A 41,097-nucleotide genomic window follows, 5' to 3' on the forward strand; every position below is an offset into this window, starting at 1 on the left:
GCGGGCGGGCCTGGGCGGCGCCGCGGCCCTGCGGTCGCCGGCCCCCTGGGCTCAGGAGGTGGTGCCGCGCAGTCCCGCAGCGACGGCGGCGGGAACCACCGCCGTCGCTGCGGGACTGCGCGGCACCACCTCCTGAGCCCAGGGGGCCGGCGACCGCAGGGCCGCGGCGACGCCCAGGCCGGCCTGCAGGCCGTCCTCGTGGAATCCGTAGCCGCAGTAGGCGCCACAGAACCAGGTCCGCGCCTGTCCCTGAATGTCGGGCAGGGCCTTCTGCGCCCGTAGGGCCTCGGCATCGAACAGCGGATGATCGTAGAGGACACTGCGCAGGATCAGATCCGCCCGCGGTTCGCGCTGCGGGTTCAAGGTGACGAACAGCGGATGGCGCCGATCGATGTTCTGCAGACGGTTCATCCAATAGGTGACCGAGACAGTCTGGCCGTCGTGGCCGTCTGCCGCCGGCGGGGCGGCGAAATCGCCGCTGGTGTAGTTCCAGCTTGCCCAGGCGCCGCGGCGGCGCGGCATCAGCGCTCTGTCCTGATGCAACACGGCGATGTTCTTTTCATAGCGGAAGGCGCCCAGCACCGCGGTTTCCCGCGCGGATGCATCGGCGCCGAGGATACGCAGGGCCTGATCGGCATGGCAGGCAAGCACCACCTGGTCGAAGTGTTCCTCCTCGCAGCCGGCGGTGCGCAGGTAGGCGCCTTCGGGGGCACGGCGCAGAGCGACGACGGGGCTCGACAGGCGGATCCGGCCATCGAGGCTTTGGCCGATGCGCTCGACGTAGCGACGGCTGCCGCCGGTGACGGTGCGCCACTGCGGGCGCCCCTTCAAGAGAAGCAACCCGTGATTCTCACAGAACTGAATGAAGGACTGAGCCGGAAAGGCCAGCATTTCGCCGATGGGGGCGGACCAGATCGCCGAGCCCATGGGCAGCAGGTGGTCGCGGGTGAAGGCCTCGCCATATCCGCCCTGGGCGAGCAACTCACCGAGGCTCAGATCCACGGCTTCGGCTTCGCGCATGGCACCGGGGGCCTCGCGGTAGAAGCGCAGCAGGTCCCGCAGCATCGACCAGAAGCGCGGGCTCAGCAGGTTGCGCTTCTGCACGAAAAGCCCGGTGGCGTTGCCGCGGTACTCCAGCCGCCCACTGTCGAGGGAGACGGAGAACGACATGTCGCTGCGCTCCGTGGCGACATCCAGGGCGGCGAACAGCCGTGTCAGGTTGGGATAGGCCAATTCATTGTAGACGATAAAGCCTGTGTCGACCGCGAGGCTCCTGTCGCCCTGAACGACGTCCACGGTGTTGGCGTGCCCGCCGAGGCGTGACTCGGCTTCAAACAGCGTAACCTCATGGCGCCTGTCCAGCGCCCAGGCCGCACCGAGCCCGGCAATGCCCGACCCAACAACCGCAACCTTCATATCGCTCCCTTATCGCCCTGCGCCGCCGCGAAGACCGGTTGAATGCAATGGCCCCGCTTTATCTTTCCGCTACTGCTGATACGCGGTGGGACGCCTCATGGATCATGAAATCCCAAGGTGGAGCCGGGCGCCAGAAGAAGATGCGCAGGGCCTGGACTGCCGCGCCGCCCGTGGCCGTTTGGCCTCGGCCTTGATGCTGCGGCGCATATCGGCCAGAAACGCTATGCTTGGAGGATGACCCAACCGACGATGACCGGATTGTTCGAAAGTCAGGCGCCGCGCCCGCTGGCGGACCGGCTGCGCCCGCAGAGCCTGGATGAGGTGGTGGGCCAGGACCATGTCCTGGGCGCGGAGGCACCGCTCGGCCGCATGGTCGCCTCGGGGCGCCTGGCATCCTTGGTGCTCTGGGGGCCACCGGGCTGCGGCAAGACCACCATCGCCCGGCTTCTCGCCGAGGCGACCACCCTGGAATTCGAGCCACTCTCGGCCGTGTTTTCCGGCGTGGCCGACCTGCGCAAGGTCTTCGAACGGGCCAAGCAGCGGCGCCTGGCGGGCCGCGGGACCCTGCTGTTCGTAGACGAGATCCATCGCTTCAACCGCGCCCAGCAGGACGGCTTCCTGCCCTATGTGGAAGACGGCACCGTGATCCTGGTGGGCGCGACCACCGAGAACCCCTCCTTCGAGTTGAACCCAGCCTTGTTGTCACGCTGCCAGGTTCTGGTGCTCAAGCGCCTTGAGGAACCGGCGCTTCGCGAGCTGCTGGCGCGGGCCGAGGCGCTGGAGGGCCGCAGTCTGCCGCTTGCCGCGGAGGCCCGGGCGGCGTTGCTGGCGATGGCCGACGGCGATGGGCGCTACCTCCTGAACCTGGCCGAGGAGGTTCTTTCGCTGGGCGCCGTCGAGCCGCTGGACTCGGCGGGTCTGGCTGCCGTGGTGCAGAAGCGCGCGCCGCTCTACGACAAGGGCCAGGAGAGCCACTACAACCTGATCTCGGCCCTCCACAAGTCGCTGCGCGGCTCGGATTGCGATGCTGCGCTGTATTGGTTTGCGCGCATGCTGGCCGGCGGCGAGGACCCCCACTATATCGCCCGGCGGATCGTCCGCTTCGCGGTGGAGGACGTGGGGCTGGCCGATCCGGACGCCTTGACCCAGAGTATCGCCGCCTGGCAGGCCTTCGAGCGCATCGGCTCGCCGGAAGGCGAGCTGGCGCTGGCCCAGGCGGTGATCTATCTGGCCACGGCTCCGAAATCCAACGCCGCCTACAAGGCCTATGGGGCGGCCCGCCGAAGCGCCGCCGAAAGCGGCTCCCTGGCGCCGCCGGCCCATATCCTCAACGCCCCGACCGGGCTGATGCGCGATCTGGGCTACGGCAAGGGCTACAGCTACGACCACGACACGCCGGAGGCCTTCTCGGGCCAGGACTACTTTCCGGAGGGCCTGGGGCGGCAATCTTTCTACAACCCGGTCGAGCGCGGCTTCGAGCGGGAGATCCGCAAACGCCTCGAATACTGGTCAAAACTGCGGAATCGTCCCTAGGGCCCGCCCAGGCCTGGGTCGGCCGTGAGCTTTGCGTGTAACGCGAGGCAGCTATTCCGCCTTACCGGTTGCTTGGCAGCGCGAAGATCTTACTTTGTCACCGCGACATTCGGGCCGGCCGATTGGGGGGCCGGCGGTGAGATCAACCAAACATACTGGGGTCATAGGGGCGATACATGGCCAATTACTGCGTGCCTGAGAGAGGCAAGGCAGCTCTCCTCTGCGTTTCTGCTCAACGCGATTTCGTGACCCCGGGTTCGCCGCTCCGGGCTTCAGGCAGCCGCTCGGCGCTGCCCAACATGCGACGCTTGGTCGAGGCCTTTCGCAGCCGCGGCGCCCCGATCTTTCATTCGGTTCGGCTCTACAAGGCCGACGGGTCCAACGTCGATGCCTGCCGCCGGCAGGCGGTGGAAGAGGGAATGCGCATTCTCATGCCGGGCACCCTCGGCGCCGAACTGATCGACGAGCTAAACCCGAGCCCGGGGGTCCGCCTGGATCCGGAACAGCTCTTTTCCGGCGAATTTCAGGAGATTGCGCGCAACGAGTTCGTGCACTACCGCCCGCGTTGGGGCGCCTTTCACGAAACCTCGCTGGAAGAGCGGCTGCGGGCGCTGGAAGTGACCACCCTGGTGATTTGCGGCTTCAGCTTTGCGACCGGCGGCCGCGCCTCGGTCTACGAGGCATCGGCGCGGGACTTCCGGATCATCCTGGTGCCGGACGCACTCTGCAATGCGACCGAGGACTCGGTGCGCGAACTGGGCCGCATCGGCGTCTATCTCATGGACAGCGCCAACTGCCTCGCCTGGCTCGGCAACGGCGGGACCCGTTCGGCGGCCGCCTGAGGGACCAGAGAGATCCCGAGCGCATTTGCGCCTCACCCTGCTGTTTGATAGCTAGAGACCGCGCTGCCTGAGTGGCAGGGGGCGGCTTTCAGGGCAGGAAAGGCGGGCTGCATGCAGGTTCAGGTCTTGGCGAGTATCGCGCTGGGCGGGGCCCTGGGCGCGCTCGGACGCCACTTCGTCATCACGCAGGTCGCTGCCTGGTTCGGTCCCTGGATCGGCGGCTTCCCCCTCGGGACCCTCTTCGCCAACGTCGCGGGGTCCTTCGTCATGGGGCTCCTGGTCGAGCTGATGGCCGCGGCCTGGTCGCCGCCGCCCGAGCTGCGGGCCCTGCTGACGGTGGGCTTCCTCGGCGCCTTCACCACCTTCTCGACCTTTTCCATGGAGGCCGTTCTGCTTTACGAGCGCGGCGCCTTCGCCCAGGCCGCCGGCTACGTGGCCGGCTCCGTGGTCCTCTCCATCGCCGGTTTCGTGGCCGGCCTCGCGCTGGTCCGGATCGCCGTAACGTGAGCGGCGTCCAGCAGATCACCATAGAAGCCGCGGAGGCGGGCCAACGCCTGGACCGCTGGTTCCGGCAGCGCTTTCCCCAGGTTACTCATGGGCGCCTGGAAAAGCTGCTGCGCAAGGGGGAGGTCCGGGTCGACGGCAAGCGCGCCAAGGCCGCCAACCGCATCGAAGCCGGTCAGGTGGTCCGGGTGCCGCCGCTGCCGGCGGACGAAGGCGCCCGTGGGACCGACGATAAGCCCAGGGCCCAGCGGCTCTCCGCCAGGCAAACCGCCGATCTGCGGGCCCAGGTCCTCTATCGGGACGTCAGCGTCATCGCCCTGAACAAACCCGCCGGCCTCGCCGTGCAGGGCGGCAGCGGGCAGACCCGGCATCTCGACGGCATGCTCGACGCCCTGAGGTTCGGCAGTGACGAGCGGCCCAGGCTGGTGCACCGTCTGGACAAGGACACGGCGGGCGTCCTGCTGCTGGCGCGCAGCGCCGCCGGTGCCCGGGCGCTGACCGCGGCCTTTCGCAGCAAGGCGACGCAAAAGGTCTACTGGGCCCTGGTCAACGGCGTCCCGCAGGAGACGCGGGGCCTGATCGATCTGCACCTCGCCAAACAGACAGGGCCCCGCGGCGAGGCGGTGGTGCCCGCCGGCGACCAGGGCAAGCCGGCCCAGACGATCTATCGGCTCGTCGAGACGGTCAAAGGCGATCTCGCCTGGCTGGTGCTGATGCCCCTCACGGGGCGCACCCACCAACTGCGCGTGCACTGCGCGGCCTTGGGCTGCCCCATCGTCGGCGACGGTAAGTATGGCGGCCGGGACGCTTTTCCGGCGCGCGGCGACCTGCCCAAGACGCTGCACCTGCTGGCGCGGGAAATCACCCTTCCGCATCCCGAGGACGGAACCACCCTGAGGGTGACGGCGCCTCTGCCGCCGCACATGGCGGAAAGCTGGGAACGGCTGGGACTGGATGTGAAGAAGGGCGAGGCGGCGCTGGACGCGTTAACGGCCTATGCCGAGGGGCTCAGCCATTCGCCGCCGCGGGCGTCCCGCCGGGCTCGACGGTCATAGGCCCAGGGGGTTCTTGGCGCGCGCCGATCAGAAGGCGGAAAGGCGTCGTTGGTTCGATTGCCGCACAAGCTGGCGGTGGCGTTGGGTCTGGAGCGTGACGGTGGGGCGCTTCTGGTTGCGCAGGGTGGCGGCCGTCTTCTTGCGCCACTCCATATCGCTCATCACGGTTTCCAGAGAGAAGCTCCATTCCGATCCGGGGTCAGGCTGATACTTGGTCTTCGCGGCCGCTGCTTCATGACGCGCCATAGCTTCGGACCAGTCGCCCGCAGTAGCCGGCGAAGCAATCGCAATGGCCGCGGCAGTGGCGACAAGAAGCGCTACAGACTTGCCGTTGAAGAAGTTGGAAATCATGCCTGTCCCTCCGATTGGTCATCCCATTGACCAAGGTATAGGCACGATTATTTATTAATTCTCCTTCAAAACTGTTAACAGCCAAAAATGACATTAATCAAAACTAAAGAATGACACGACTGTAGTCAAAAGAATGGCATTTTTACTTTATTAATAGTTTGTTAATAACTTGACAATTATGTCAAGAATGCGGCATACCCAGGAAGAGTCATGGATTTTCAATGGCTTATTCCTGTGGATAAGCCTGTGACACTTTTGAGGGTCAGCGGATTCCGCCCCACTTTTGCCGCGCTTCCGCGCTGAGCAGCGCTTATGAGCGGGTCACCATCTCGCCATGGGATTGAGGCGGGCCCGCCTCATTGATGATTGATTTCTGACAGACAGGCAGCGACTCCGGGGCCGCGCCGCGGCGGCTGCTCCGGGCGGGTCACTCGTCGCGCCGACGGTCCCTGAAGAGGTCCCGGGCGGTCTGGCGGATGAGCTGCTCGAAGCGCTTTCCCTGGGGTGACTCAGCCTCCTCGACCCAACCGTGAACGGCGGAAACCAACTGCTCGCCGTTGCAGAAGGCGGCCAGCAGCTCCACTCGGCCATCGCTGCGTGCCGGGCCGCCGTCGGGGGCACCGCGGCAAAGGGCCAGCACTTCCGTTAAGCTGGGCGCGTTGAACAGCAGGAGCAGCCTGAAACGCGGGTCTTCCGCCGTAGCCGCAGCCTGGGTGAGCCTCAGGATCCGCGACTGAACCGCCTTCTCGATCACCGGGACAAGGGGAAGCTCCGCCGTCGCTACTCCGGGGAAGGCAGCGCCCCTGGCCTCGAGATGGAGCGGACCCTGGTTCCGCGTTGCCGCCACCAGAAAGTCCCGGGCGCCGCTGGGATGCATGAAGCGGGTGTTGGTGGCGGGCCCCTGGTCACAGGCGCCAAGCCCCAGCGCCAGAAAGCCCAGGAGGCAGAGGAGAGGGCGGGGCCGCCTGACCCCGCGGGAGACAGTTGGTCCGGTCATGGGCGCTGCGACTCTTCCTCCCGTCCGGGGATCGCCTGCGATTAAGAAAGCTTCGGTGAATCCACACGAATCGCCTTAAGCATGCGGCCCCCGCGTGATAGAGACAACGTGCAATGAACAAACGAACTTTTCGCCACCGCTTCATCGTTTTCGACCTGGACGGAACCCTGGTCGACAGCCAGCACACCATCGTCTACTGCATGGGCCGAGCCTTTGCAGCCGACGGGCTTGCGGCGCCCGATGCGAAGGCTGTTCGCGGCATCATCGGATTAAAACTGGAGGTGGCGGTCAACGCCTTGCTTCCCGAAGCGGACGAGGCCAGGGCCGGGCGGGTCGCCGACCACTATCGCGTGTTCTTCAACGAACGCCTCAGCCAGCCGGACCATGAGGAGCCGCTGTTCGAGGGTGCGCGAGAGGCGCTGGTTGCCCTCAACCAGCCGGAGGTCTGCCTGGGGATCGCCACGGGCAAGGGCCGCAACGGTCTGCTGCGTGTGCTGCGGCGCCACGGCCTGGAGCAGCTCTTTGTCAACCTGAAGACCGCCGACGACGGACCCAGCAAGCCGCATCCGCAGATCCTGCAGGAGGCGATGGCCGAAGTCGGCGCCGCCCCGGGGGAAACCGTGGTGATCGGGGATACCGCCTTCGATGTGCAGATGGCCCGCAACGCGGGCTGTGATGCGATCGGGGTCGATTGGGGCTATCATGACCGCCAGCAGCTCTATGCCGCGGGCGCCGGCCTGGTTATCGATCGCTTTCCCGACCTGGAGCCGGCGCTGGCGGGATTCGGCGAGGTGCAGCGATGAAGCTCAGGCGCATTTTCTACTGGACTGGCGCCGTCGTCGCCGGCCTGGCCGTGACCGGCTACGCGATCCTGGCATCGCTGGACCTGGACGACCTGACGGCGGTGATCCAGGCGCAAGTCAAGGAGGCCACCGGCCGGGACCTGGTGATCGCCGGGCCGGTGGACCTGAACGTGCTGCCAAGTCCCTCGGTGGACCTGCGGGATCTTCGCTTCGCCAACACGCCCTGGGGCAGCCGCGCCGATATGGTCACCGTGCGCCAGTTGGAGGTGGAGGTCGACTTCCTGCCTTTGCTGACCGGCGACATCGTGGTCAACCAGCTTGTGCTGGTCGAACCGGACATCCTGCTGGAGACCAACGCCGAGGGCGGCGGCAACTGGGAGTTCGGCACGGCGGACAGCGGTGCCGGTGCAGAGGGCGAGGCGGCGGAAGCGGAGAGCGGGGACGTGGTCCTGCCCGACGTCCATACCTTCGCCGTGCGCGGTGGCCGCCTGACCGTCAGAGGGCCGGAGGGCGAGGACGCCATACGCCTCGACCTTTCGGAAGCCAGCGGGCTGGTCCCGGACGGCGGCGGCGCGCGCAGCCTCACCCTGCTCGGCCGCTACAACGACATCCCCTTCCGGGTGGAGGGGACCTTCGGCAACCTGCGGGAGATCCTCTCTGGCGCGGTCAGCCCCCTCGATCTCACGGTGGAGGCGGCGGGCGCCCAGGCGACGGTGAAGGGGGCCGCCGGCGATTTGGTCGGTGCCGGCTCCGCCAAGCTGCAGGTGGCGGCCCGGGGCGAGAGCCTGGCGGCCCTGGCGCCGGTGGCCGGCACCGAACTGCCTGATCTGGGGCCATACGAGGTCTCGGGCGACTTCGACGTTAAGGGGCAACTGATTGAGTTTTCCAAGCTCGCTCTCCGCCTCGGCAACAGCGATCTGGCCGGGGAGGGCAGCCTCGACCTCGGTGGCGCACGCCCGATGGTGACGGCGGATCTGGTTTCCGAGTCCCTGGATCTGACAGAGTTCACAGAGGCCGCGCCGGCGCAGAACGATGCCGGTGACAAGGTGCAGGCGCAGCAGGGGGACCAGGCGGCGCCGGCGACGGGGGGCCGCATCTTCTCGGCCGAGCCCCTGCCGTTCGGCGAACTGGCGCTCCTCGATGCCAAGCTGAACCTCAGCAGTGGCCAACTGCGCGTGTCCCGCCGCATGGTCCTGAACGACGTCAAGCTCACGGCCGAACTGAAGGACGCCCGATTGAGAGTGGACCCGCTGCAAGGCCTGCTGGCCGGCGGCACGCTGGCCGGGACCGCCCGTGTCGACGGCGCTCAGACCCCGCCGGCGCTGCGCCTTGCGCTGAAGGGCGACGGCATAGATTTCAGCCGCTTGCTCCAGGAGGCGGAAATCAGCGATCAGGTCGGTGGCGAACTGGCGTTGGATATTGCCCTGGCCGGTCAGGGCGACAGCCTCCATGCCCTGGCGTCGAGCCTGGACGGACATGTCCAGGCCATCTCGCAGGACGGCACCATTGACAACGCGCTGCTTCGCTTCTTCAGCGCCGGGCTCGGCGACATCACTGGGCCGTTGTTCGGCTCCGCCGACAATGCCGAACTGAACTGCATCATCGGGCATTTCGATATCGCCGACGGCCAGGCGACGAGCCGGGCCCTCGTGTTGGACAGTGGCACCTTTGCCATTGCCGGCCGCGGCGGCCTGGATCTCGAGGCCGAACGGGTCAGCCTGGCCTTCGATACCGAGACCAGCCAGCCCAGCCTTGCCAGCCTTGCGGTGCCCTTCAAGGTGATCGGTCCGATGGACGATCCCAGTATCCTGCCCGATCCCATCGGGGCGGCGGGCAACGTCGTGGGGACCGTCGGCACCGTGGCGGAGACCGGCGGCAATATCGTCGCCGGGGCGGTCGACACCCTGGGCAGCCTGGTGGGGACCGGCCCGATCATCGGCAAGATCGGCAGCGATCAGAGCCTTTGCGGCGAGGCCATGGCCGCAATCGGCCAGGCGCAGGCACAGCCGGAGTCCTCCGAGGTGAAGCCGGCGGGCGGCGACATGGGGCAACCGGCACCCGAAAAGTCGACGTCCGAGGGCGTAGCCGACGACGTGGGCGAAGCGGCCAAGGAACTCGGCCGTGGGATCGAGAAGGGCCTGAAGAGCCTGTTCGGCAACTGATCGCGCAGCGTCGTTCATGCAAGACATCAAGCGGTTCTACAAGGCGGCCACGGCCGGGCCGGTGGCGGAGGGCTTTGCCATCCTGCTCGACGGGCGCGCCGTGCGAACCCCGGCGAAGGCACCCCTGGTCGTGCCGTCCCAGGCTCTGGCAGAGGCCATCGCCGCGGAATGGCAGGCCCAGGACGAAACGGTTCAGGTGGCGGGCATGGCGCTGAACAACCTGACCTGTACGGCCATCGACATCGTCGCACCCCAGCGCCGCAAGATCGTCGACGACCTGGCGGGCTACGGCGGCCACGATCTGCTCTGCTATTGGGCCGATGGCGAGGAGGAACTGCTGCGCCGGCAACAGCAGGCCTGGCAGCCGCTGCTCGACTGGGCGGCGGAGAGCCTCTCGGCGCCGCTGCGCAAGACCTGCGGGGTGATCTCCCAGGACCAGCCGCCGGAGAGCCTGGAGGCGCTGCAGCGGGCGGTTGAGAACCACGATGCCCTCGAACTGACGGGGCTATCGGCGGCGGTGCAGGTCTCCGGCTCCCTGGTGATCGGGCTCGCCCTGTCCCTGGGCCGGCTCGGCGGGGCCGAGGCGCACCGCGTCGCGCAGCTCGACGAAGACTATCAGGCCGAACGCTGGGGCGGGGATGCCGAGGCCGCCGCCCGGCGCGAGGCCCTGCGCCTGGAGATGCTGACCGCCGAGCGCTTTCTGGCGCTGATCCGCCAGAACGCAACAAGTAATTAGAGCGGGATGAGGCGATTGGGCTCGTGTAGTGCCGGGCTTCCGGCTGTGTTACGCAGATTGACATGGCCTATGAGCGGTTCATCTGGAACGACTTGTCGACCTTCGACATGGACACGGCCCGGCAAGACTACGCGGCGCTGTTCGGCTGGTCCTTTGCCGGCGATGAGAGCTACGATTTCGCCTCCGCCGGTGGCTCGCAAAGCGTGGCGGTCTTCCCCATGCCGCAGCGCTTCATCGACATCAAGATGCCCTCGTTCTGGATGTCCTACATCCGGGTTCAGAACCTGGAGCGGACGGTCGAGGCTGCAAAGGAACACCAGGGAGCGATCGTTGAGATCGGGCCTCACAGGTTCGACGATACGGCGCGCATCGCGCTGGTCCGCGATCCGTCCGGCGCAGGGTTCACCCTCTACGAAGGGCCCGTGATCGAGCGCGCGGAAGACCGCCTGGGCGCGGTTGCGCGCATCTATCATCACTCGCGGGATATCGGGCTCATCGAAGCCTTCTATGGGGACCTCTTCGGCTGGCGTTTCGAAGAGGTCCGCCGCGATCCATGGCCTGTCTTCGATATCCGTCACAGGGATGGAGCCTTGGTTGCACGAGCCGAAGAGGTGCCGAAGGAGATCAGGGGTAAGTTCTCCTATTGGATGCCGTGTTTCGCGGTCGCCTCGGCGGCAGACGCCAGCGCCACGATCTCCAGCCTCGGCGGAACGGTATTCGCCGCGTTCGATGACGGCAGTGTGCTGGCCGCCGACCGGCAGGGCGCTCATTTTATGATTCAGCCGGTCATGGTTCAGCCGGCCGCAGGGAACGCGCAGACCAATCCAACCCCCGAACAACCGCGAAGGGGCCTGCGCTGGCCTTTCGTTTGGCTGGCGTTCCTGGGACTGCGCTGTCTTTGGCTTATCTTTGCGCTGGTTTTTGACAGCAGCTAGGAGATTTCGCGGGACGGGGGCGGCTCCTGCGCGCCCTTCATCATGACCTCCGCCAGAACCCCATAGGTCTTGGCCCAGGCGGTCTCGACCTCCGGGGTCAGGGCTTCCTGGAGGCCCTGCTTCAGGGTCCAAAGCAGCGCATTGCCGACACTCTCGTAGTGCTTCAGCTCGACGCCATAGGCATGGTGGCGCTGCCCCAGGACCTTGATCGCCGGAACGAGCTTCTCGAGATTGTTGAGACCGACAACGGCGGTCTTCAGCACCGCCATCAGCTTGCGGCCCTGGGCCACCATGTTGCCCTTGAACAGAGGTTTGGTGCTGGGGTCGATTTCGAACAGCCGGTCGTAGAACAGGGCCGCCGCCTGTTCGGCGATTGTCTCGACGACAGCGAAAGACTCCTGCACGAGCTCGATTTCCCGGGCCGACAGCGGACTCTCCGCCGCAGGGGCTGCGGGCGGTTCCGCGGCGGCTGCGACCGGCGCTGGGCTGGCTTTGGCAGGCGGGCAGGGAGCCGGGGCTTGTGCCGGTTCCGGCTCTGCGGCGGGCCGGGCCGCAGCCGGCGTGTGCTGGGCCTGGTCCACCAGTGTCGAGAGCTCGTTCAGCCGGTGGGTCAGGCTTTCGACGATCTCGCCGATCTGGCTGGTCGCCTTGCTGGTCTGACCGGCCAATTGCTTGACCTCGCCGGCGACCACCGCGAAGCCCTTGCCGGCTTCTCCGGCCCGCGCCGCCTCGATGGTGGCGTTCAGGGCCAGAAGGTTGGTCTGCTTGGCAATGGCCTCGATTTCGCCGGCCATGTTCGAGACATTGCCCACCTCGTGGCGCAGCGCCTCGATCTGCTCAGCAATGCCACCCTCGACGTCCTGGGGCTCTTGACCCTGCGGGGAGGTTCCGGGCGCGGCGCTGGCGTGCTGGGACATGGCAGATCCTGTGATCACTGGGTTTCAGTGGCCCTGGCAAGGGCTTGATGCGGTTCTAAACAAACGTTGTTAACGTTGTCCTAATGCTAGTCGCGCTGATTAGGGGAGAAGCGCCGAAATCCGGCGTCTGCGGGCTCAGGTGTGGCGGCTGGTGCTGGGCCCGTCGCTCATGCTATCTGCTGTCGTGAGATCATTCGTTCGGGCCCGGATCGATGACACCCGGGGCCGGGTGCGGCCGGGGGGAGAGCAGCGGACATGCAGGACATCATCAGGCAGCTTCAGGCAAAGCGGGACCAGGCGGCGATCGGCGGCGGTCAGCGGCGCATCGACGCCCAGCACAGCAAAGGCAAGCTGACGGCCCGTGAACGGCTACAGATCCTCCTCGACGAAGGCTCCTTCGAGGAATGGGACATGTTCGTCGAGCATCGCTGCGGCGATTTCGGCATGGAGGACCAGAAGGTCGCCGGCGACGGCGTGGTGACAGGGCACGGCACCATCAACGGCCGGCTGGTCTTCGTCTTCTGCCAGGACTTCACCGTTTTCGGTGGCTCGCTGTCGGAAGCCCATGCGGAGAAGATCTGCAAGATCATGGACAAGGCCCTGCAGGTCGGGGCGCCGGTCATCGGGCTCAATGACTCCGGCGGCGCGCGCATTCAGGAGGGCGTCGCTTCGCTGGCCGGCTATGCCGAGGTCTTCCAGCGCAATGTGCTGGCCTCCGGCGTGGTGCCGCAGATCTCCATGATCATGGGGCCCTGCGCCGGTGGTGCCGTCTATTCCCCGGCCATGACCGACTTCATCTTCATGGTGAAGGACAGCTCCTACATGTTCGTCACCGGCCCCGACGTGGTGAAGACGGTGACCCACGAGGAGGTCTCGGCCGAGGCCCTGGGCGGCGCCACCACCCACACCACCAAGTCCGGTGTGGCCGATCTCGCCTTCGAGAACGATATCGAGGCGCTCCTGGAACTGCGGCGCTTCGCCGATTTCCTGCCCGCCTCCAACCGCGAGGCGCCGCCCTGGCGCCCGAGCGGCGATTCCGCCGACCGCGAAGAACCCTCCCTCGACAGCCTGGTGCCCGGCGACCCCACCAAGCCCTACGATATGAAGGAACTGATCGAGAAGGTCGTCGACGAGGGCGAGTTCTTCGAGCTGCAGCCCAGCTACGCCGGCAACATCATCACCGGCTTCGGCCGTCTGGAGGGACATACGGTGGGCTTCGTCGCCAACCAGCCCATGGTGCTGGCCGGCTGCCTGGACATCGCCTCCTCCATCAAGGCGGCGCGCTTCGTGCGCTTCTGCGATTGCTTCAACATCCCCATCGTCACCTTCGTCGACGTGCCGGGTTTCATGCCGGGAACGTCGCAGGAGTTCAGCGGCATCATCAAGCACGGTGCCAAGCTGCTCTTCGCCTATGCCGAGGCCACCGTGCCCAAGGTGACGGTGATCACCCGCAAGTCCTATGGCGGGGCCTACGTCGTCATGGCCTCCAAGCACCTGCGCGGCGATGTGAACTACGCCTGGCCGACGGCGGAGATCGCCGTCATGGGCCCGAAGGGCGCGGTGGAGATCATCTTCCGCGGCGACATCGGCGACGAGAACAAGATCGCCGCGCGCACCGAGGAGTACCGGACAAAGTTCGCCAATCCCTTCGTCGCCGCCTCCCGCGGCTTCATCGACGACGTGATCATGCCCCACGGCACCCGGCGGCGGCTCTGCCGGGCGCTGGCCATGCTGCGCGACAAGCAACTGGAGAACCCCTGGAAAAAGCACGACAACCTGCCGCTCTAGCGCTGCTGCTGATGGTGCTGGCTGCGCTGCCCTGGCCGGCCAGGGCCGGCGGGCCGCTGATCGCGGCAACGCTGGACGGCGACGGTGCGAAGCTTGAGCTGCTGCTGAACGCGGGGGCGGACCCGAACTGCCACGACGCCCAGCGCAACACCGCGCTGATCTATGCCGCCCGCGACGGGCGCCTCGCCTTCGCCCGGCGGCTGATCGAGGCCGGCGCCGACGTGGACTGGGTGGACGGCGAAGGGGTGACGCCGCTGATCCTCGCCGCCTTCAAGGGCCATGAAGACCTGGCGGCGCTGCTGTTGCGCCACGGCGCCCGCAGCGGCCTCCGCGATCAATGGGGGCCGCAGCGCGCTGGACTATGCCCTGCGCCGCGGGCCGGACGATCCAATTGCTCGGATGCTGCAGACCGCCGGGGAATGAACGAAGACGTCACCGGCACGGGAAGAGGCTCGACGTGAAGCTCTACGACGATCCGGACTCAGGAAACGGATACAAGGTACGGTTATTGCTGAGTCTTCTGGCTACTCCTTACGATCTCGTCGAGGTGGATGCCATCGGCGGAGAGACCCGTAGGGACGCCTTTTTGAAGCTGAATCCCAACGGGCGCATTCCCCTGCTGGAATTGGACGATGGCACCCATCTGCCGGAATCCAACGCGATCCTCTTCTATCTTGCCGAGGGCACGGCCTATCTGCCGGACGACCGTCTTGGGCGCGCCCGGGCGCTGCAATGGATGTTCTTCGAGCAGTACAGTCACGAGCCCTACATCGCCGTGTTGCGCTATTGGACCCGTCACACCGATAAGACGCCGCAGAACGAACCGCAGTGGCCGGCGCGGGAGCAGGCCGGCTATGCGGCGCTCGGCGTCATGGAACAGGCACTGGGGGCATGCGATTGGATTGCCGGGTCAAGGCCCTCCATCGCGGATATCTCCCTGTACGCCTACACCCATGTGGCCGATCAGGGCGGCTTTGATCTTGCCGGGTTTCCCGGCGTTCGTGCGTGGCTGAACCGTGTGGCCGAACTGCCCGGCTATGCGCCGTTCGTCGCGCGCTGAGTTGTTTGGCCGCAAAGCGCATTGCAATATAAGCGTCAAAGCAAGTACACATCTTGAGACACTGAGACAACGAAACGACAGGGTGTCGGCGGGTCTGGCAAGGGGGCCCGCCGCGATAGGGGCGGATGTTCAAGAAGATCCTCATTGCCAATCGCGGCGAGATCGCCTGCCGCATCATCAAGACATGCAAGCGTCTGGGAATCGGCACCGTTGCCGTCTACTCGGAGGCGGATGCCGATGCCCTGCATGTACGCCAGGCCGACGAGGCCATAGCCATCGGCCCGGCGGCCGCGGCGGAAAGCTATCTCGTGATGGACAAGATCATCGCCGCCGCTAAGGAAAGCGGCGCCGAGGCGGTCCATCCGGGCTTCGGCTTCCTGTCGGAGAACGCCGGTTTCGTCGAGGCACTGGAGGGCGCGGGCCTGGTCTTCATCGGCCCGCCGGTGAAGGCGATCAGCGCCATGGGTGACAAGATCACCTCCAAAAAGCTGGCGCTGGAGGCCAAGGTCAGCACCGTGCCCGGCCACCCCGATGCCATCGCCGACGAGGCGGAGGCCATCAAGGTGGCGGGCGCAATCGGCTATCCGGTGATGATCAAGGCCTCGGCCGGCGGCGGCGGCAAGGGCATGCGCATCGCGGCCTCGGAAGCGGAGGTGCGCGAGGGGCTGCGCTCGGCCCGCAACGAAGCCCGCTCCAGTTTCGGCGACGAACGGGTCTTCATCGAGAAGTTCATCGAGCAGCCGCGCCACATCGAGATCCAGGTGCTGGCCGACGCTCACGGCAACACCCTGCACCTGGGCGAGCGCGAATGCTCGATCCAGCGTCGCCACCAGAAGGTGGTGGAGGAGGCGCCCTCGCCCTTCCTTGATGCCGAGACGCGCGCGGCCATGGGCGCCGAGGCGGTGGCCCTGGCGGAGGCGGTGGACTACCGCTCCGCGGGGACCGTGGAATTCATAGTCGATAAGAATAAGAACTTCTATTTTCTTGAAATGAATACACGAATTCAGGTCGAACATCCCGTGACCGAGTTGATCACGGGCCTCGATCTGGTGGAGTGGATGATCCGGATCGCCGCCGGCGAGAAGCTCGGCTTCGGCCAGGACGATGTGACGCTGGACGGCTGGGCCATGGAAACCCGCGTCTATGCCGAGGACCCCTTGCGCGACTTCATGCCGTCCATCGGCCGGCTGGTGCGCTACCGCGAGCCGCCGGCGCCGGAGGGCGGGGCCGCCACGGTGCGGGTCGACACCGGCGTGGAGGAAGGCTCGGAGATCTCCATGTTCTACGACCCCATGATCGCCAAGCTGGTGACCCACGGGTCCGACCGGAACAGTGCCATCGAAACCATGCTGGCGGCGCTGGATGCCTATTGCATCCGCGGGATCAACCACAACGTCGCCTTCCTGGCCTCGGTGATGACCAATCCGCGGTTCCGGTCCGGGGATCTGACGACCAACTTCATCGCCGAGGAATATCCCGACGGCTTCACGGGATCGGAGATCACCGAGCAGACCCTGGACATCCTCGTCGCCGTCGCGGCCATCCTGCAGTCGCGCCGGGCGGCGCAGGCGGCCTCCATCTCGGGGCAGATGGACGGGTCACTGGATTTCGATCCCGAGCGCCCCTCGGACTGGGTGGTGATGCTGGGCCGGGACGCCCATCCGCGCACCGTCACCCCTTCGGACGGAGCCTACCGGGTCACCGGGGGGGCCGCGCCCCTGCTGATCGAAACCGAGGGGCGGCCCGGCGACCTGCTGCTGCCCTGTTTCATCGACGGCACGCCGGTCACGGTCCAGGTCGACCGCCGCGGGCCGGCTTTGCGCCTCAGCTATGCCGGCGCCGTCGTCGAGGCGCTGGTCCTCACCCCGCTGGCCGCCAAGCTGGCGGCGCGCATGCCGGAGAAGGAGCCGCCGGATCTCTCCCGCTTCCTGCTGTCGCCGATGCCGGGCCTGCTGATCTCCCTTGCGGTGGAGGAAGGGCAGACGGTGAAGGCCGGCGAGGAACTGGCGGTGGTCGAGGCGATGAAGATGGAGAACATCCTGCGCGCCGAACGCGACGGCCGGGTGGCGAAGCTCCATGCGGGCCCCGGCGAGAGCCTGGCTGTGGATCAGGCGATCCTCGAATTCGACTGAGGGCGGCGTGGTCCCATGGACCAGCTCGAACGCCCCTCCGATCTGACTTGGGACGACCGCCGCGCCTGGTTCGAGGACCAGGAGGCGCGGTTCTCAACTGCCGGCGTGGGCGCGCCCAGCGAACAGGCCTGTGCCCTGATGATCGATCTTCAGGCGGTGTTCTGTGCCGGTGCCTGGGCGGCGGCGGTGATCCTGGCCTACGCCATAGCCGAAGCCCAGGGCAGCCGCCGCGCGGCGCGCCCGGAAGGCGTCAGCGAGGCCGACTGGAAGTGGCTGCGCGCGCTGCGCAACCGCCTGGTGCACGAGAACCCCAGCAAGGCCGCCTTCACCGTTGAGGACCAGTGGATGCGCCGCGACCTCTGGGAGGAGCGCGCCCGCCGTGCGGTGGTCATCGCCTTTGGCGCCCTCTATCCTGCCATGGCGCAGGACGTGGGGGCGGCAAAGGAGCGGTCGTGAGCAGGGCGGTGCGGGTGGTCATCTGCGGACGGGTACAGGGCGTTTGGTTTCGCGCCTGGACCGAGGCCGAGGCCCGCGCCCGCGGCCTCGACGGCTGGGTGCGCAATCGCCATGACGGCAGCGTCGAGGCGGTCTTTTCCGGTGAGGCGGCGGATGTCGAGGCCATGCTGGAGGCCTGTTGGCAAGGCCCGGAACGGGCCGTGGTGAGGGCCGTCGAGCAAAGCGAGCACGACGCACCCATCGCCAGTGGATTTTCAGTCAAACCAACGGCTTGAAGACGATCGTTCACGTTCGTCGATATGACGCTCAAAGCTTCCTGATTTTCATTTCGATAATTCCGGAAATATCGTTGAGCTTTCCAGAGATCTGCGCTAGGCTTCCCGCATGAACGTCAATCAAGCCGCCCGCTGCCTGGAGAAACTCGGCCATCCGCTGCGCCTGGAGGTGTTCCGCCATCTGGTGCGTGCGGGGGACGAGGGTCTGTCGGTGGGGGAGGTCCAGGACCATCTGGGCGTGCCCGCCTCGACCCTGTCCCACCACATCGCCCACCTGGTGAACGTCGGGCTGGTGGCGCAGGAGCGCCAGGGACGCCAGCTCATCTGCCGTCCGGATTTCGCCCTGATGGACGGCTTGATCGACTTCCTCACAGCGGAGTGCTGCATGCTGGTGGAAAAGCCGGCGGCCGGCGACCGGGACCGCGAGGCGGGCTGACCACCGGGCTGCAGCGCGTCTCTTTTTTTGATCGAATGATTCGAATATCCCGGAAGGGTCGAAGCAAAAAATGGAAGGACAGATGGGATGACCAGCCTCGTTTCTGCCGTGTCGGGCGCTGCAGTTGGCGCCGGCGGTTTCATCGGCCGCCTCGATCGCGTTTGGCTTGCCCTTGTGCTGCTCTTCGCCGGTCTCGCGCTGGCGGTTCCGCCCCAGGCTTTCGAGAGCCTGGTCTTCATGCTGGACGCCTTCTTCTGGCTTCTGCCCTATCTGCTGCTCTCCGTGGTTCTGGCCGCCAGCCTGAAAGCGGTGGGGGCCGACGGGGTGATTGCCGGCGTGGCCAGCCGCTCGGCGGGAACGGCCATCCTGATCGCGGCTGTGGCTGGCGCCCTGTCGCCTTTCTGCTCCTGCGGGGTGGTGCCGCTGATGGCGGCCCTGCTGCTGGCCGGGGTGCCCCTGGCGCCGGTGCTGGCCTTCTGCGTCGCCTCGCCGCTGATGGACCCCGAGCAGTTCGTTCTCATGGCCGCCACCCTGGGGCTGCCCTTCACGGTGACCAAGACCGTGGCCGCCATGAGCCTTGGCCTGGTAGCCGGCGGCGCCACCCTGGCCCTGCAGCGCGTCGGCTTCTTCGCCGAACCCCTGAAGGCGGCGCAGGGCTGTGGCGGCTGCGGCAGCCCCGCCCTCCCCAGCGGCTCCCTGCGCTGGGCCTTCTGGCAGGAGGCGCCGAGGCGCCAGGCTTTCTTCACCGAGGCCCGCGCGACAACCCTGTTCCTCAGCAAGTGGCTGCTGCTGGCCTTCGCCCTTGAGAGCCTGATGGTGGCCTGGGTCCCGGCCGAGTTCGTGGCCGGCACCCTGGGCGGCGAGGGCTGGCAGGCGATCCCCCTGGCGGTGGTGGTCGGCGTGCCGGCTTATCTCAACGGCTTTGCCGCCATTCCGCTCATCGGCGAACTGATGGCCATGGGCATGGCGCCGGGAGCCGCCTTCACCTTCCTCATCGCCGGGGGCGTGACCTCCCTGCCGGCGGCCATGGCGGTCTATGCCCTGGTGCGGCGCGCGGTCTTCGTCTGGTACCTGGCGGTAGCCCTCATCGGGTCCCTGCTGGTGGGCTTCGCCGTTCAGGCGGTGCTGGTGTTCAGCGGGCTGAGCTTCTAACCCTCGACGATCCGGGCAGGTCCGAAGACCTCCTCGAAGGTGCTGCGGAGTGCGGCGTCGATATCCGCCAGGCCGACCGGCAGGCCCAGGTCGACCAGGGAGGTGACACCGTGCTCCGCGATGCCGCAGGGCACGATGCCGTCGAAGTGTGCCAGATCCGGTTCGACGTTGATGGCCAGCCCATGATAGGTGACCCAGCGGCGCACGCGCACGCCGATGGCGGCGATCTTGTCCTCGCGGTGCCCGGGCGCCCCCTCGCTGCGTTCCACCCAGATCCCGACGCGGCCGTCGCGCCGTTCGCCGGTCACTGAGAACCGCGCGAGGCTGCGGATGATCCAGTCCTCCAGATCGTGGACGTAGCGGCGCAGGTCGGGGCCTCTGCGCTTCAGGTCCAGCAGGACATAGACCACCCGCTGGCCGGGGCCGTGATAGGTGTACTCGCCGCCGCGTCCGGTCTTGAACACCGGAAAGCGGTCCGGCTGCAGCAGGTCCTCTGCCCGCGCCGAGGTGCCGGCGGTATAGAGCGGCGGATGCTCCACCAGCCAGATCAGCTCCGGCGCGCCGCCGTCGCGGATTGCCGCCACCCGCCGTTCCATGGCCGCGACCGCTTCGCGGTAGCCGGTCAGGCCGGGCTCGATCCGCCACTCCAAGAGGGCGGGGGCGGGCCGCATTACCGCGTCTGCTGCCGGGGCATCCATGGGTTCAGACCATAGCCGCTGGCCCCGGAAATTCCATCGCTTTCGCCGCCCGGCGGCCCGGCCTTAGGCACTTGCGCTCCGGCGCGGCGGCGGTCATCTTCTGAGCGTCGCTTGGCGTCACTGCCGAAAACAAGGCGCACAACAAGAAGAAATCACAAAATGGGGGACGGCATGGCACAGGACCTTCGCGAAGCGGCCCTTGCCTATCATCGTGAACCGCGGCCGGGCAAACTGGAGATCTCGGCCACCAAACCTTTGGGCACGCAGCGCGACTTGGCGCTGGCTTACTCGCCGGGCGTGGCGGCCGCCTGCGAAGCCATTGCCGAGGACGCGGCGACGGCCTCTTCCTACACCGCGCGGGGCAATCTGGTTGCCGTCGTGACCAACGGTACGGCGGTGCTTGGCCTTGGGGCCATCGGCCCGCTGGCCTCCAAGCCGGTGATGGAGGGCAAGGCGGTGCTCTTCAAGAAGTTCGCCGGCATCGACGTCTTTGACATCGAGCTGGACGCCCTGGACCCGGAGCGCTTCGTCGACGTGGTGGCCGCGCTGGAGCCGACCTTCGGCGGCATCAATCTGGAAGACATCAAGGCGCCGGAGTGCTTCGTCATCGAAGCCGCTCTGCGCGAGCGCATGAACATCCCGGTGTTCCACGACGATCAGCACGGCACCGCCATCATCGTCGCCGCGGCGATCTACAACGGTCTGCGCTTGGTCGGCAAGGAGATCGGCGATGTCAAGCTGGTCACCTCGGGCGCCGGGGCGGCGGCGCTGGCCTGCCTCAACCAGCTGGTCTCCCTGGGTGTGAAGCGTGAGAACATCTGGGTTACCGACATTCTGGGCGTGGTCTATGAGGGCCGCGAGGAGCAGATGGACCAGTGGAAGGCCATCTACGCCCAGCCCACCGATGCCCGCAGCCTGGGCGAGGTGATCGACGATGCCGACGTCTTTATGGGGCTTTCCGCGCCCGGTGTCCTGAAGCCGGAGATGGTTAAGCGCATGGCCGATAAGCCGATCATCATGGCGCTGGCCAATCCGACCCCGGAGATCATGCCGGAGGAGGCCAAGGAGGCGCGGCCCGACGCGATCATCGCCACCGGGCGCTCCGACTATCCCAACCAGGTCAACAACGTCCTTTGCTTCCCTTACATCTTCCGGGGCGCTCTCGACGTCGGCGCGACCACCATCAACGAGGAGATGAAGCTGGCCTGTGTGAAGGCCATCGCCGATCTGGCCATGAAGGAGCAGAGCGAGATCGTCGCCAAGGCGACCGGCGGCGAGGGGCGCAGCTTCGGGCCGGACTACCTGATCCCCAGCCCCTTCGACCCGCGCCTGATCCTGGAGATCGCGCCGGCCGTGGCGAAAGCGGCGATGGACAGCGGTGTGGCGACGCGGCCGATCACTGACTATCCGGCCTATTGCCAGAACCTCGAGCGTTTCGTCTTCCGCTCCGGCATGATCATGAAGCCGATCTTCCAGCGCGCGAAGGAAGATCCCAAACGGGTGATCTATGCCGAGGGCGAGGACGAGCGGGTGCTGCGCGCCGTGCAGGTGGTGGTCGACGAGGGCCTCGCCCAGCCGATCCTGGTGGGCCGGCCGGAGGTGGTTTCGGTGCGCGCCCGGCGCCTCGGCCTCAGGATCAAGCCGGGCGACGACATCGACCTGATCAACCCGCAGGACGACCCGCGCTTTCGCACCTACTGGACGACCTATCACGAGCTGATGCAGCGCAAGGGTATCTCGCCGGAAGCGGCCCAGGAAATCGTGCGCACCCGCAACACCGTGATCGCCGCCCTGGCGGTGAAGCTGGGCGATGCCGACGCCATGCTTTGCGGCACCTCGGGGCGCTACAAGCGCAACCTGGAACACGTCGGCGACGTTCTCGGCAAGGCCGAGGGCACGCGGGACTTCTCGGCGCTCAGCCTGGTGATTCTTTCCAGCGGTTCCCACTTCATCGTCGACACCCATGTCACCACCGATCCTTCGGCGGAGGAACTGGCGGAGATGACGGTCCTCGCCTCGCATCACATCCGCCGCTTCGGGTTACAGCCGAAGGTCGCGCTGCTGTCCTATTCGAACTTCGGATCCCGCAACACGCCCTCGCCCTGCAAGATGCGCGATGCCATGGCGATCCTGCACAGCCAGCATCCGGAGCTGGAGGTGGAGGGTGAGATGCATGCCGACGCGGCCCTGTCGGAGAGCATCCGGGAGAAGATCTTCCCCAATTCCAAGCTGAAGGGGGCGGCGAACCTGCTGGTCATGCCGACGCTGGATGCCGCGAACATCGCCTTCAACATGATCAAGATCCTGGGCGAGGGGCTGTCGGTGGGCCCGATCCTGATCGGCACCGCTGCCCCGGCCCACATCCTCACCCCCTCGGTGACCGCCCGCGGCATTGTCAACATGAGCGCGATCGCCGTGGCCGACGCGCAGGATCGCGCCACCAACGAATAGGCCCGCCCCATGGCGAAGACACCGCCCGAACGCGACGACAGCGATCCCTGGCTCCCGGAGGTCCAGCCCGAGAGCTACGCCATTTCCGGCGAACTGGTACGGGCGGTCTCCGAGGCCTTGGAGGCGAACGACGAGGCCGAGGCGCAGCGCATTGCCGCTGACCTGCACGAAGCCGATCTCGCCGACCTGCTGGAGAACCTGGACCGCGACGACCGGCCGCGGCTGATCCGGATTCTCGGCGACGACTTCGACCTCGAAGTCCTCACCTATCTCGATACTTCCCTGAGAGAGGAGATCATCGAGGCGCTGGAGCCGCGCCAGCTCGCCGACTCGCTCTCCGACATGGACAGCGACGATGCCGTCGACATCTTCGAGGACCTCGATGAAGAGGCGCAGCGGGAGATCCTGGAGGCCCTGCCGCGGGCCGACCGGCTGGTCCTCGAGGAAAGCCTCAGCTTCCCGGAGGACTCCGCCGGGCGCATCATGCAGCGCGAGGTGCTGGCGGTGCCCTCGACCTGGACCGTCGGCCAGACCATCGACTACATGCGCGCCTCCAAGGACCTGCCGGACGACTTCTACGACCTCTACATCGTCGACCCCAAGCACCAGCCCATCGGTTTCGTGCCGCTGAGCCGCGCCATGCGGACCCGCCGGCCGATCCCGCTGGTCGACATCATGAGCGACGACATGCGGGTGGTGCCCATCGAGATGGACCAGGAAGAGGTCGCCTATCTGTTCCGGCAATACGGCCTGGTGTCGGCGCCGGTGGTGGACACGGCAGGGCGGCTGGTCGGTGTCGTCACCGTCGACGACGTGGTCCACGTCATCGACGAGGAGGCCGAGGAGGACCTGCTGAAGCTGGCCGGCGTGCAGGAGGCCGACCTCTACAGCGCGGTGCTCGACACCACGCGCTCGCGCTTCTCCTGGCTGCTGATCAATCTCTTCACCGCGGTGGCGGCCTCGGTGGTGATCGCGGTCTTCGAAGACACCATCGAGCGGATCGTCGCCCTGGCGGTGCTGATGCCCATCGTCGCCTCCATGGGCGGCAATGCCGGCACCCAGACCCTGACGGTGGCGGTGCGGGCTTTGGCCATGCGCGATCTCAGTGCCGGCAATGCCTGGCGCTTCGTCGGCCGGGAACTGTTGGTGGGGGTGGCCAACGGCCTGATGTTCGCGCTGCTCGCCGGCATTCTCGCCTGGCTCTGGTTCGACGCGCCCCTGATCGGCGGCGTCATCGCGGCGGCCATGGTGATCAATCTCGTAGTGGCCGCGCTCTCCGGTGCCCTGGTGCCCATCGGCCTGGAGAAGGTTGGGGTGGACCCGGCCGTCGCCTCCAGCGTGGTGCTGACCACGGTTACCGACGTGATCGGCTTCTTCGCCTTCCTCGGCCTGGCGACGTTCTTTCTGCTTTAGGGACCGTGCCTCGGGGCGGGCAGGTTGTTGAAGAATGTCTATACGGAGCACACCACCCTTCGAGACGCGGTTCTGCGAACCGCTCCTCAGGGTGAGGGCAAAACGTTGGATTGATTGACCTCATGCTGAGGAGGTCGCGCAGCGGCCGTCTCGAAGCACGAGGTCAATCATCAAACTGGCTCTTTCAACAGCCTGCTAATTCTGTTTCTGCCGCCTCAGCGGTTTCGCCGTTTTCGGGTCGTAGGGGTCGGGATTGACCGTCTCCAGGCCTTCCTTGAGCTTATCCAGGTCCAGCGACTCGATGTAGGCTTCGCGCTCCTCGCGGGCCGCGCGCTCGGCCGCGGTTTCGCAGGCCGCGGTCAGCGCCAGCACAGCCAGGGCAAGGGAAACCCCGAGGAGCCGTCTGTGATCGGTCATGTCCTGTGGTCCGCGCATACCTATGAGCACCGCCTGGGCATCCTGCCCATGCGCACCGTCACTATGCGATTGCAAGGGGGGCTTCGCAAGCCGCTTGCGGCGGCTATGGTACGGGCGATCCCGGACTCGATCCGCGCCCGAAGGCCGCGCCAAAGGAGACGCCCCGCCATGCCCGCGTTCCAGCCCAAGGACGAGAACTTTGCCGAAAAGGTGTCCGACAGCTTCGGCCGGCAGAGCATCATGGCGCTGATCGGGGCGCGTCTGGTGCGGGTCGATCCCGGGGAGGTGGAAATCGCGCTGCCGTTCCGCGAGGACCTCTGCCAGCAGCACGGCTTTTTCCACGCCGGCGTCACCAGCACCATCGCCGATTCCGCCGGCGGCTACGCCGGTTTCAGCCTGTTTCCGGCGGGTTCCTCCGTGCTGACCGTCGAGTTCAAGGTCAACCTTCTGGCGCCCGCCGACGGCGAGTTGCTGCGCGCCGTCGGCCGGGTCCTCAAGCCGGGCCGCACCTTGACGGTGACCGAGGCCGAGGTGTCGGCGGTGAAGAACGGGGAGCAGCGGGTCTGCGCCCATATGGTGCAGACCCTGATGTGCTTGCAGGGACGCGCCGACATGCCGACGGCGGGGTGAGAGAGCCTATCAAAGCATCCTAGGTTTTCGACTCGATGTCGCGGTAGTGGCGGAAGCCGTACCATTCGGAGAGTTCGTTCAGGGCCTTGTAGGTGATTGGATCCGCACCTCTGCGTCCTTTCAGCAGTTCTTCGAGCTTTGTCAACTCGTCAGGCGTCAGGCGCTTGACCTGCTCCGCCATAGTGGGATCGGTGTTGGCCGTGTCTTCGTCTTCGAAATGCGTTTGGCTCAGAAACTCCGCACCTTGCCGTTCCTTGAGCAGGTACTCGACGAGAGCGGGCCACTTTTCCGCCAGCACCAGGAAGCGGGCGAGGCGCTCGACCGGCGCCGCCCCGGGGCGTACGGTAGCGTTCAGATAGGTCTGTAGACGAAAGCCGTTGATGAATCGCTTGAGGCGGCGCGGGTTGTCGAAATGCCGGCTGCCGTAGGCCTTCGCCGTAGCGACAACAGTCTCTGAGTCACTCGGAGTTTTGCGATTGCCCTGAACCGCGAGTCCGATGCTCTTGCGGACGCGGCGAAGGAATCCGGATGCGGGGCCCTGCGTCGGCCCGGGCGCGGAGGCCTCCGGTCGATCCTGTCGCTTGCCGGGTTGCCTTCCGGGCTGCGAAACCTTTTGCTCGGCCGGGACCCGATCCTTGTCCATGGCCGCCGTGACGAGGCTCTCCATTTCTGCTCTGCTGTGTGGGGGCAGCGTCAATCGCGCCTGGATGATCTTTTCCAGGAACTTGTAGCCGCTGCCGTGTTCCATGCGATTTGCAACGCCCACTGATTGCGCCAGTTCAGGCCGTGCCGACTCGATGGAATGCGCAACAATGCCCATGTCCATGCCCATGACGAAGATGCAGGTATGGGAAACTTCGGCGAGTTGCAGCGCCTCGATGACCTCGCCCAGCACCCTTGCCTTGCAGCGGTCCAGATCGTCGATGAAGACCACGACCTTCAGATCGTCCGGAACCGACTCTCTGAGCTTGAGCATCTCGTGCTCGAACTGGGAGAGCGTGCCGATCTTGTCCTTGAAATCCGTCTTCTCGACGTATTCCAGCAGATTGAGGCCAAGTTTGTTGGCCAGGGTGACATAGGCAAGAAGAACAGACAGCACAAGGATGAGAGCCGCCGGCACGTACCAGAGGTAGCCGGAGCCGTCGCTGGTAGCCGCAGTGTAGAATGCCTTGAGCAGCTTCTGCTCGCTCAAAAGGGCGTCGCGGATCAGCGCCCAATCCATGAGGATCAGGCTCGCGACAAGCGAAAGGAAGACCGCCGCGATGATTGCCCGCAGCCAGAAGAAGAGGTCTGCGTGCCGGTGCAGTTTGGTCTTCAGGCGCTTGATTCGGAATGTCCAGTCCTGCCGGGCTGTCAAGTGGTCACGGATGCAGCGTGCCACCTTTGCGATGAAGGCGGCCCAGACCTGCTCCGGCTCACTGTACATCCAGGGATTGAACCAAGTCGTGGCAATCCGCGTGTTGGTCTTTCGAGCCTCACGCTCTAGCAGTCCGTCGAGCATGCGCATGAACGAGGTCTTGCCCTGGCCCCAGCGCGCATTGATAGCAAGGGCAAGTGGTGGGCGGGTCTGCGCAGCGAGAATGAAGTCGGAGACGGCCTCGATATAGGGCCGAAAGCCGAGGCGGTCGTCCTCGATATTCTCCACCGCGGAATCGCTGAGCGCGACCGGGCGCGCCGTGGAGACCTCGGTTTTCTCTCCTCCGCGGCCGCGGTCTGATGGGGCGTGGTCTTCTTCGCCTTCCTTGTAGGTCGTACCCGGTTCGTCTTCGAGATCCTCCGCCGCCTGCTCGGTTTCTTGCGCATGCCGGCGCATGGCGCCCACCGATACGTCTCCGCTGCGCAACTGCTCGGTCCGGCTCGGTGTCTGTTGCGGCGCCGACGTCTTTGCATCGCTCCCCTTTAGGCTGAACGCGCCGCTTTCGCCCTTCATGGCGCGGGGATCCTGGAACAGGGTACTGCGCTCTAGGAACTCCAGCGTCTGCGGTCCTAGGTTGCCGTCAGGAATGAGCTCGAAGCCCTCACCGATCAGCGCCTTCTGCAGGCTTTCGACGCCGGCTTGATACGCGCGCCGGTCTCGCGGGTTGAATCCGAAGAGCTGAGAGGCTGTATTCAGGGCCGGGGTCAGGTCTGTATCACTGCCTCCGGCCTTTGAAAGCTCGTCTTCTGGCGAGGTCGGCATGATCCCCTCCACGCGGCGCCCGGTCTTTGGTCTCAGTGGCGCTGTGACAGTGGTGCTCCCTTGGCCGCCAGTATAGCGCGACGCTCCTGCGGGCGGTACGGGCCGGCACCGATGCGCCACCCGCTACCCCGAATGTCCCATCCCGCGCCTGCTTCACGTCCCCAATCAAGCCTGGGCCATTAGCGCTGGCAGGTGCCGCCCGCGCGGCCTAGAGTGCCCGGCTTGGGCCCAACCAGAAGACGACTCCGACGATGACTCCCAATCAGATCCCCAGCCTGAATTTCGATCTGGGCGAGACCGCCGACATGCTGCGCGACACGGTGATGAGCTTCGCCTCCGAGGAGATCGCGCCGCTGGCCGAGGAGATCGACCGGACGGACAGCTTCCCCCGCCAGCTCTGGCCGAAGATGGGGGCGCTGGGCCTGCACGGCATGACGGTGGAGGAGGAATACGGCGGCGCCGGCATGGGCTATCTGGAACACTGCGTGGCCATGGAGGAGGTGAGCCGCGCCTCGGCCAGCGTCGGCCTCAGCTACGGCGCCCATTCCAATCTCTGCGTCAATCAGATCCGCCGCAACGGTTCGCCCGAACAGAAGCAGCGCTATCTGCCCAAGCTGATCTCCGGCGAACACGTGGGCGCGCTGGCCATGAGCGAACCGGGCGCCGGCTCGGACGTGGTCGGCATGCGCACCCGCGCCGACAAGAAGGGCGACCGCTACGTCCTGAACGGCAGCAAGATGTGGATCACCAACTGCACCGAGGCCGATACCCTGGTGATCTATGCCAAGACCGACCCGGACGCCGGGCCGCGCGGCATCAGCGCGTTCCTGGTGGAGAAGGACTTCAAGGGCTTTTCCGTCGCCCAGAAGCTGGACAAGCTGGGCATGCGCGGCTCGCCCACCGGCGAGCTGGTGTTCGAGGACTGCGAGGTGCCGGAGGAGAACGTTCTCGGTGCCGTCGGCAAAGGCGTCAACGTGCTGATGTCGGGCCTCGACTACGAGCGGGTGGTGCTGGCCGCCGGCTCCACCGGCATCATGCAGTCCTGCATGGATCTGGTCGTCCCCTACATCCACGAACGCAAGCAGTTCGGTCAGTCGATCGGCGAGTTCCAGTTGATCCAGGGCAAGGTCGCCGACATGTACACGACGATGAATGCTGCCAAGGCCTACGTCTACGCCGTAGCCAAGGCCTGCGACCGCGGCGAGACGACCCGCAAGGACGCCGCCGCCGCCATCCTCCATGCCTCGGAGAAGGCCACCTGGATGGCGCTGGAGACCATCCAGACCCTGGGCGGCAACGGCTATATCAACGACTATCCCGCCGGCCGCCTGCTGCGCGATGCCAAGCTCTACGAGATCGGCGCCGGGACCAGCGAGATCCGCCGCATGCTGATCGGCCGCGAACTCTTCAACGAGACCAGGTAGGTACCGCTCGGACTAGTTGAAGTTTGGGCGTTACAGTTCGTATAACATCATATGGATTGGGTAACTTTTCTTTCGCGGTCGATAGATGCTTTAGCCTGGCCGATCACCGTCGTGATAGTAGCCTTAGTCTTCCGTCGGCCTATTTTGGAGCTCCTTCCGCTGTTGCGGCATGTGCGTTTTCGCGACATGGAATTGCAGTTCGGCAAAGAGTTGGCGTCAGCGAGAAAAGAAACGGAGGAACTGGAGTTTCAGAGAGGTGTGACTTTCGATCCGGTTCCAAGATTTCAGAAAGCAGTCGAGCTCGCGACAGCACATCCTCCGGCGGCCATCATGGAAGCCTGGAAGATCGTTGAGGACGAGCTTAGGCAGCTGGCAGTCAGAACGGGGCAGGAGATTGATCCACGAGATCCAAGTACTGTCTTCACGTCAATGCGGCGTGAGGGGCGAATCGGCCCCGGCGCTGGCAGCCTGTTCAACCGACTCAGGCGACTCAGAAACGAAGCTGCCCATAGCATCAATATCGATATAGGAGAAGGCCAAGCTTTGGAGTACGTGGATTTGGCGGAGACGATGGCAGCATTTATTTCTAATCTGGGAAAAAAGCGTAGTGCCCGCCCCAAAGACAAATCGTAAAGCCATCGAGCCAAGGGGGCGTTCATGGAGTGCTCACCCGAAAAGCTCTTCATCTAGGGTGAGGTAGGGTCCCCCTTTGTCCAAAGAACTGTGTTCTCGGAAATGAAGCAGGCGGATTTCGGATTTGAGTGTTCATTCCAGATCGACGGATCTTCACGCTCCCAAATTCAGCAAGCCTACGATCACACTGTAAGTTACGGCGCGAGGCTGGCAGCATTTTCTGCTTGTGAGCCGCTGCGTACATTTGGACCTTTTCATGAAAGGCAGGAACAGCTGGCCATCGATGATCTGACAAGCTTCGGCCTGCACTCCCGTCGGCTTGCCGAACTCACTCAGACACGGAGATTGTTTCGAGCACGTGGTGTCTTGGTAAAGGGGAAACATGGTGCAACTGAAAAGGACCCGTTCGACATTCTCAACATGGTCATTCATCACAAGGATCTTCGGATAATCAGGAATCTAATGGTACTTAAGCTATTGATAGGCAAAGCGCCTTCTTGGCAGGGGCTAAATTTTGAAGATTGGTATAGCTACATCTCACCCGTAGTCTATGTAAAGTCAGACCGAAATAAGGAGGCTGCCTTTATTCTGCTTCCGTTCCTGGAACTCTTCCAAAAGAGGGTGATCTTGAGAATTGTCTCGATCTGCGAGGAGAATGGTATTCATCTTGATCTAGAAGAATACTGAATTGGGAGTAGCTCTACCGAGGCTTGATACTCCAAGACGATAATACACGAGCCCAACGGTGTTGTCTCATCCGGCCAAGTGATGTTCTCTAGCGGGGGAGGAGGGAGCGATGGCCCTGGCGATGAAACCGGCCTGCGAGCGCTGCAAGAACGGTCTCGCAATGGACGGGAAGGCCTTCATCTGCAGCTACGAGTGCACCTTTTGTCCGGCCTGCAGCGACGCCATGGCGGGGCGCTGCCCCAACTGCGGCGGCGAACTGGTGGCACGGCCGCGGCGTGCCGAACAGCCGGTGGTCGCCTGATCTGATTTCGGCGCCGCGGCCCGCCCCAGGGCGGACCCGCAGCGCTCTTGGGTTTCTTGGGAGAACAGTTTGCCGACAGTCCTCGTTACCGGTGCCAATCGTGGTCTTGGCCTGGAGTTCGTACGGACCTTTGCCGACGACGGCTGGCGCGTGCATGCCTGCGCGCGCAACATCGAAAAGGCCAAGGCCATCAAGTCGCTGTCGGGTGACGTCAACTGCCACCGGCTGGATGTGACCGACGGCCTGAAGGTCGCGAGCCTGGCCCGCAGTCTGGCGGAGGAACCGCTGGACCTGCTGATCAACAATGCCGGCGCCTATGGCCCGCGCACCGGCTTCGGCGAGACCGACTACGAGGAATGGGCCTCGGTCCTGCAGGTCAACACCCTGGCGCCGCTGCGGCTGGTTGAGCGCTTTGTCGGCGTGCTGGAACAGGGCGAGGGCAAGACCGTCGTCAACATCTCCAGCCGCATGGGCTCCATCGCCTCCAACAGCAGCGGCGGCTCCTACATCTACCGCAGCTCCAAGGCGGCCTTGAACATGATCACCAAGGGCCTCTCCGTCGACCTGGGCCCCAGGGGCTTCACCGTCGTCTCCTTTCACCCGGGCTGGGTGCAGACCGACATGGGCGGCGAGAGCGCCGACATCCCGGTGCAGGAATCGGTGGCCGGCATGCGCAAAGTCATCGCCGGGCTGACCACCGCCGACAACGGACGCTTCTTCAACTTCGACGGCGAGGAACTGCCGTGGTGAAGGGCTCCTGCCACCTGGCACAGATCAACGTCGGGCGCCTCATCGCCCCCCTCGACGATCCCCGGATCGCCGGCTTCGTCGAACGGCTGGACGAGATCAACGCCCTGGCCGAGCGCAGCCCGGGCTATGTCTGGCGCCTGCAGAGCGACAGCGGCAATGCCACCGACATTCAGGTCAGCGACGATCCCAACTTCATCATCAACGTGTCGGTCTGGGAAGACCTCGAATCCCTCTTCGCCTATGTCTACAAGACCGACCACACAAAGGTGATGGCCCAGCGCCGCAAATGGTTCGAGAAACCCGCCGGCGCCTTCATGGCCCTCTGGTGGGTTCCGGCGGGGCACCTGCCCAGCGTCGAAGAGGGCTTGCGGCGGGTGGCGCTGCTGGACCGCAAGGGACCGACGGAGAGGGCCTTCACCTTCAAGGTTGCCTTCGACCCTGCGGGCCGGCCCCTGGACCGCAGTGCCCTGGTGCGCCCCGCCCCTGTTCCCACCGCCGAGCCATGCTTCTGAACGAAGAGCAGAGCCTGATCCGTGACACCGCGCGGGACTTCGCCCGCGAGCAGTTGGCGCCGCAGGCGGCGGCCTGGGACCGCGAGGCGCGCTTTCCCAAGGACGCCATCGCAGCCATGGGCGAGTTGGGCTTCATGGGCATGCTGGTGCCGCCGGACTGGGACGGGGCGGGCACCGACCATGTTTCCTATGCTCTCGCGCTGATGGAGGTGGCGGCCGGCGATGGCTCCTGCTCCACCATCATGTCGGTGCACAACTCCGTCGGCTGCATGCCGATCCTGAAGTTCGGGTCCGCCGAACAGAAGGCACGCTTCCTGAAGCCCATGGCACGGGGCGAGATGCTGGGGGCCTTCTGCCTCACCGAACCGCAGGCCGGCTCCGACGCCGCGGCGATCAAGACCCGGGCCGAGCGCGACGGCAACCACTACGTCATGAACGGGGTGAAGCAGTTCATCACTTCCGGCGAGAACGCCGACGTCGCTATCGTCTTCGCCGTCACCGATCCGGACAAGGGCAAGCGCGGCATCTCCGCCTTCGTCGTGCCCACCGACACCCCCGGCTATCAGGTGGCCTCGGTGGAGAAGAAGCTGGGCCAGAAGGCCTCCGACACCTGCCAGATCGTCTTCGAGGACTGCCGGCTCACCCCCGACCTGCTGTTGGGCGAAGAGGGGGAGGGCTACAAGATCGCCCTCTCCAACCTCGAGGGTGGGCGCATCGGTATCGGCGCCCAGTCCGTCGGCATGGCGCGGGCGGCCTACGAGGCGGCGCTTGCCTATGCTCGCGACCGCGAGACCTTCGGCAGCGCCATCATCGACCACCAGGCCGTGGCCTTTCGCCTCGCCGACATGGCCACCCGGATTCACGCCGCGGAGTTGATGGTGCTGCACGCCGCGGCCCTGCGCGACGCCGGGCGCCCCTGCCTGAAAGAAGCTGCCATGGCTAAGCTGCAGGCCTCCGAGATGGCCGAAGAGGTCTGCTCCGACGCCCTGCAGATCCACGGCGGCTACGGCTATCTGGCCGACTATCCCGTCGAGCGTATCTACCGCGATGTCCGGGTCTGCCAGATCTACGAGGGTACCTCCGACATCCAGCGTCTGATCATCGCCCGCCAGATCGCTCTGGACTGAGCGGCGATCTGACTTCGCGCCCTTGTGATGGTGGCGGTTGCGACGGTGTTGACCGATAATCCCGCCTTGAACGATGGGTCCCGGGGGTCGTTTCCTCCCCGGGGCCCTTTCCCGACAAGCGTCAACAAAGCGAGGCGGATACGGTCGTCATGGCAGCGCCGATTGAGTTCTATTTCGATTTTTCCAGTCCCTACGGCTATCTGGCCGCTCAGCGGGTCGACGAAATCGGCGCGCGCTGTGGGCGGGATGTCGCCTGGCACCCGATCCTGCTGGGGGTGATGTTCCGGGAAACCGGCAGCCAGCCCCTGCTGGGCATTCCCATGAAGGGCGACTATTCGCGCCACGATCTGGAGCGCTCGGCCCGCCTGATCGGCGTGCCCTTTGCCTTGCCTCCCGGCTTTCCCTTCATGTCCGTGGCCGCGGCGCGTGCCTACTATTGGATGGCCGATCAGGACCGCACCAAGGCCGTCGCCCTGGCCAAGGCGCTGTATCACGAGGCCTTCGGCGCGGGCCGCGACATCGATTCGGCGTCGGCGGTGGTAGAGATCTGTGCCGGTCTGGGCGTCGATGCGGCCGCGCTCGGCGCCGCCCTCAAGGACCCGGCGATCAAGCAGCGCTTGCGCGCGGAAGTGGAGGCGGCCCTCGCCAAAGGCGTCTTTGGATCGCCCCTTATTCTTGTTGACGGGGAAGCCTTCTGGGGCCATGACCGTCTAGACCATGTGGCCTTATGGCTGGAGCGCGGCGGCTGGTAGCTTTCGCCCGCTTCTGAGCCACGCCAGTGGCAATTGTGCACCTGCGACAAGGCTTCCCGGCGCTGATCTGTTCGGCCAGACCGGGATCCGTCGCTGATTTTCTGTGAAGGTCTTAATACCAATTGGCCCTGATAATGACCTATTTCACCGCTTTTTGGGTTCCGCTGGTTAGGAGCGGGTTGTGCCGTGGTGTGGATGCACCACAAACGGCCCACGACGCGGCCAGCGGAACCCAAAAGGCGACCTATGGTGGGGTGGATTTGCCCTGCGGAGGCGTCGCGCCGCTTGCCCGATGCCCCGCATCGCGCTGCGCGGCGCTCCTACCCGAAGGGCAAATCCACTCCCATGAAATAGGCCATTATCAGGGCCAATTGGTATTGGGTAGTTCATGAGTAACGGACCGTCAGACAAGCCTGACAAGGAGGATCAGAACCTTGCGGTTCTTTTCGCCGACATGGACGGCAGCACCAAGCTGTACGAGATCTATGGCGATGAGACCGCGCACCGCCTGACCGCCGAATGCCTGACGGTGCTGGATGCCCAGGCCGGGCTTGCCGGCGGACGGGTGGTCAAGACTTCCGGCGACGGTTTGATGGCGGTCTTTGCCACGCCCGACGAGGCCTTTCGCGCGGCGACCCTGATGCGCGACGCACACAAGGACGCGCAGGTCTCGATCCACGCCGGCTTTCACTTCGGGCCGGTTATCGAAGACTCCGGGGATTTCTACGGCGATACGGTGAATGTGGCGGCGCGGGTCACGGATCTGGCCAAGGCCGGCGAAATCCTGGTGACCGAAGACACCGTGGTCCGGCTTTCGCCGCCGTTTCGCAGCTCCACCCGATGGATCGACAAAGCGGCCATGAAGGGCAAGAAAGACCCGGTTGCCATCTACGAGGTGATCACCGAGGACGAGAACGCCACGGTCATCCGCGGACCGCTGGTGCAGGCGGAGAGCGACACACTGCGCCTCGACCTGGCGCACAAGGGCCAGACCTACAGCCTGGAGGAGCCCATGGCAGAGTTCGTGATGGGGCGCCAGGAAGACTGCGACCTGATGGTCGACAGCTCCTATGCCTCGCGGCGTCACGCGACGATCCAGGCCATTCGGGGCAAGGTATTTCTGAAGGATCACAGTACGAACGGCACGTACGTACGCAACGATGTCGGTGAGATTGCCTATGTGAAGCGGGAGACGGTGCAGTTGGTCGGCAAGGGCGGCATCTATCTGGGACGCGAACCGGACCTGGCCGGCGACGATGAGATCCGCTTCAATCTGCCCTGACAGCACCGCCGAGGTGCCGGGCGCTGCACGTCCAGCTTCGCTTTGCAGCCGGCGGCCGTTGGGAACCTAGGAAGAATGTCGCAGAACAGGGGAGGAAACGAGCTGGCGGCGGCCGATGGAGGCTCGGCGATCACCACGCTCGGGCACCAAAGCGACGTGGGCCGGGTCCGGCGCCACAACGAGGACAGCTATGCCCTGCGCGACGACCTGGGCCTGTGGATAGTGGCCGACGGCATGGGGGGCGCCGCAGCCGGGGAGAAAGCCAGTGCCATCGTGGTCGAGGTGGTCGCCCGCGAAGTGGCCGAGGGTGCGCCCCTTGAGGCGGCCATCGCCGAAGCCAACCGCTCGATCCTGGATGCGGTGCGGGCCGGCGAGGGCCGGCGCGGCATGGGCTCGACCGTGGTGGCCGCCCGCGTCTCCGGCAGTGCCTATGACGTGGTCTGGGTCGGCGATGCCCGGGCCTACCTCTGGGCCGGCGGGCTGCAGCGCCTGTCTCACGATCACTCGCGGGTCCAGGAACTGGTCGATGCCGGGCTGATCACCGAGGCGGAGGCCCGCAGCCATCCCCACCGCAGCGTCATTACCCGGGTTCTGGGCGGCCCGGACGGCACCGCTGCGGCGCCCGACCGGGTGAGCGGATCGCTGAACCCCGGGGAGGGGCTGTTGCTCTGCAGCGACGGATTGACCTCCGAGGTGGAGGATGAGGAGATCGCCCGCGTGTTGTCCGAGGGAATGAGCGACACCGCGTCCGGCCAGCGTGCGGTCGACCGGCTGGTGGCGCGGGCGCTTGAAGAGGGCGGCAGCGACAACGTCACCGTTGTCCTGATCGGCCTGCCACAGGGCGTGGCGCCGTGAGCGACAGACCGCAGGGCGGCGGCGGTTCACGCTCGGGCGGCGGCTCCTTCGGTGCCCGCGATCCCGGCGGGCCCGGCATCTTCGAGGTCGGCACCCTGATCAGCTACACCTACCGCGTCGACGCGCTGCTTGCCCGCGGCGGCATGGGAGAGGTCTACCGCACCACACACACGGAAATCGGCACCGAGCACGCCATCAAGATCGTGCGGCCGGACCTGGCCAACGACGAAAAGATCATGGAGCTGTTTCGCCGCGAGGCCTCGGTTCTGCGCACGGTGCGCGAGGACGCCATCGTCGGCTACGACGGAGTGCTGCGCGACGAGGAGGGCCGGGTCTACCTGGTCATGGAGTTCGTCGATGGGCCGTCGCTGAGCAGCTACCTGCAGGACCGGATCCTCACGCCGCAGGAGGTGCGCGATCTGCGCGACCGCCTGGCCCGCGGCCTGGCCGCCGCCCACGACAAGGGCGTCATCCATCGCGACATGTCGCCGGACAACATCATCCTCGGCCAAGGCGAGCTTGCGCAGGCCAAAATCATCGACTTCGGGATCGCCAAGCTGGCGGATTCCTCGGCGACCACGATCATCGGCGACGATTTCGCCGGCCGTTATGCCTACGCCTCGCCGGAGCAGATCGGGCTTTACGGGGGCCAGGTCGATGCCCGCTCGGACATCTACAGTCTGGGCCTGGTGCTGGCGACGGCGGGGACCGGCCGGGCCCTCAACATGGGCGAGATCAGCGAATCCCTGGTGTCGGTGATCGAGGCACGCAAGCGCGTTCCCGACTTCAGCTCGGTGCCGGAGGTCCTGAGAACCGAGCTGGGGGCCATGCTGCAGCCCGATCCGGCGGACCGCCCGCAGACCATGCGCGAGGTGATCGGTCTCGACGCCCGTCTGGAGGCGCAGGCGGCTGCAGCGGAGGAGCCCGCACAAGCGGCGCAGCGCCAGGACCCCGCCGGCCCGCTGGCCGCCGAGGTGGCGGCCCGGGCCACGCCGTCCACCGGTGAGCGCGGCCGGGCCTGGCTGTGGCCGGCGCTGGCCGTCGGTCTGGCGGCCGCCGGAGCTGCCGGCTACCTCCTCTGGCCGGGCGGACAGCCGGCTGTTGAGCCGCAGGCCGAGGCCCCGCAAGTCCCGGTGCCGCAAGCGCCAGAACCGCAAGGCGAAGCGACGCAGGCCGAGGCTCCGCGTGCCGCGGACCCCGTGGTACCGCCGGCGCCAGCGCCTGCGGAGACCGCCGCCACGCCGCCGTTGCCAGAGGCGGATGCCAGCGCCGATCTGCCGATGGACGCTGAGGCTGACTCTGGGCCGGAGGTCGAGGCAGAGTCGCCATCGGAGTCGGAGATAGCCGCCGAGACAGTGGCGCCGGTCGCGGCGGAACAGCCCCAGGGTCCGCAAGACCTGGAGGAGCCAGATGAAGAAGTGGCTCCCGAGGTTGCGGCGGCGTCTCCGCAGCCGGCGGATGAAGGGCCCCAGGCGGCTCCTGCCGACGCCGATGTGCCCGAGGAACCTGTAGCGCCCGAGCAGATCCCGGAGACCGTTGCGGAACCTGAGCCGCCCGCAGAGGCCTCAGCCTCGCCGCCGGAAACCGTGGCGGCGGAGGCGGTGGAGGAGACGGCTACCGCGGATCCGGTCCCCGAGGTGGTCGCCGATGAACCGGGCGCCCCTGAGGCAGCAGGCTCGTCAGACACCCTGGCCACCGCTCGAGGAGAGGACGAGCCGGCATCGCAAAGCGAGGCGGCCGAGCCGTTGCCTGCCGAAGACCAAGCCGGCGCCGGTGCCGAAGAAACCGCCGAGCTGGAGGCCGCACCGGAGGAGAGCGAGCAGGTCGCTGCCCTTCCCGAACCCTCCGCTGTGGATCTGCGCGAGGCGGCGCTGAAGGCGGCGGAGGCCCAGCTGACCCGAGAGGAAAAGCGGGAAATCCAAAGGGATCTGAGGGCCCTCGGCCACTATCGGGGCGGGATCGACGGGCAGTTCGGGCCAGGCACGCGGGCCGGGATCGAGACCTTCCAGAGGGTCGCGGGGCTCGAGGTCACCGGATATCTCTCGGACGGGCAGCGCTCGGAACTGGCTCAGAGCGCGGCCGGGCCCAGGGCGGAGCTGGAAGCCCGCCTGGCCGAGGAGCGCCAGGCCGCGGCGGCAAAGGAGGCGGCAGAGAAGGCCGCGGCAGAGAAAGCGGCGGCAGAGCAGACCGCTGCGGAAGCCGCTGCCGCGCGGGCACAAGCCGTCGCGGGTCAAAGAGATGCCGCCGCGCCCCAACCGCCGCCGGCGCCCCTGGGCCAGCAGCAGGCGGCCCTGCCCGGCGAGAGCGAATTGGACCGGCTGCGGCGCATCGCCGAAGCGGGCGACCCGGTGGCGCAGGCCAGCCTCGGTCTGAGGTATTACCGTGGCCAGGGGGTGCGGCGCGACCTCGAGGAGGCCTTTCGCTGGACCGAATTGGCCGCACAGCAAGGCGAGGCGCGGGCCCAGTCCAATCTCGGCTTCTACTACATGAACGGGGAGGGGGTGGGCCGGGACCCGGCGCAGGCGGCCCGCTGGTGGCAGGCAGCGGCCTCCCAGGGCTTGCCCCAGGCCCAATATAATCTCGGGTTGCTCTACGAAACGGGCCGGGGCGTTGCCGCGGACCCGCGCGAAGCGGCAAAGTGGTACCGTCTGGCGGTGGCCCAGGGAGACCGGCAGGCGAAGACCCGGCTGGACGGGCTGGTTCGGCGGGGCCTGGTGGAGGCCGAAGAGTAGTCTGCCTCTTGAGGTAGAGAAATCTGGTATTGATCAATCATTAGGGGAATTGTCCGCTAGTGTTGCGGCGTTGCCGCAAAGGGCAAGGAAGTCAAGCTCTTGCCAGCGCTTTGCTTGCACAGCCTAGAGAATCTGGCTATACCGCTGTTCTATGTGTTAATCATGTATTCCGTTGGGTATCGTGTGGTTCCACCATGGTGCCCGTCGCGGGGGATTTATCGAAGGGGAAAGCCGATATGAGGGCGAAGGGACTTCTCGTGTGCGCCGGCCTTGCCGCTGCCGTTTCAATGGCCGCGCCGGCCAGTGCGATTACGCCGTTCAATGTTCCCGGCACAGAACTTTGGGACCATCCGTTTGGTAGCGTGTTCGATACGCGCAGCGGCCTGGATCTGGAAGCAAACGGAATTGCCTTCAATCAGGGTCTGCAGGCGGGCTATCAGGAGCTCTCCGAAGAGCGCTCTGATGCCTGGTTGCACGCGGATTGGGATTTCGTCGACGGCGAGCATTTCAATCACAAGGCGCGCACCGCGGCGAAGAACTCCGTCGTTCTGCCGGATGCGCCGATGGATCGGGAGTTGAGCGACGAGCAGGCGGCGACCTTCCAGGACGCTCTGGAAAGGCTGCGCCGTGGCTTTGACATGGGCGCCCGCTATCTGGCTCCGGCCGACGCGTCTTTCGCTCAGGTCAAGTACGACTGCTGGATCGAGGCGACGGAAGACGGCCGCACCGGCGATGCCGAGGCCTGCCGCGCCGAGTTCGAGTCCGCCATGGCCGCGGTTGAATCCCAGGCCAACTATGCGCTGACCGACATCGCCTACGAGAGCCCGCCGGCGATGCCGGCTGCGGTGGCCAGCACCCCGGCGCCGGACCAGTTCATCGTGCTCTTCGACTTCGACAGCACCAGCTACGCCCCGGGCAACGGCACCATCGTTTCCGAGGCCCTGAGCGCGGCCCTGGCCAACACCGGCCGCTCCGTCGACATCACCGGCCATGCCGACAGCTCCGGCGCCGTGGCCTACAACCAGACGCTTTCCGAGCGGCGGGCCAACCGGGTCATCGACGAGTTGGTGTCCGGCGGTGTCGATCCGACGCGAATCAGCGGCCGTGGCGTTGGCGAGACCCAGTTGCTGATCCCGACCGGCGACGGTGTGCGCGAAGAGGGCAACCGTGCCGTGGTCATTCAGTTGAACTGAGGACGGCCGGTCCGCCAAAAGCGTGCGGCCCGCGCCTTTGCGCGGGGAACACCTGAGGCGGCCAGACATAGATTTCGGACCGAAGGCGCGCTGAGAGCCTAAGTCCCGGACCTTTGAGAACCCCTGTGAGCCTGTCTCACAGGGGTTTTTCATTGGCCTGTTGGGCGGGTTGCCAGTGGCCTGGAGATGGCCGTTCCGGCATATGCGATCAGGAGTGAGGCTTCGGGCTCGGGATGCGGTGGCCGTCAGGCTGCAACCGTGCGTGCGTCCTCTTCGTGTGCCTGACCACAAATTATCACAACATGGTTAATCTCTTTGCGCGGAGCTTGGAATAAGCATTTGAATTCGAACAAGAAAATTCAGAAGTCGTGACTAATCGTGAATTCCTTATGTTAACCATTTGTCACAGAGAACTCATACAAGTATCTATGGTTTTCGCGTTCCTTCATCTTGTATCTCTCACAACATTCCCACAAACTCCCCTCGATCCAATCCAATAGTTGCGCGGATAGCGCGAAGTTAATTGCGACTGCCCTGGGGACCTGCCCGGGGCCTCTGTGTCTTAGGCGACTGGTATAGTTGGGAGATGGGTAATGACCGACGATCTGCAGCGTGAAAACGATCAGATCCAGGCCAGCAGTGTCGAACGCATCGATGAAGAACTTGTCGCCGGTGAGGCCCAGGAGGCCATCGGGCAGGCGCAGAGCACTGTCGTCCTGAATCGGCCTGCTGCGGGCCAGTCGGTTGTTACGGATTATGTGCCGGGCCAGACCCTGGTTCTGGGCTTCAACCCTGCCGCGGCGCGGGTTCTTATCGAAGGCGACAGCCTTGTTCTCGGCTTCGACGACGATGGCAACGGTACGCCCGACAGCCGTCTGGTCTTCGAGAACCTGGTCTCGGCCCAAGGCGCGAATGCCGGCCCGGTCTTTCAGGTCGGTGGGCTGCAGGTCAATTCCGGCTTTCTGGTCAATCAGGCTCTGGCACTCGGCAATGACCCCGGGAACATCCTGGAAACCGCCGCGGGCGGCGGTGCGCAGGGTGGTGGCGCGACGGAGTATTCCGACACCCTCGGCAACATTATCAACCTGCTGGCCGCCCAGGGGGTGATTGACGGGACCGAACTCGCCTTCAGTGTCCCGGACCCTGTCGACGAGATCACGCTTCTGGAGGAAGCGGAAGAAGCGGCTGAGCCCATGGGTGTGCCGACCGTCGGCCTTGTGGTTCAGACCCCGGACGAGTGCATCAAGGAAGACACCGAGACGGACGTCTTGATCAGTGCCGACACGACCACGGCGGGCGACGAGCTGACCCAGGTTGTGGTGACGGCGGCGGCGGGCTGGGTGCTGGGGGCCGCGGTGGGCGGCGACATCGCCGGAGTGGGCGGCGCCGGGACCAACGTGCTGACCCTGACCCTGAACGGCGGTGTGACGGACTTCGACGAACTGATCCAGGCGACCCCGCCGGCGGACTCTGACGTTGACGCCAGCTTCACGGTTGAGGCCACGGCGGTC

The 41,097-nt window shown here is 65.9% G+C and carries 39 protein-coding genes and 1 pseudogene; 32 read left to right on the forward strand and 8 right to left on the reverse strand.

Features of this window, described 5'->3' with window-relative positions; genetic code table 11:
* Positions 1 to 51: 51 nt before the first annotated feature.
* Positions 52 to 1,416 (reverse strand): NAD(P)/FAD-dependent oxidoreductase, encoded by a 1,365-nt coding sequence (locus Q0996_RS05730; protein WP_299616814.1) that lies wholly within the window; start codon positions 1,414 to 1,416, stop codon positions 52 to 54.
* A gap of 249 nt (positions 1,417 to 1,665) precedes the next feature.
* Here Q0996_RS05730 and Q0996_RS05735 point away from each other — a divergent pair, with 249 nt between their 5' ends.
* From Q0996_RS05735 to Q0996_RS05750, 4 genes are all read left to right on the forward strand, one after another.
* The gene (locus Q0996_RS05735; RefSeq protein ID WP_299616816.1) at positions 1,666 to 2,949 is read left to right on the forward strand and encodes a replication-associated recombination protein A; all 1,284 of its coding nucleotides are present in this window, start codon (positions 1,666 to 1,668) and stop codon (positions 2,947 to 2,949) included.
* A 176-nt stretch (positions 2,950 to 3,125) separates the two neighbouring features.
* Complete coding sequence (locus tag Q0996_RS05740; RefSeq protein ID WP_299616818.1) at positions 3,126 to 3,791, forward strand: isochorismatase family cysteine hydrolase; 666 nt, start codon at positions 3,126 to 3,128, stop codon at positions 3,789 to 3,791.
* A gap of 111 nt (positions 3,792 to 3,902) precedes the next feature.
* A complete protein-coding gene (crcB, locus tag Q0996_RS05745) occupies positions 3,903 to 4,298 on the forward strand; it encodes a fluoride efflux transporter CrcB (protein ID WP_299616819.1) in 396 nt (131 codons plus the stop codon).
* Positions 4,295 to 5,350: an RluA family pseudouridine synthase gene (locus Q0996_RS05750; RefSeq protein WP_299616821.1), complete on the forward strand. Its 1,056-nt coding sequence runs from the start codon at positions 4,295 to 4,297 to the stop codon at positions 5,348 to 5,350. Before crcB ends, Q0996_RS05750 begins: the two co-directional genes overlap by 4 nt.
* 27 nt (positions 5,351 to 5,377) lie before the next feature.
* On the opposite strand, the gene Q0996_RS05755 is transcribed toward Q0996_RS05750, so the two are convergent.
* Together Q0996_RS05755 and Q0996_RS05760 are read right to left on the reverse strand one after the other, a co-directional pair.
* On the reverse strand, positions 5,378 to 5,701 hold the full coding sequence (locus Q0996_RS05755; protein ID WP_299616824.1) for a hypothetical protein: 324 nt from the start codon (positions 5,699 to 5,701) through the stop codon (positions 5,378 to 5,380).
* Between the two features lie 427 nt (positions 5,702 to 6,128).
* Complete coding sequence (locus Q0996_RS05760; RefSeq protein ID WP_299616826.1) at positions 6,129 to 6,698, reverse strand: hypothetical protein; 570 nt, start codon at positions 6,696 to 6,698, stop codon at positions 6,129 to 6,131.
* 113 nt (positions 6,699 to 6,811) lie between these two features.
* Here Q0996_RS05760 and Q0996_RS05765 point away from each other — a divergent pair, with 113 nt between their 5' ends.
* The 4 genes from Q0996_RS05765 (at position 6,812) to Q0996_RS05780 (ending at position 11,334) form a co-directional block, all read left to right on the forward strand.
* Entirely contained in the window at positions 6,812 to 7,501 is a 690-nt protein-coding gene (locus Q0996_RS05765; RefSeq protein WP_299616828.1) for an HAD-IA family hydrolase, read from the forward strand.
* Positions 7,498 to 9,663 carry an AsmA family protein gene (locus Q0996_RS05770; protein WP_299616830.1) on the forward strand — a complete coding sequence of 722 codons (2,166 nt, stop codon included), beginning with the start codon at positions 7,498 to 7,500 and terminating at the stop codon, positions 9,661 to 9,663. The genes Q0996_RS05765 and Q0996_RS05770 overlap by 4 nt, the downstream gene beginning before the upstream one ends.
* A 16-nt stretch (positions 9,664 to 9,679) precedes the next feature.
* On the forward strand, positions 9,680 to 10,399 hold the full coding sequence (locus Q0996_RS05775) for an ATP12 family chaperone protein (RefSeq protein WP_299616832.1): 720 nt from the start codon (positions 9,680 to 9,682) through the stop codon (positions 10,397 to 10,399).
* Between the two features lie 62 nt (positions 10,400 to 10,461).
* Entirely contained in the window at positions 10,462 to 11,334 is an 873-nt protein-coding gene (locus tag Q0996_RS05780; RefSeq protein ID WP_299616834.1) for a VOC family protein, read from the forward strand.
* Here the strand turns inward: Q0996_RS05780 and Q0996_RS05785 are convergent.
* Both Q0996_RS05785 and Q0996_RS05790 read right to left on the reverse strand, forming a co-directional pair.
* Entirely contained in the window at positions 11,331 to 11,915 is a 585-nt protein-coding gene (locus tag Q0996_RS05785; RefSeq protein WP_322096647.1) for a globin family protein, read from the reverse strand. The two genes, Q0996_RS05780 and Q0996_RS05785, sit on opposite strands and share 4 nt — an antisense overlap.
* Positions 11,901 to 12,176, reverse strand: a pseudogene (locus tag Q0996_RS05790) (methyl-accepting chemotaxis protein); the annotation flags it as partial. The pseudogene Q0996_RS05790 and the gene Q0996_RS05785, both read right to left, overlap by 15 nt.
* Positions 12,177 to 12,506: 330 nt before the next feature.
* Here Q0996_RS05790 and Q0996_RS05795 point away from each other — a divergent pair.
* The 8 genes from Q0996_RS05795 to Q0996_RS05830 all read left to right on the forward strand — a co-directional run bounded on the left by Q0996_RS05795 (position 12,507) and on the right by Q0996_RS05830 (position 19,550).
* Positions 12,507 to 14,039 (forward strand): acyl-CoA carboxylase subunit beta, encoded by a 1,533-nt coding sequence (locus Q0996_RS05795; protein WP_299616836.1) that lies wholly within the window; start codon positions 12,507 to 12,509, stop codon positions 14,037 to 14,039.
* Positions 14,040 to 14,050: 11 nt separating this feature from the next.
* Positions 14,051 to 14,500 carry an ankyrin repeat domain-containing protein gene (locus tag Q0996_RS05800; protein ID WP_299616838.1) on the forward strand — a complete coding sequence of 150 codons (450 nt, stop codon included), beginning with the start codon at positions 14,051 to 14,053 and terminating at the stop codon, positions 14,498 to 14,500.
* Entirely contained in the window at positions 14,497 to 15,099 is a 603-nt protein-coding gene (locus Q0996_RS05805; protein WP_299616840.1) for a glutathione S-transferase family protein, read from the forward strand. The genes Q0996_RS05800 and Q0996_RS05805 overlap by 4 nt, the downstream gene beginning before the upstream one ends.
* Before the next feature lie 125 nt (positions 15,100 to 15,224).
* The gene (locus tag Q0996_RS05810) at positions 15,225 to 17,231 is read left to right on the forward strand and encodes an acetyl/propionyl/methylcrotonyl-CoA carboxylase subunit alpha (RefSeq protein ID WP_299616842.1); all 2,007 of its coding nucleotides are present in this window, start codon (positions 15,225 to 15,227) and stop codon (positions 17,229 to 17,231) included.
* 15 nt (positions 17,232 to 17,246) lie between these two features.
* Positions 17,247 to 17,687 carry a hypothetical protein gene (locus Q0996_RS05815; RefSeq protein WP_299616844.1) on the forward strand — a complete coding sequence of 147 codons (441 nt, stop codon included), beginning with the start codon at positions 17,247 to 17,249 and terminating at the stop codon, positions 17,685 to 17,687.
* The gene (locus Q0996_RS05820) at positions 17,684 to 17,962 is read left to right on the forward strand and encodes an acylphosphatase (RefSeq protein WP_299616846.1); all 279 of its coding nucleotides are present in this window, start codon (positions 17,684 to 17,686) and stop codon (positions 17,960 to 17,962) included. The genes Q0996_RS05815 and Q0996_RS05820 overlap by 4 nt, the downstream gene beginning before the upstream one ends.
* 109 nt (positions 17,963 to 18,071) lie before the next feature.
* The gene (locus Q0996_RS05825) at positions 18,072 to 18,398 is read left to right on the forward strand and encodes a helix-turn-helix transcriptional regulator (protein ID WP_299616848.1); all 327 of its coding nucleotides are present in this window, start codon (positions 18,072 to 18,074) and stop codon (positions 18,396 to 18,398) included.
* A gap of 87 nt (positions 18,399 to 18,485) precedes the next feature.
* Positions 18,486 to 19,550 (forward strand): permease, encoded by a 1,065-nt coding sequence (locus Q0996_RS05830; RefSeq protein ID WP_299616850.1) that lies wholly within the window; start codon positions 18,486 to 18,488, stop codon positions 19,548 to 19,550.
* On the opposite strand, the gene lipB is transcribed toward Q0996_RS05830, so the two are convergent.
* On the reverse strand, positions 19,547 to 20,221 hold the full coding sequence (gene lipB, locus Q0996_RS05835; protein ID WP_299616852.1) for a lipoyl(octanoyl) transferase LipB: 675 nt from the start codon (positions 20,219 to 20,221) through the stop codon (positions 19,547 to 19,549). The genes Q0996_RS05830 and lipB overlap by 4 nt on opposite strands.
* A 198-nt stretch (positions 20,222 to 20,419) precedes the next feature.
* On the opposite strand from lipB, the gene Q0996_RS05840 reads away from it, so the two are divergent.
* Together Q0996_RS05840 and mgtE are read left to right on the forward strand one after the other, a co-directional pair.
* Positions 20,420 to 22,699 (forward strand): NADP-dependent malic enzyme, encoded by a 2,280-nt coding sequence (locus tag Q0996_RS05840; RefSeq protein ID WP_299616854.1) that lies wholly within the window; start codon positions 20,420 to 20,422, stop codon positions 22,697 to 22,699.
* A gap of 9 nt (positions 22,700 to 22,708) precedes the next feature.
* Entirely contained in the window at positions 22,709 to 24,112 is a 1,404-nt protein-coding gene (mgtE, locus tag Q0996_RS05845; RefSeq protein WP_299616855.1) for a magnesium transporter, read from the forward strand.
* A 195-nt stretch (positions 24,113 to 24,307) separates the two neighbouring features.
* On the opposite strand, the gene Q0996_RS05850 is transcribed toward mgtE, so the two are convergent.
* Positions 24,308 to 24,529: a hypothetical protein gene (locus Q0996_RS05850; protein WP_299616856.1), complete on the reverse strand. Its 222-nt coding sequence runs from the start codon at positions 24,527 to 24,529 to the stop codon at positions 24,308 to 24,310.
* A gap of 168 nt (positions 24,530 to 24,697) precedes the next feature.
* Between Q0996_RS05850 and Q0996_RS05855 the strand changes: the two genes are divergently transcribed.
* Entirely contained in the window at positions 24,698 to 25,159 is a 462-nt protein-coding gene (locus tag Q0996_RS05855; RefSeq protein WP_299616857.1) for a PaaI family thioesterase, read from the forward strand.
* Positions 25,160 to 25,178: 19 nt separating this feature from the next.
* Here Q0996_RS05855 and Q0996_RS05860 read toward each other — a convergent pair whose 3' ends face one another.
* The gene (locus tag Q0996_RS05860; protein WP_299616859.1) at positions 25,179 to 27,338 is read right to left on the reverse strand and encodes a P-loop NTPase fold protein; all 2,160 of its coding nucleotides are present in this window, start codon (positions 27,336 to 27,338) and stop codon (positions 25,179 to 25,181) included.
* Positions 27,339 to 27,589: 251 nt separating this feature from the next.
* Between Q0996_RS05860 and Q0996_RS05865 the strand changes: the two genes are divergently transcribed.
* From Q0996_RS05865 to Q0996_RS05925, 13 genes are all read left to right on the forward strand, one after another.
* Positions 27,590 to 28,762 (forward strand): isovaleryl-CoA dehydrogenase, encoded by a 1,173-nt coding sequence (locus Q0996_RS05865; RefSeq protein ID WP_299616861.1) that lies wholly within the window; start codon positions 27,590 to 27,592, stop codon positions 28,760 to 28,762.
* A 51-nt stretch (positions 28,763 to 28,813) separates the two neighbouring features.
* Positions 28,814 to 29,395, forward strand: a complete 582-nt coding sequence (locus Q0996_RS05870) for a hypothetical protein (protein WP_299616863.1) — start codon at positions 28,814 to 28,816, stop codon at positions 29,393 to 29,395.
* A gap of 102 nt (positions 29,396 to 29,497) precedes the next feature.
* A complete protein-coding gene (locus Q0996_RS05875) occupies positions 29,498 to 30,082 on the forward strand; it encodes a hypothetical protein (RefSeq protein ID WP_299616865.1) in 585 nt (194 codons plus the stop codon).
* Positions 30,083 to 30,191: 109 nt separating this feature from the next.
* Positions 30,192 to 30,383 (forward strand): DUF1272 domain-containing protein, encoded by a 192-nt coding sequence (locus Q0996_RS05880; RefSeq protein WP_299616867.1) that lies wholly within the window; start codon positions 30,192 to 30,194, stop codon positions 30,381 to 30,383.
* A 69-nt stretch (positions 30,384 to 30,452) separates the two neighbouring features.
* Positions 30,453 to 31,133: an SDR family oxidoreductase gene (locus Q0996_RS05885; protein ID WP_299616869.1), complete on the forward strand. Its 681-nt coding sequence runs from the start codon at positions 30,453 to 30,455 to the stop codon at positions 31,131 to 31,133.
* The gene (locus Q0996_RS05890) at positions 31,127 to 31,645 is read left to right on the forward strand and encodes a DUF3291 domain-containing protein (RefSeq protein WP_299616870.1); all 519 of its coding nucleotides are present in this window, start codon (positions 31,127 to 31,129) and stop codon (positions 31,643 to 31,645) included. Before Q0996_RS05885 ends, Q0996_RS05890 begins: the two co-directional genes overlap by 7 nt.
* A complete protein-coding gene (locus tag Q0996_RS05895) occupies positions 31,636 to 32,772 on the forward strand; it encodes an acyl-CoA dehydrogenase family protein (RefSeq protein ID WP_299616872.1) in 1,137 nt (378 codons plus the stop codon). The genes Q0996_RS05890 and Q0996_RS05895 overlap by 10 nt, the downstream gene beginning before the upstream one ends.
* A 149-nt stretch (positions 32,773 to 32,921) precedes the next feature.
* Entirely contained in the window at positions 32,922 to 33,524 is a 603-nt protein-coding gene (locus tag Q0996_RS05900; RefSeq protein ID WP_299616873.1) for a 2-hydroxychromene-2-carboxylate isomerase, read from the forward strand.
* Between the two features lie 388 nt (positions 33,525 to 33,912).
* Positions 33,913 to 34,806: an adenylate/guanylate cyclase domain-containing protein gene (locus tag Q0996_RS05905; RefSeq protein WP_299616875.1), complete on the forward strand. Its 894-nt coding sequence runs from the start codon at positions 33,913 to 33,915 to the stop codon at positions 34,804 to 34,806.
* A 75-nt stretch (positions 34,807 to 34,881) separates the two neighbouring features.
* Positions 34,882 to 35,661 (forward strand): PP2C family serine/threonine-protein phosphatase, encoded by a 780-nt coding sequence (locus tag Q0996_RS05910; RefSeq protein ID WP_299616876.1) that lies wholly within the window; start codon positions 34,882 to 34,884, stop codon positions 35,659 to 35,661.
* On the forward strand, positions 35,658 to 38,393 hold the full coding sequence (locus Q0996_RS05915) for a protein kinase (RefSeq protein ID WP_299616877.1): 2,736 nt from the start codon (positions 35,658 to 35,660) through the stop codon (positions 38,391 to 38,393). Before Q0996_RS05910 ends, Q0996_RS05915 begins: the two co-directional genes overlap by 4 nt.
* Before the next feature lie 362 nt (positions 38,394 to 38,755).
* A complete protein-coding gene (locus Q0996_RS05920; protein ID WP_299616878.1) occupies positions 38,756 to 39,586 on the forward strand; it encodes an OmpA family protein in 831 nt (276 codons plus the stop codon).
* Positions 39,587 to 40,179: 593 nt separating this feature from the next.
* A partial coding sequence (locus tag Q0996_RS05925; RefSeq protein WP_299616879.1) for a hypothetical protein occupies positions 40,180 to 41,097 on the forward strand: 918 nt, incomplete at its 3' end.

Origin of the sequence: Pelagibius sp., assembly GCF_028289705.1 — a bacterium.
In the GTDB taxonomy this organism is placed as follows: Bacteria; Pseudomonadota; Alphaproteobacteria; order Kiloniellales; family Kiloniellaceae; genus Pelagibius.

Coding starts and splice junctions, on each gene's coding strand:
- Q0996_RS05870 (WP_299616863.1), top strand. CDS start 28,814: ATGGATTGGGTAACTTTTCTTTCGCGGTCGATAGATGCTTTAGCCTGG.
- Q0996_RS05730 (WP_299616814.1), bottom strand. CDS start 1,416: ATGAAGGTTGCGGTTGTTGGGTCGGGCATTGCCGGGCTCGGTGCGGCC.
- Q0996_RS05815 (WP_299616844.1), top strand. CDS start 17,247: ATGGACCAGCTCGAACGCCCCTCCGATCTGACTTGGGACGACCGCCGC.
- Q0996_RS05810 (WP_299616842.1), top strand. CDS start 15,225: ATGTTCAAGAAGATCCTCATTGCCAATCGCGGCGAGATCGCCTGCCGC.
- Q0996_RS05760 (WP_299616826.1), bottom strand. CDS start 6,698: ATGACCGGACCAACTGTCTCCCGCGGGGTCAGGCGGCCCCGCCCTCTC.
- Q0996_RS05775 (WP_299616832.1), top strand. CDS start 9,680: ATGCAAGACATCAAGCGGTTCTACAAGGCGGCCACGGCCGGGCCGGTG.
- Q0996_RS05795 (WP_299616836.1), top strand. CDS start 12,507: ATGCAGGACATCATCAGGCAGCTTCAGGCAAAGCGGGACCAGGCGGCG.
- Q0996_RS05825 (WP_299616848.1), top strand. CDS start 18,072: ATGAACGTCAATCAAGCCGCCCGCTGCCTGGAGAAACTCGGCCATCCG.
- Q0996_RS05830 (WP_299616850.1), top strand. CDS start 18,486: ATGACCAGCCTCGTTTCTGCCGTGTCGGGCGCTGCAGTTGGCGCCGGC.
- crcB (WP_299616819.1), top strand. CDS start 3,903: ATGCAGGTTCAGGTCTTGGCGAGTATCGCGCTGGGCGGGGCCCTGGGC.
- Q0996_RS05900 (WP_299616873.1), top strand. CDS start 32,922: ATGGCAGCGCCGATTGAGTTCTATTTCGATTTTTCCAGTCCCTACGGC.
- Q0996_RS05840 (WP_299616854.1), top strand. CDS start 20,420: ATGGCACAGGACCTTCGCGAAGCGGCCCTTGCCTATCATCGTGAACCG.
- Q0996_RS05875 (WP_299616865.1), top strand. CDS start 29,498: ATGAAGCAGGCGGATTTCGGATTTGAGTGTTCATTCCAGATCGACGGA.
- Q0996_RS05770 (WP_299616830.1), top strand. CDS start 7,498: ATGAAGCTCAGGCGCATTTTCTACTGGACTGGCGCCGTCGTCGCCGGC.
- Q0996_RS05865 (WP_299616861.1), top strand. CDS start 27,590: ATGACTCCCAATCAGATCCCCAGCCTGAATTTCGATCTGGGCGAGACC.
- Q0996_RS05880 (WP_299616867.1), top strand. CDS start 30,192: ATGGCCCTGGCGATGAAACCGGCCTGCGAGCGCTGCAAGAACGGTCTC.
- Q0996_RS05895 (WP_299616872.1), top strand. CDS start 31,636: ATGCTTCTGAACGAAGAGCAGAGCCTGATCCGTGACACCGCGCGGGAC.
- Q0996_RS05755 (WP_299616824.1), bottom strand. CDS start 5,701: ATGATTTCCAACTTCTTCAACGGCAAGTCTGTAGCGCTTCTTGTCGCC.
- mgtE (WP_299616855.1), top strand. CDS start 22,709: ATGGCGAAGACACCGCCCGAACGCGACGACAGCGATCCCTGGCTCCCG.
- Q0996_RS05765 (WP_299616828.1), top strand. CDS start 6,812: ATGAACAAACGAACTTTTCGCCACCGCTTCATCGTTTTCGACCTGGAC.
- Q0996_RS05740 (WP_299616818.1), top strand. CDS start 3,126: ATGGCCAATTACTGCGTGCCTGAGAGAGGCAAGGCAGCTCTCCTCTGC.
- lipB (WP_299616852.1), bottom strand. CDS start 20,221: ATGCGGCCCGCCCCCGCCCTCTTGGAGTGGCGGATCGAGCCCGGCCTG.
- Q0996_RS05910 (WP_299616876.1), top strand. CDS start 34,882: ATGTCGCAGAACAGGGGAGGAAACGAGCTGGCGGCGGCCGATGGAGGC.
- Q0996_RS05780 (WP_299616834.1), top strand. CDS start 10,462: ATGGCCTATGAGCGGTTCATCTGGAACGACTTGTCGACCTTCGACATG.
- Q0996_RS05855 (WP_299616857.1), top strand. CDS start 24,698: ATGCCCGCGTTCCAGCCCAAGGACGAGAACTTTGCCGAAAAGGTGTCC.
- Q0996_RS05905 (WP_299616875.1), top strand. CDS start 33,913: ATGAGTAACGGACCGTCAGACAAGCCTGACAAGGAGGATCAGAACCTT.
- Q0996_RS05860 (WP_299616859.1), bottom strand. CDS start 27,338: ATGCCGACCTCGCCAGAAGACGAGCTTTCAAAGGCCGGAGGCAGTGAT.
- Q0996_RS05735 (WP_299616816.1), top strand. CDS start 1,666: ATGACCGGATTGTTCGAAAGTCAGGCGCCGCGCCCGCTGGCGGACCGG.
- Q0996_RS05850 (WP_299616856.1), bottom strand. CDS start 24,529: ATGACCGATCACAGACGGCTCCTCGGGGTTTCCCTTGCCCTGGCTGTG.
- Q0996_RS05800 (WP_299616838.1), top strand. CDS start 14,051: ATGGTGCTGGCTGCGCTGCCCTGGCCGGCCAGGGCCGGCGGGCCGCTG.